Annotated in this window: 50 protein-coding genes and 4 tRNA genes (1 of these 54 only partly in view); 3 read left to right on the forward strand and 51 right to left on the reverse strand. The window is 57.8% G+C overall.

The annotated features are described in order from the left end of the window. Positions 1 to 672, forward strand: partial view of a sodium:alanine symporter family protein gene (locus N7650_RS17680; RefSeq protein ID WP_009397462.1) — the final stretch only. It extends 771 nt beyond the left edge of the window; 672 of the gene's 1,443 nt are visible here — the last part of the coding sequence; the start codon falls outside the window, past its left edge; the stop codon is at positions 670 to 672. Positions 673 to 766: 94 nt separating this feature from the next. Next, positions 767 to 1,756 (forward strand): asparaginase, encoded by a 990-nt coding sequence (locus N7650_RS17685; protein ID WP_009397463.1) that lies wholly within the window; start codon positions 767 to 769, stop codon positions 1,754 to 1,756. 154 nt (positions 1,757 to 1,910) lie between these two features. Here N7650_RS17685 and N7650_RS17690 read toward each other — a convergent pair whose 3' ends face one another. Next, on the reverse strand, positions 1,911 to 2,426 hold the full coding sequence (locus tag N7650_RS17690; protein WP_009397464.1) for a single-stranded DNA-binding protein: 516 nt from the start codon (positions 2,424 to 2,426) through the stop codon (positions 1,911 to 1,913). 9 nt (positions 2,427 to 2,435) lie between these two features. Then, positions 2,436 to 3,830, reverse strand: a complete 1,395-nt coding sequence (locus N7650_RS17695) for an MFS transporter (protein WP_279899332.1) — start codon at positions 3,828 to 3,830, stop codon at positions 2,436 to 2,438. A gap of 129 nt (positions 3,831 to 3,959) precedes the next feature. Between N7650_RS17695 and uvrA the strand changes: the two genes are divergently transcribed. Continuing rightward, a complete protein-coding gene (gene uvrA, locus N7650_RS17700; protein WP_279899334.1) occupies positions 3,960 to 6,794 on the forward strand; it encodes an excinuclease ABC subunit UvrA in 2,835 nt (944 codons plus the stop codon). A 64-nt stretch (positions 6,795 to 6,858) separates the two neighbouring features. Here uvrA and bfr read toward each other — a convergent pair whose 3' ends face one another. From bfr to birA, 49 genes are all read right to left on the reverse strand, one after another. After that, a complete protein-coding gene (bfr, locus tag N7650_RS17705; RefSeq protein ID WP_064302107.1) occupies positions 6,859 to 7,323 on the reverse strand; it encodes a bacterioferritin in 465 nt (154 codons plus the stop codon). Between the two features lie 243 nt (positions 7,324 to 7,566). Beyond that, positions 7,567 to 7,953 carry a 50S ribosomal protein L17 gene (gene rplQ, locus N7650_RS17710; protein WP_009397469.1) on the reverse strand — a complete coding sequence of 129 codons (387 nt, stop codon included), beginning with the start codon at positions 7,951 to 7,953 and terminating at the stop codon, positions 7,567 to 7,569. Between the two features lie 42 nt (positions 7,954 to 7,995). After that, positions 7,996 to 8,997, reverse strand: a complete 1,002-nt coding sequence (gene rpoA, locus N7650_RS17715) for a DNA-directed RNA polymerase subunit alpha (protein WP_003186012.1) — start codon at positions 8,995 to 8,997, stop codon at positions 7,996 to 7,998. A 22-nt stretch (positions 8,998 to 9,019) separates the two neighbouring features. Further along, the gene (gene rpsD / locus N7650_RS17720; protein ID WP_009397470.1) at positions 9,020 to 9,640 is read right to left on the reverse strand and encodes a 30S ribosomal protein S4; all 621 of its coding nucleotides are present in this window, start codon (positions 9,638 to 9,640) and stop codon (positions 9,020 to 9,022) included. 15 nt (positions 9,641 to 9,655) lie between these two features. Beyond that, the gene (gene rpsK, locus N7650_RS17725) at positions 9,656 to 10,045 is read right to left on the reverse strand and encodes a 30S ribosomal protein S11 (RefSeq protein ID WP_002555466.1); all 390 of its coding nucleotides are present in this window, start codon (positions 10,043 to 10,045) and stop codon (positions 9,656 to 9,658) included. A 30-nt stretch (positions 10,046 to 10,075) separates the two neighbouring features. Further along, complete coding sequence (gene rpsM, locus N7650_RS17730) at positions 10,076 to 10,432, reverse strand: 30S ribosomal protein S13 (RefSeq protein ID WP_009397487.1); 357 nt, start codon at positions 10,430 to 10,432, stop codon at positions 10,076 to 10,078. Between the two features lie 131 nt (positions 10,433 to 10,563). After that, positions 10,564 to 10,680, reverse strand: coding sequence for a 50S ribosomal protein L36 (gene rpmJ, locus N7650_RS17735; protein WP_002555468.1), 117 nt, complete (start codon positions 10,678 to 10,680; stop codon positions 10,564 to 10,566). A 26-nt stretch (positions 10,681 to 10,706) separates the two neighbouring features. Beyond that, a complete protein-coding gene (secY, locus tag N7650_RS17740) occupies positions 10,707 to 12,038 on the reverse strand; it encodes a preprotein translocase subunit SecY (RefSeq protein ID WP_009397489.1) in 1,332 nt (443 codons plus the stop codon). Next, positions 12,039 to 12,473, reverse strand: coding sequence for a 50S ribosomal protein L15 (gene rplO, locus N7650_RS17745; protein ID WP_009397491.1), 435 nt, complete (start codon positions 12,471 to 12,473; stop codon positions 12,039 to 12,041). 3 nt (positions 12,474 to 12,476) lie between these two features. Next, positions 12,477 to 12,653, reverse strand: a complete 177-nt coding sequence (gene rpmD / locus N7650_RS17750) for a 50S ribosomal protein L30 (RefSeq protein ID WP_009397493.1) — start codon at positions 12,651 to 12,653, stop codon at positions 12,477 to 12,479. Positions 12,654 to 12,655: 2 nt separating this feature from the next. Next, entirely contained in the window at positions 12,656 to 13,156 is a 501-nt protein-coding gene (gene rpsE, locus N7650_RS17755) for a 30S ribosomal protein S5 (protein WP_009397494.1), read from the reverse strand. A 3-nt stretch (positions 13,157 to 13,159) separates the two neighbouring features. Further along, positions 13,160 to 13,510 (reverse strand): 50S ribosomal protein L18, encoded by a 351-nt coding sequence (gene rplR, locus N7650_RS17760; RefSeq protein WP_009397496.1) that lies wholly within the window; start codon positions 13,508 to 13,510, stop codon positions 13,160 to 13,162. A 10-nt stretch (positions 13,511 to 13,520) separates the two neighbouring features. Beyond that, positions 13,521 to 14,054: a 50S ribosomal protein L6 gene (rplF, locus tag N7650_RS17765; RefSeq protein ID WP_009397497.1), complete on the reverse strand. Its 534-nt coding sequence runs from the start codon at positions 14,052 to 14,054 to the stop codon at positions 13,521 to 13,523. 12 nt (positions 14,055 to 14,066) lie between these two features. Then, positions 14,067 to 14,459, reverse strand: coding sequence for a 30S ribosomal protein S8 (rpsH, locus tag N7650_RS17770; RefSeq protein WP_009397498.1), 393 nt, complete (start codon positions 14,457 to 14,459; stop codon positions 14,067 to 14,069). Positions 14,460 to 14,666: 207 nt separating this feature from the next. After that, on the reverse strand, positions 14,667 to 14,972 hold the full coding sequence (gene rpsN / locus N7650_RS17775) for a 30S ribosomal protein S14 (RefSeq protein WP_009397499.1): 306 nt from the start codon (positions 14,970 to 14,972) through the stop codon (positions 14,667 to 14,669). A gap of 13 nt (positions 14,973 to 14,985) precedes the next feature. Next, on the reverse strand, positions 14,986 to 15,525 hold the full coding sequence (gene rplE / locus N7650_RS17780) for a 50S ribosomal protein L5 (RefSeq protein WP_009397500.1): 540 nt from the start codon (positions 15,523 to 15,525) through the stop codon (positions 14,986 to 14,988). Between the two features lie 20 nt (positions 15,526 to 15,545). Beyond that, entirely contained in the window at positions 15,546 to 15,860 is a 315-nt protein-coding gene (gene rplX / locus N7650_RS17785; protein ID WP_009397501.1) for a 50S ribosomal protein L24, read from the reverse strand. 11 nt (positions 15,861 to 15,871) lie between these two features. Beyond that, positions 15,872 to 16,240 carry a 50S ribosomal protein L14 gene (rplN, locus tag N7650_RS17790; protein WP_009397502.1) on the reverse strand — a complete coding sequence of 123 codons (369 nt, stop codon included), beginning with the start codon at positions 16,238 to 16,240 and terminating at the stop codon, positions 15,872 to 15,874. Between the two features lie 23 nt (positions 16,241 to 16,263). Beyond that, the gene (gene rpsQ / locus N7650_RS17795) at positions 16,264 to 16,530 is read right to left on the reverse strand and encodes a 30S ribosomal protein S17 (RefSeq protein WP_003255478.1); all 267 of its coding nucleotides are present in this window, start codon (positions 16,528 to 16,530) and stop codon (positions 16,264 to 16,266) included. Positions 16,531 to 16,532: 2 nt separating this feature from the next. Next, the gene (rpmC, locus tag N7650_RS17800; protein WP_002555481.1) at positions 16,533 to 16,724 is read right to left on the reverse strand and encodes a 50S ribosomal protein L29; all 192 of its coding nucleotides are present in this window, start codon (positions 16,722 to 16,724) and stop codon (positions 16,533 to 16,535) included. Further along, entirely contained in the window at positions 16,724 to 17,137 is a 414-nt protein-coding gene (gene rplP, locus N7650_RS17805; protein WP_009397508.1) for a 50S ribosomal protein L16, read from the reverse strand. The genes rpmC and rplP overlap by 1 nt, the downstream gene beginning before the upstream one ends. A 12-nt stretch (positions 17,138 to 17,149) precedes the next feature. Then, on the reverse strand, positions 17,150 to 17,836 hold the full coding sequence (gene rpsC, locus N7650_RS17810; RefSeq protein WP_009397510.1) for a 30S ribosomal protein S3: 687 nt from the start codon (positions 17,834 to 17,836) through the stop codon (positions 17,150 to 17,152). Between the two features lie 13 nt (positions 17,837 to 17,849). After that, on the reverse strand, positions 17,850 to 18,182 hold the full coding sequence (rplV, locus tag N7650_RS17815; protein ID WP_003103908.1) for a 50S ribosomal protein L22: 333 nt from the start codon (positions 18,180 to 18,182) through the stop codon (positions 17,850 to 17,852). A gap of 11 nt (positions 18,183 to 18,193) precedes the next feature. Next, positions 18,194 to 18,469 carry a 30S ribosomal protein S19 gene (rpsS, locus tag N7650_RS17820; RefSeq protein ID WP_002555486.1) on the reverse strand — a complete coding sequence of 92 codons (276 nt, stop codon included), beginning with the start codon at positions 18,467 to 18,469 and terminating at the stop codon, positions 18,194 to 18,196. 16 nt (positions 18,470 to 18,485) lie between these two features. Further along, positions 18,486 to 19,310: a 50S ribosomal protein L2 gene (gene rplB, locus N7650_RS17825; protein ID WP_009397513.1), complete on the reverse strand. Its 825-nt coding sequence runs from the start codon at positions 19,308 to 19,310 to the stop codon at positions 18,486 to 18,488. A 14-nt stretch (positions 19,311 to 19,324) separates the two neighbouring features. Further along, positions 19,325 to 19,624, reverse strand: coding sequence for a 50S ribosomal protein L23 (gene rplW, locus N7650_RS17830; protein WP_009397515.1), 300 nt, complete (start codon positions 19,622 to 19,624; stop codon positions 19,325 to 19,327). After that, the gene (gene rplD, locus N7650_RS17835) at positions 19,621 to 20,223 is read right to left on the reverse strand and encodes a 50S ribosomal protein L4 (protein WP_009397517.1); all 603 of its coding nucleotides are present in this window, start codon (positions 20,221 to 20,223) and stop codon (positions 19,621 to 19,623) included. The genes rplW and rplD overlap by 4 nt, the downstream gene beginning before the upstream one ends. Before the next feature lie 12 nt (positions 20,224 to 20,235). Beyond that, positions 20,236 to 20,871 carry a 50S ribosomal protein L3 gene (rplC, locus tag N7650_RS17840; protein WP_009397519.1) on the reverse strand — a complete coding sequence of 212 codons (636 nt, stop codon included), beginning with the start codon at positions 20,869 to 20,871 and terminating at the stop codon, positions 20,236 to 20,238. An 81-nt stretch (positions 20,872 to 20,952) separates the two neighbouring features. Then, positions 20,953 to 21,264 (reverse strand): 30S ribosomal protein S10, encoded by a 312-nt coding sequence (gene rpsJ, locus N7650_RS17845; RefSeq protein WP_003186070.1) that lies wholly within the window; start codon positions 21,262 to 21,264, stop codon positions 20,953 to 20,955. 141 nt (positions 21,265 to 21,405) lie between these two features. Then, positions 21,406 to 22,599 carry an elongation factor Tu gene (gene tuf, locus N7650_RS17850; protein ID WP_064302109.1) on the reverse strand — a complete coding sequence of 398 codons (1,194 nt, stop codon included), beginning with the start codon at positions 22,597 to 22,599 and terminating at the stop codon, positions 21,406 to 21,408. 30 nt (positions 22,600 to 22,629) lie between these two features. After that, positions 22,630 to 24,762, reverse strand: coding sequence for an elongation factor G (gene fusA / locus N7650_RS17855; protein WP_009397349.1), 2,133 nt, complete (start codon positions 24,760 to 24,762; stop codon positions 22,630 to 22,632). Between the two features lie 30 nt (positions 24,763 to 24,792). Next, positions 24,793 to 25,263: a 30S ribosomal protein S7 gene (gene rpsG / locus N7650_RS17860; protein WP_009397350.1), complete on the reverse strand. Its 471-nt coding sequence runs from the start codon at positions 25,261 to 25,263 to the stop codon at positions 24,793 to 24,795. 114 nt (positions 25,264 to 25,377) lie between these two features. Continuing rightward, entirely contained in the window at positions 25,378 to 25,749 is a 372-nt protein-coding gene (rpsL, locus tag N7650_RS17865) for a 30S ribosomal protein S12 (RefSeq protein WP_003186084.1), read from the reverse strand. Between the two features lie 210 nt (positions 25,750 to 25,959). Continuing rightward, entirely contained in the window at positions 25,960 to 30,159 is a 4,200-nt protein-coding gene (rpoC, locus tag N7650_RS17870; protein ID WP_009397357.1) for a DNA-directed RNA polymerase subunit beta', read from the reverse strand. 64 nt (positions 30,160 to 30,223) lie between these two features. Continuing rightward, complete coding sequence (gene rpoB, locus N7650_RS17875) at positions 30,224 to 34,297, reverse strand: DNA-directed RNA polymerase subunit beta (RefSeq protein ID WP_009397359.1); 4,074 nt, start codon at positions 34,295 to 34,297, stop codon at positions 30,224 to 30,226. A gap of 218 nt (positions 34,298 to 34,515) precedes the next feature. Beyond that, entirely contained in the window at positions 34,516 to 34,887 is a 372-nt protein-coding gene (rplL, locus tag N7650_RS17880) for a 50S ribosomal protein L7/L12 (RefSeq protein WP_009397366.1), read from the reverse strand. 79 nt (positions 34,888 to 34,966) lie between these two features. Further along, the gene (rplJ, locus tag N7650_RS17885; RefSeq protein ID WP_009397369.1) at positions 34,967 to 35,467 is read right to left on the reverse strand and encodes a 50S ribosomal protein L10; all 501 of its coding nucleotides are present in this window, start codon (positions 35,465 to 35,467) and stop codon (positions 34,967 to 34,969) included. 198 nt (positions 35,468 to 35,665) lie between these two features. Further along, positions 35,666 to 36,361, reverse strand: a complete 696-nt coding sequence (gene rplA, locus N7650_RS17890) for a 50S ribosomal protein L1 (RefSeq protein ID WP_009397371.1) — start codon at positions 36,359 to 36,361, stop codon at positions 35,666 to 35,668. After that, positions 36,361 to 36,792, reverse strand: a complete 432-nt coding sequence (rplK, locus tag N7650_RS17895) for a 50S ribosomal protein L11 (protein ID WP_009397375.1) — start codon at positions 36,790 to 36,792, stop codon at positions 36,361 to 36,363. Before rplK ends, rplA begins: the two co-directional genes overlap by 1 nt. A 117-nt stretch (positions 36,793 to 36,909) precedes the next feature. After that, entirely contained in the window at positions 36,910 to 37,443 is a 534-nt protein-coding gene (gene nusG, locus N7650_RS17900) for a transcription termination/antitermination protein NusG (protein ID WP_003255501.1), read from the reverse strand. 9 nt (positions 37,444 to 37,452) lie between these two features. Beyond that, entirely contained in the window at positions 37,453 to 37,821 is a 369-nt protein-coding gene (gene secE / locus N7650_RS17905) for a preprotein translocase subunit SecE (RefSeq protein WP_279899342.1), read from the reverse strand. 44 nt (positions 37,822 to 37,865) lie between these two features. Beyond that, positions 37,866 to 37,941: transfer RNA gene (locus tag N7650_RS17910), tRNA-Trp, on the reverse strand. 54 nt (positions 37,942 to 37,995) lie between these two features. Beyond that, on the reverse strand, positions 37,996 to 39,189 hold the full coding sequence (tuf, locus tag N7650_RS17915) for an elongation factor Tu (protein ID WP_279899344.1): 1,194 nt from the start codon (positions 39,187 to 39,189) through the stop codon (positions 37,996 to 37,998). 84 nt (positions 39,190 to 39,273) lie between these two features. After that, a tRNA-Thr gene (locus N7650_RS17920) sits at positions 39,274 to 39,349 on the reverse strand. A 28-nt stretch (positions 39,350 to 39,377) separates the two neighbouring features. Further along, positions 39,378 to 39,451 (reverse strand) — tRNA-Gly (locus N7650_RS17925). A 23-nt stretch (positions 39,452 to 39,474) separates the two neighbouring features. Continuing rightward, positions 39,475 to 39,559: transfer RNA gene (locus tag N7650_RS17930), tRNA-Tyr, on the reverse strand. 146 nt (positions 39,560 to 39,705) lie between these two features. Further along, on the reverse strand, positions 39,706 to 40,122 hold the full coding sequence (locus N7650_RS17935) for a hypothetical protein (protein WP_009403211.1): 417 nt from the start codon (positions 40,120 to 40,122) through the stop codon (positions 39,706 to 39,708). 7 nt (positions 40,123 to 40,129) lie between these two features. Then, positions 40,130 to 40,876 (reverse strand): pantothenate kinase, encoded by a 747-nt coding sequence (locus tag N7650_RS17940; RefSeq protein WP_279899346.1) that lies wholly within the window; start codon positions 40,874 to 40,876, stop codon positions 40,130 to 40,132. Beyond that, positions 40,866 to 41,822, reverse strand: coding sequence for a bifunctional biotin--[acetyl-CoA-carboxylase] ligase/biotin operon repressor BirA (gene birA, locus N7650_RS17945; RefSeq protein ID WP_279899347.1), 957 nt, complete (start codon positions 41,820 to 41,822; stop codon positions 40,866 to 40,868). Before birA ends, N7650_RS17940 begins: the two co-directional genes overlap by 11 nt. Positions 41,823 to 41,970: the final 148 nt, after the last annotated feature.

Here is a 41,970-nt window from a genome sequence, read left to right on the forward strand (position 1 = left end):
AAGCGTGGCGTATTCGCCAACGAAGCCGGCCTGGGCAGCGCGCCTAACGTCGCCGCCGTCGCCGCCGTGAAGCACCCGGGCGCCCAGGGCGTTGTGCAGGCATTCAGCGTATTCCTCGACACCTTCGTCATCTGCACCTGCACCGCACTGCTGATCCTGCTGTCGGGCTTCTACACGCCGGGCTTCGAAGGCGACGGCATTGTCCTGACCCAGAACTCCTTGGCCGCAGTAGTCGGTGACTGGGGTCGCATCTTCGTCAGCGTCGCCCTGTCGCTGTTCGTCTTCACCTGCATCCTCTACAACTACTACCTGGGCGAAAACAGCCTGCAGTTCCTGACCCGTAACCGCATGGTACTGATGGGCTACCGCGCCCTGGTCCTGGCGCTGATCGTCTGGGGTTCGGTGCAGAACCTGGGCACCGTGTTCGCCTTCGCCGACATCACCATGACCTGCCTTGCCTTCGTCAACCTGATGGCCCTGGCCCTGCTGTTCAAGGTCGGCCTGCGGGTGATGCGCGACTACGACGAGCAACGCAAGGCTGGTATCTCGCAGCCGGTGTTCGACTCGGCCAAGTTCGCCGACCTGGACCTGGACCGTGCCGCCTGGCCGGAAGGTGTCAAGGCTGAAGCCGCCGACAGCAGCGTTGCCGGCGCAGCGCAAACCCAGCGCTAAGTTCGACCCGCTTCTCGCTTCAGAAAGAGAGCCGCCCCTTCGCGGGCGGCTTTTTTTTGCCCGATTTTTCTGTTTTTGCTTTGGAAATCCCCTTATGCGCGCAGTCAAGAATCTCCTCGTCCTCTATACCGGCGGCACCATCGGCATGCTGCAAACGCCCGAGGGGCTGGCCCCGGCGGGCGGTTTCGAGGCGCGCATGCGTGCCTGGCTGGACGCTCACCCCGAGGCGCCACGCCCCGACTGGCGCTTGCAGGAAATGTCGCCGCTGCTCGACAGCGCCAACATGCAGCAGGGCAACTGGCTGGCGATGCGCGACGCCATCGTCGAAGCGGTGAAGCAAGACGGTCACGATGGCGTGCTGTTGCTGCATGGCACCGACACCCTGGCCTACAGCGCAGCGGCCTTGTCGTTCCTGCTGCTGGGCCTGGACGTGCCGGTAGTGCTGACCGGCTCGATGCTGCCTGCCGGCGCCCCGGACAGTGATGCCTGGGACAACCTCGCCGGTGCGCTGGCGTTGTTCAGCCAAGGACTGGAGAACGGCGTGCAGTTGTTCTTCGCTGGCAAGCTGATGTCTGGTGTACGCGCCAGCAAGCTGCGCAGCGAGGCCTTCGATGCATTCGCCGCCCTGCCCCGTCATCGCGAAGGCGAACGGGCGGCGGAATTGCCGACCACGCTCAGCTACTGCCAACCGCGCTCGCCGGTGAACCTGGCCGTGCTGCCAATGTACCCGGGGATCCAGGCGGCCCATGTGCGAGCGCTGCTGGAGACTGGAATAAAGGGCCTGCTGCTGGAGTGTTACGGCAGCGGCACCGGACCGTCGGATGATGAGGCGCTGCTGGACGCCTTGCGCGATGCGGGCCAGCGCGGAGTGCTGGTGGCGGCGATCAGCCAGTGCATGGAAGGCAGCGTAGTGTTCGATATCTATGAGGCCGGGAGCCGACTGCGGGATACCGGGCTGGTCTCCGGCGGCGGCATGACTCGGGAAGCGGCGCTGGGCAAGATGTTCGGCCTGCTCGGGGCCGGGCTGGACCTGGCGACGGCGCGGCATTGGTTTGCACTGGATATGTGTGGGGAGCGGGCTTAACGCAGGGCCTCATCGCTGCACCGCTGGACCTGTGGGAGCTGGCTTGCCAGCGATGAGGCCCTCAAAGACAAAGCAATTTCCAGGCTGAAATGAAGAAGGCCCAGTCTCCTCAGGAGACTGGGCCTTCTTCATTTACTGACGCGGCAGTAGCGAATCAGAACGGAATATCATCATCGAAGCTGTCGAAATCCGGGGCCGGCTGCGGCGCTGGCTGCTGAGGAGCAGGACGCTGCGGAGCCTGTTGCGGACGCTGGGCCTGCTGGCGTGGAGCCTGCTGCGGCGCCTGGTTGTAGTTGTCACGCGGGGCACCACCGTCCTGGTTCTGCGGACGACCGCCAAGCAGCTGCATGGTGCCCTGCATGTCGACGATGATTTCGGTGGTATAGCGCTTGATGCCGTCTTTTTCCCACTCGCGAGTCTGCAGCTTGCCTTCGATGTAGACCTGGGAACCCTTGCGCAGGTACTCGCCAGCGATCTCGGCGACCTTGCCGAACATCGAGACGCGATGCCATTCGGTGCGCTCGACCTTCTGACCGGTCTGCTTGTCGGTCCACTGCTCGCTGGTAGCCAGGCTCAGGTTGGTGACTGCGTTACCGTTCGGCAGGTAGCGAACTTCAGGATCCTGGCCACAGGTGCCGACCAAAATAACTTTGTTAACCCCACGGGCCATAACGTTCTCCTAGGCTTCACTCGCCGCGGACGCCGGATTGACCAGGCGTTCCAGGGTCGAGCGATCCAAAATTTGTGTATCAAGTTTGATGTAGATGGCAGCTTCATCAGCAACCACCACTGCGTCGGTCACACCCGGCACGGCCTTCAGGCGCTCGGACAAGCCCGCTTCGCGCAGCGCCTCGGGCGACAACGGCATGCGCAGGCTCGTTACATAAGGTGGTTCGTTCATGGTAACAGCAACCACGAGCCAGATCGCGCACAAAGCTGCACACCCCAGGAATACGGTTACCAACCCACCATGCTGGAACAGCCATCCACCGAGAATCCCGCCCAGCGCCGCCCCGAGGAACTGGCTGGTGGAGTAGACCCCCATCGCCGTGCCCTTGCCGCCAGCGGGCGACACCTTGCTGATCAACGAAGGCAGCGACGCTTCCAGCAGGTTGAAGGCGGTGAAGAAGATGACGGTTCCGATCACCAGCGCCGACAGGCTGTTCCCCACCTCCCAGAAAAACAGCTCCGTCAGGAGCAAGACACTGACCGCGCCCAGAAGGACGCGTTTCATCTTGCGCTTTTTTTCACCATAGATAATGAACGGAATCATTGCGAAGAATGAAATCAGCAGTGCCGTCAGGTACACCCACCAGTGTTGTTCCTTGGGCAGCCCGCCACGCTCGACGAAGGCCAGCGGCAGCGCGACGAAGCTGGCCATGAGGATTGCGTGCAGGACAAAGATACCCACATCCAGGCGCAGCAGATCAGGATGGCGCAGCGTCGGACCAAGCGCCTGCCTGGCTACACCGGACTCGCGATGATGCAGCTGGGTGTTGGACGTCGGAACAACGAAGGCGATCAAGGCAATCCCGACCAGTGCCATCGCCGCCGTCGCCAGGAACAGCCCCGAAAGACCGAACGCGCGGGTCAGCAACGGCCCGACGACCATCGCCACGGCGAACGAAAGACCGATGCTCATGCCGATCATGGCCATGGCCTTGGTCCGATGCTGCTCGCGGGTCAGGTCCGACAGAAGCGCCATCACCGCCGCGGAGATCGCCCCGGCACCTTGCAGGATGCGTCCGGCGATCACGCCCCAGATCGAATCGGCCTGGGCCGCCAGCACACTCCCCAGCGCAAAGACCACCAGTCCGAGATAGATCACCGGGCGTCGGCCTATGCGGTCGGAGATGATCCCGAAAGGAATCTGCAGGACCGCCTGGGTCAGGCCGTAGGCGCCGATCGCCAGGCCAATCAGGGCCGGCGTGGCACCGGCCAGGTCCATGCCATAGGTCGCCAGCACCGGCAGGACCATGAACATGCCCAGCATACGGAAGGCGAACACCAGGGCCAGGCCGCCTGCGGCGCGGGTTTCGCTGCCGCTCATGCGTTCGCTGTGGGGATCGTGCATGGATATACCTCGTGTGAACCGGCGGCGATTCTACCAGTCCCATCGGTTAACGGCATCTACGCGACGCTTTGCCGCGTAATGGCCACGCCCCGTATACTTCTGCGTTTATGCCCGCCAAGCGAGGCCGTAGTGGACAAGATCCTGATTCGTGGGGCTCGCACCCACAACCTGAAAAACATCGACCTGACTCTGCCTCGCGACAAACTGATCGTGATTACTGGGCTGTCCGGTTCCGGCAAGTCGTCCCTGGCTTTCGATACGCTCTATGCCGAAGGCCAGCGGCGCTATGTGGAGTCGCTGTCGGCGTACGCCCGGCAGTTCCTGTCGATGATGGAAAAGCCCGACGTGGATACCATCGAGGGCCTGTCGCCAGCGATTTCCATCGAGCAGAAATCCACCTCCCACAACCCGCGCTCCACCGTCGGCACCATCACCGAGATCTACGATTACTTGCGCCTGCTCTACGCCCGCGTAGGCACGCCACGCTGCCCGGATCACGATATTCCGCTGGAGGCCCAGACCGTCAGCCAGATGGTCGACCTGGTCCTGGCCCAGCCCGAAGGCAGCAAGCTGATGCTGCTGGCGCCGGTGGTGCGCGAGCGCAAGGGCGAACACCTGGCGGTTTTCGAGGAACTGCGCGCCCAGGGCTTCGTGCGTGCGCGGGTCAACGGCAAGCTGTTCGAGCTGGATGAATTGCCCAAGCTCGACAAACAGAAAAAGCACAGCATCGATGTGGTGGTGGATCGGTTCAAGGTCCGTGCCGATCTGCAGCAGCGCCTGGCCGAGTCCTTCGAGACCGCGCTGAACCTGGCAGACGGTATCGCCCTGGTCGCGCCGATGGACGACGAGCCTGGCGAGGAAATGATTTTCTCCGCACGTTTCGCCTGCCCGATCTGCGGCCACGCCATCAGCGAGCTGGAGCCCAAGCTGTTCTCCTTCAACAACCCGGCCGGTGCTTGCCCGACCTGCGACGGTCTGGGGGTCAAGCAGTTCTTCGACGTCAAGCGCCTGGTCAATGCCGAGCTGACCTTGGCGGAAGGTGCCATCCGTGGCTGGGATCGACGCAATGTCTATTATTTCCAGATGCTCGGGTCGCTGGCCGCGCACTTCGGTTTCAGCCTGGAAAAGCCCTTCGCAGAGCTGCCTGCGGACCAGCAGAAGACCATCCTGCACGGTAGCGGCAGCCAGAACGTGGACTTCAAGTACCTCAACGATCGCGGCGATATCGTCAAGCGCTCGCACCCCTTCGAAGGCATCGTGCCGAACCTGGAGCGGCGCTACCGCGAAACCGAGTCCGCCACCGTTCGCGAGGAACTGGCCAAGTTCCTCAGCACCCAGCCCTGCCCGGATTGCCGTGGCACCCGCCTGCGCCGTGAGGCCCGGCATGTGTGGGTTGGTGAAAAAACCTTGCCGGCAGTCACCGGTCTGCCGATCGGCGAGGCCAGCGATTACTTCGGCGGATTGAAACTGACCGGTCGCCGTGGAGAAATCGCTGACAAGATTCTCAAGGAAATCTGTGAACGCCTGCAGTTCCTGGTGAACGTCGGACTCGATTATCTGACCCTCGACCGTAGTGCCGACACCCTGTCCGGTGGCGAAGCCCAGCGCATCCGCCTTGCCAGCCAGATCGGTGCCGGCCTGGTCGGGGTGATGTACATCCTCGACGAGCCCTCCATCGGCCTTCACCAGCGCGATAACGACCGCCTGCTGGCAACCCTCAACCACCTGCGCGATATCGGCAACACGGTGATCGTGGTGGAACATGACGAAGACGCGATCCGTCTGGCCGACTATGTGGTGGACATCGGCCCGGGTGCCGGTGTGCATGGTGGGCAGATCGTGGCCGAAGGCACTCCGGACGAGGTCATGGCTCATCCTGATTCGGTGACCGGCATGTACCTGTCCGGTCGCAAGAAGATCCTCGTTCCGGCCAAGCGCACACCACGCAACAAGAAGCTGTCGATCAAGCTCAAGGGCGCGCGGGGCAACAACCTGCAGAACGTCAACCTGGAGATCCCGATCGGCCTGCTGACCTGTGTCACCGGCGTTTCCGGCTCGGGCAAATCGACCTTGATCAACAACACGCTGTTCCCGCTGGCCGCGACTGCCCTCAACGGGGCGTCCACGCTGGAGGCGGCCGCTCATGACAGCTGCGACGGCCTGCAGCACCTGGACAAGGTGGTGGATATCGACCAGAGCCCGATCGGTCGTACTCCTCGTTCCAACCCGGCGACCTACACAGGATTGTTCACCCCGATCCGCGAATTGTTTTCCGGGGTGCCGGAGTCTCGCTCCCGAGGCTACGGTCCGGGACGTTTTTCCTTCAACGTGAAGGGCGGCCGCTGCGAGGCGTGCCAGGGCGATGGCTTGATCAAGGTGGAGATGCACTTCCTGCCGGACATCTATGTTCCTTGCGATGTCTGCAAGAGCAAGCGCTACAACCGCGAAACCCTTGAGATCAAGTACAAGGGCAAGAACATCCACGAAGTGCTCGAGATGACCATCGAGGAAGCACGGGAGTTCTTCGATGCGGTGCCGGCGCTGGCGCGCAAGCTGCAAACGCTCATGGACGTCGGGCTTTCCTACATCAAGCTCGGGCAGTCGGCCACCACCCTGTCCGGGGGCGAGGCGCAGCGGGTCAAGTTGTCCCGCGAGCTGTCCAAGCGTGATACCGGCAAAACCCTGTATATCCTCGACGAGCCGACCACCGGCCTGCACTTCGCGGATATCCAGCAATTGCTGGACGTGCTGCACCGTCTGCGCGACCACGGCAACACCGTAGTGGTGATCGAACACAACCTGGACGTGATCAAGACCGCCGACTGGCTTGTAGACCTGGGTCCCGAGGGTGGCTCCAAGGGCGGTCAGATCATCGCTTGCGGTACGCCGGAGGAGTTGGCGAAGATGGAACAGTCCCACACCGGGCACTATCTCAAGCCATTGCTGGAACGCGACCGCGCCTGAGTGCAACACCTAAAAAAAGCCCCTGTCGTGTTGAGCGACAGGGGCTTTTCATTTGCGCCGGGAATTACATCTGCGATTGCAGGTAGTTTTCCAGGCCCAGGGACTTGATCAGGCCTTGCTGCTTTTCCAGCCAGTAGGTGTGATCTTCCTCGGTATCGGCCAATTGCTGGCGCAGGATATCGCGGCTGATGTAGTCCTTGTGCAGTTCGCACAGTTCGATGCCTTTGCACAGCGCGGCCCGAACCTTGTATTCCAGGCGCAGGTCAGCAGCGATCATGTCCGGTACGCTGGTACCGACATCCAGATCATCAGGACGCATGCGCGGAGTGCCTTCGAGCATGAGGATGCGTCGGATCAGGGCATCGGCGTGTTGTGCCTCTTCTTCCATCTCGTGGTTGATACGCTCGTAGAGCTTGCTGAAGCCCCAGTCCTCGTACATGCGCGAGTGGATGAAGTACTGATCGCGTGCCGCCAGTTCGCCCGTCAGCAACGTGTTGAGGTAGTCGATTACGTCCGGGTGACCTTGCATCGTCCCGCATCTCCCTGTTTGAAAGTCGATAGTGTGAACCAGGATGACCGGCAGGTCACTGGAAAATGCGCAAAAATACGTAAAAAAGCCGGTGAACAGTAGTGATTTTCATTGAAATACCCGCCAAATGAGGCGAGTTCTTCTTATCATTTCGACTTTGCCGCAAGAGTGCTTTTCATTCTCGAAATGCTGAAAACAAAAAACCGGGCACTAGGCCCGGTTTCTTGTAGAAGACTGTTCGTCTTACTCAGCGGCTTCTACCGAGCCACCGACTGGACGATCAACCAGCTCGACGTACGCCATAGGTGCGTTATCGCCAGCGCGGAAACCGCACTTGAGGATACGCAGGTAGCCGCCCTGACGGGTGGCATAGCGCTTGCCCAGATCGTTGAACAGCTTACCAACGGCTTCTTTCGAACGGGTACGGTCGAAAGCCAGACGACGGTTAGCAACGCTGTCTTCTTTAGCCAGGGTGATCAGCGGCTCGGCAACGCGACGCAGCTCCTTGGCTTTTGGCAGGGTGGTCTTGATCAGCTCGTGCTCGATCAGCGACACCGCCATGTTCTGGAACATGGCCTTGCGGTGAGAGCTGGTACGGCTCAGGTGACGTCCACTTTTACGATGACGCATGATTCATTCCTTACCAAACACTACGTTCGGTGATTACGACGATCAGGCAGTCGCCTTGTCGTCTTTCTTAAGACTTGCAGGCGGCCAGTTGTCGAGGCGCATGCCGAGGGACAGACCACGGGAGGCCAGAACGTCCTTGATTTCAGTCAGGGACTTCTTGCCGAGGTTCGGAGTCTTCAACAACTCTACTTCGGTGCGCTGAATCAGATCGCCGATGTAGTAGATGTTCTCCGCCTTCAGGCAGTTGGCCGAACGTACGGTCAATTCCAGATCGTCAACCGGACGAAGCAGGATCGGATCGATCTCGTCTTCCTGCTCGACTACCACGGGCTCGCTGTCACCTTTGAGGTCGACGAATGCAGCCAGCTGCTGTTGCAGGATGGTTGCAGCACGACGGATCGCCTCTTCAGGATCCAGGGTACCGTTGGTTTCCAGATCAATAACCAGCTTGTCCAGGTTGGTACGCTGCTCGACACGGGCGTTTTCCACCACGTATGCGATACGGCGAACCGGGCTGAACGAGGAATCGAGCTGCAAGCGACCGATGCTGCGGCTTTCATCCTCATCGCTCTGACGCGAATCGGCCGGTTCATAACCACGACCACGAGCTACGGTGAGCTTCATGTTCAGGGCGCCGTTGGACGCCAGGTTAGCGATTACGTGATCGGGATTAACGATCTCGACATCATGATCCAGCTGAATATCGGCAGCGGTAACCACCCCCGAACCCTTCTTCGACAAGGTCAGCGTAACTTCGTCACGACCGTGCAGTTTGATAGCCAGGCCTTTCAGGTTCAACAGGATTTCAATGACGTCTTCCTGTACACCTTCGATCGCGGAGTACTCGTGGAGTACGCCATCGATCTCGGCCTCGACTACTGCACAGCCAGGCATGGAGGACAACAGGATGCGGCGCAGCGCGTTGCCCAGGGTATGGCCGAAACCACGCTCGAGAGGCTCGAGCGTGATTTTAGCGCGGGTTGGACTGACGACCTGCACATCGATATGGCGGGGCGTCAGGAACTCATTTACCGAAATCTGCATGGATGCACCTATTTTCTAGCCCTTACTTGGAGTAGAGCTCGACAATCAGGTTTTCGTTGATGTCGGCAGACAGGTCGCTGCGAGCAGGAACGTTCTTGAAAACGCCCGACTTCTTGGCAGCATCCACGTCAACCCACTCAACGCGGCCACGCTGAGCACACAGTTCAAGGGCTTGAACAATGCGCAGCTGGTTCGCCGATTTCTCGCGAACTGCGACCACGTCACCCGGACGAACTTGGTAGGACGGAACGTTTACAGTCTTGCCGTTGATGCTGATCGCTTTGTGCGAAACCAGCTGGCGGGATTCAGCACGGGTAGCGCCGAAGCCCATACGGTATACGACGTTATCCAGACGGCATTCGAGCAGTTGCAGCAGGTTCTCGCCGGTAGCGCCTTTCTTGGCCGCTGCCTGCTTGTAGTAACCGCTGAATTGACGCTCGAGAACGCCATAGATACGACGGACTTTTTGCTTCTCGCGCAGCTGGGTGCCGTAGTCGGACTGACGGCCACGGCGCTGGCCGTGGATACCTGGGGCTGCTTCGATGTTGCACTTCGATTCCAGAGCGCGAACGCCGCTCTTCAGGAACAGGTCGGTGCCTTCACGACGAGACAGTTTGCATTTTGGACCAATGTAACGTGCCATTTATCTGTCTCCTGATTACACGCGACGCTTCTTCGGCGGACGGCACCCGTTGTGCGGGATTGGCGTCACGTCGGTGATGCTGGCGATCTTGTAGCCGCAGCCGTTCAGTGCACGAACAGCGGATTCACGACCCGGACCTGGGCCCTTGACGTTTACGTCGAGGTTCTTCAGGCCGTATTCCAGCGCAGCTTGACCTGCACGTTCAGCAGCTACCTGAGCAGCGAACGGGGTCGATTTGCGGGAACCACGGAAACCCGAACCGCCGGAAGTAGCCCAGGACAGAGCGTTACCTTGACGATCGGTGATGGTCACGATGGTGTTGTTGAAAGACGCGTGGATGTGGGCGATGCCATCAACCACTGTCTTTTTGACTTTTTTACGAGGACGAGCAGCAGGTTTTGCCATGTCTAAATTCCTGTCGATTCGCTGGTGCGATTACTTGCGGATCGGCTTACGCGGACCCTTGCGGGTACGTGCATTGGTCTTGGTACGCTGACCGCGTACTGGCAGACCCCGACGATGGCGCAGACCGCGGTAGCAGCCCAGGTCCATCAAACGCTTGATTTTCATGTTGATGTCACGACGCAGGTCACCTTCGGTGGTGAACTTCGCGACTTCGCCACGCAGCTGTTCAATCTGCTCGTCGCTCAGATCCTTGATCTTAGCGGCTGGGTTTACACCAGCATCTGCACAGATTTTCTGTGCAGTAGTGCGACCAACACCATAGATGTAGGTCAGCGAGATAACAGTATGCTTGTTATCTGGAATGTTAACGCCTGCAATACGGGCCATTCAGTGGGACTCCAATTGACAGCTACCTACGCCCCGGAAGCCAAGAAATAGGGCGCGAGATAATATCGCTGTAGAAACAAATAATCAACCCAGCAGCACACTAGCTGCTGGGTTTGAAGCACAGATCACACTCAGCCTTGGCGCTGCTTGTGACGCGGTTCCGCGCTGCAAATTACTCGAACCACACCTTCGCGGCGAATAATCTTGCAGTTACGGCACAGTTTTTTGACCGATGCACGAACTTTCATCACCAACTCCTCGAACCTTAGGGGTTTCAGCGCAGCAGACCGCTGCCACCGTAGCCTTTCAGGTTGGCTTTCTTCATCAGGGATTCGTACTGGTGCGAAACGAGGTGCGATTGTACTTGGGACATAAAGTCCATCACAACCACTACCACAATCAGCAACGAGGTCCCGCCAAGGTAGAACGGAACGTTTGCAGCCACGACCAGGAACTGGGGCAGCAGGCACACGGCCGTCATATAAAGAGCACCGAACATGGTCAGACGAGTCAGAACGCCATCAATGTAGCGTGCGGACTGCTCACCAGGACGGATACCCGGAATAAAGGCACCGGACTTCTTAAGGTTTTCCGCTACGTCCTTCGGATTGAACATCAGCGCTGTGTAGAAGAAGCAGAAGAAAACGATCCCTGCACTAAACAGCAAAATGTTCAACGGCTGACCAGGAGCGATCGACTGCGCGACATCCTGCAACCAGCCCAAACCTTCGGACTGGCCGAACCAGGAACCCAGCGAAGCCGGAAACAGCAGAATGCTGCTTGCGAAAATGGCCGGAATGACACCAGCCATGTTCACTTTCAGCGGCAAGTGGCTCGTCTGCGCAGCGAAGACCTTGCGGCCCTGCTGACGCTTGGCGTAGTGAACAGCAATACGACGCTGACCACGCTCGATGAAGACCACGAAACCGATAATCGCTACTGCCAGCAGACCGATAGCGACCAGGGCGAAGATGTTGATATCACCCGTACGTGCAGACTCGAAAGACTGCCCGATTGCTCTCGGAAGACCGGCAACGATACCTGCGAAGATAAGCATCGAGATACCGTTGCCCACACCGCGCTCCGTGATCTGCTCACCCAGCCACATCATGAACATTGCGCCAGCCACGAAAGTGGAAACCGCAACGAAATGGAAGCCGAAGCCTGCAGAAAACGCCACGCCCTGACCGGCCAGACCAATGGACATGCCAGTGGCCTGGACCAACGCCAGGATAACGGTGAGGTAGCGGGTGTACTGGCTGATCTTGCGACGGCCAGATTCACCTTCCTTCTTCAACTGTTCCAGCTGTGGGCTGACAGCAGTCATGAGCTGCATGATGATCGATGCCGAAATGTACGGCATGATTCCCAGTGCAAATACGCTCATGCGCTCCAGCGCACCGCCGGAAAACATGTTGAACAAGCTAAGAATGGTCCCCTCATTCTGTCGAAACAGTTCCGCCAGCCGGTCCGGGTTAACACCTGGAACTGGGATATGCGCACCTATCCGATAGACGATAATCGCCAGGAACAGAAAACGCAGACGAGCCCAAAGTTCAGACATCCCGCCTTTGCCGAGCGAAGAGAGAGCACCTTGCTTAGCCATTTATTCCTCGAACTTGCCGCCAGCTGCTTCGATAGCCGCACGCGCACCCTTGGTGGCTGCGATGCCCTTGATGGTGACCGCGCGAGTAACTTCGCCGGACAGCATGATTTTCACGCGCTGTACGTTCTGGTTAATCACGTTGGCGTCCTTCAGGGACTGAACGGTGATCACGTCGCCTTCCACCTTGGCCAGCTCGGACAGACGCACTTCTGCGCGGTCCATGGCTTTCAGGGAAACGAAGCCGAACTTCGGCAGACGACGGTGCAGCGGCTGTTGACCGCCTTCAAAGCCTGGAGCAATGGTGCCACCGGAACGGGAGGTCTGACCTTTGTGGCCGCGGCCACCAGTCTTGCCCAAACCGCTACCGATACCACGACCCGGACGATGCTTCTCGCGACGGGAACCCGGCGCTGGACTCAGATCATTGAGTTTCATCGATTAACCCTCGACGCGCAGCATGTAGTAAGCCTTGTTGATCATCCCGCGGTTCTCGGGAGTATCCTGGACTTCTACAGTGTGACCGATGCGACGCAGACCCAGACCCTTAACGCACAGTTTGTGGTTAGGCAGGCGGCCGGCGGTGCTTTTGATCAGCGTTACTTTAACGGTAGCCATGATCAGAGGATCTCCTCAACGCTCTTGCCGCGCTTGGCAGCAATGGACTCAGGAGATTGCATAGCCTTCAGACCCTTGAAGGTGGCGTAAACCACGTTTACAGGGTTGGTCGAGCCGTAGCACTTGGCCAGGACGTTCTGAACGCCAGCAACTTCCAGGACGGCACGCATTGCGCCACCGGCGATGATACCGGTACCTTCCGAAGCAGGCTGCATGTAGACCTTCGACGCGCCATGGGCGGACTTGGTGGCGTACTGCAGGGTAGTGCCATCCAGGTCGACCTGAATCATGTTGCGGCGAGCGGCTTCCATGGCTTTCTGGATCGCAGCTGGAACTTCGCGCGACTTGCCACGGCCGAAGCCAACACGGCCCTTGCCATCACCTACCACGGTCAGCGCGGTGAAGGTGAAGATACGGCCACCTTTTACGGTCTTGGCAACGCGGTTAACCTGAACCAGCTTCTCGATGTAGCCTTCGTCGCGCTTTTGATCGTTATTTGCCATAACTTAGAACTCCAGCCCGCCTTCACGAGCAGCATCAGCCAGCGCTTTAACGCGGCCATGGTACTTGAAGCCGGAACGGTCAAAGGCAACTTGAGATACACCGGCGGCTTTCGCACGCTCAGCTACCAGCTTGCCAACCTTAGTGGCCGCGTCGATGTTGCCGGTGGCGCCATCACGCAGTTCTTTGTCCAAAGTCGAGGCACTGGCCAGGACTTTGCTGCCGTCGGCCGAAATGACCTGGGCGTAGATGTGCTGCGAGGAGCGGAACACGCACAGACGCACGACTTCGAGTTCGTGCATTTTCAGGCGTGCTTTGCGAGCGCGACGCAGACGAGTAACTTTTTTGTCGGTCATTTGCTATGCCCTACTTCTTCTTGGCTTCTTTACGACGGACTACTTCGTCCGCGTAACGCACACCCTTGCCTTTGTAAGGCTCTGGCGGACGGAAGTCGCGGATTTCAGCGGCCACCTGACCTACCAGCTGCTTGTCGATACCCTTGATCAGGATGTCGGTCTGGCTAGGAGTTTCAGCGGTGATACCGGCTGGCAGTTCGTAATCCACTGGATGCGAGAAGCCGAGCGCCAGGTTCAGCACGTTGCCTTTGGCTTGTGCCTTGTAACCAACACCGACCAGCTGGAGCTTGCGCTCGAAGCCTTGGCTTACGCCTTGGACCATGTTGTTTACCAGGGCGCGGGTGGTACCGGCCATAGCGCGGGTTTGTTGATCGCCGTTGCGAGCAGCGAAACGCAGCTCACCAGCTTCTTCGATCACTTCTACGGACGAGTGAACATTCAGTTCGAGAGTGCCCTTGGCACCCTTCACCGAAAGCTGCTGGCCAGCGAATTTGACTTCGACACCGGCTGGCAGCTTAACGGGGTTCTTAGCGACGCGAGACATGCTTATCCCCCCTTAGAACACTGTGCAGAGAACTTCGCCGCCAACACCGGCAGCGCGCGCAGCACGATCGGTCATCACACCTTTGTTGGTGGAGACGATAGACACGCCCAGGCCGCCACGTACTTTCGGCAGCTCATCGACGGACTTGTACTGGCGCAGGCCAGGACGGCTTACGCGCTTGACTTCTTCGATGACCGGACGGCCTTCGAAGTATTTCAGCTCGATGGAGAGCGATGGCTTGGCATCGGCGGTTACCTGGTAACCAGCGATGTAACCTTCGTCCTTCAGAACTTTGGCGACCGCAACCTTCAGAGTCGAAGAAGGCATGCTTACGACGGACTTTTCAGCCATCTGGGCATTACGGATGCGAGTTAGCATGTCCGCTAACGGGTCCTGCATACTCATGGGCTAGACGCTCCTGATACACAAAAAAATTAGCCTTTCGGCTACTACTGTCACCTTGAGGCGCGCGAGAAAACCCGGGCTCAGGTGAGCCGGTCATTCTAGACACATCCCCGAAACGAAACAAGCCCCAAAAGGGGCTTGTTTCGATGCAAGATCACCGGTGGTCGGAAGATCGCTCCCCCGCCACCAGGACGCTGCCGGTACGTCTTACCAGCTGGCCTTGACCAGACCTGGAACGTCACCGCGCATTGCTGCTTGACGCAGCATGTTACGGCCGAGGCCGAACTTGCGGTAAACGCCATGTGGACGACCGGTGAGGCGGCAACGGTTACGCAGGCGCGCAGCGCTGGCGTCACGTGGTTGCTTCTGCAGAGCTACGACAGCAGCGAAACGCTCTTCTGGACTTGCGTTCAGATTCACGATGGTTGCTTTCAGCTCAGCACGCTTCTTGGCGTATTTAGCGACCGTCAACTGACGCTTCAGCTCACGGTTTTTCATGCTCTTCTTGGCCATTTTCCTACTCCAATCAGTTGCGGAACGGGAATTTGAAAGCGCGCAGCAGAGCGCGACCTTCATCATCCGTACGAGCAGTGGTGGTCAGGGTAATGTCCAGACCGCGGAGAGCATCGATCTTGTCGTAGTCGATTTCCGGGAAGATGATCTGCTCTTTCACGCCCATGCTGTAGTTGCCACGACCATCGAAGGACTTGGCATTCAGGCCGCGGAAGTCGCGAACCCGAGGCAGGGAGATCGCCAGCAGGCGGTCCAGGAACTCGTACATACGATCGCGGCGCAGGGTGACTTTGACGCCGATCGGCCAGCCTTCGCGGACTTTGAAGCCAGCGATGGATTTCCGGGCGAAGGTCACGACAGCTTTCTGGCCGGTGATCTTTTCCAGGTCGGCAACAGCGTGCTCGATGACTTTCTTGTCGCCGATCGCTTCGCCCAGACCCATGTTCAGGGTGATCTTGGTAACGCGCGGAACTTCCATCACGTTCGCCAGCTTAAGTTCTTCCTTAAGCTTGGGAGCGATTTCCTTCCGATAAATCTCTTTCAGTCGTGCCATGGTCTTCTACCTAGCAGTGTTCAAGCATCAACCGCTTTTTGGGTCGACTTGAAGACACGAATTTTTTTGCCGTCTTCTACTTTGAAACCAACGCGGTCAGCCTTGTTGGTTTCACCATTGAAGATGGCGACGTTGGAAGCGTGCAGTGGCGCTTCTTTCTCGACGATACCGCCCTGTACGCCCGACATCGGGTTAGGCTTGGTATGACGCTTCACCAGGTTGATCCCACCAACGACCAGACGGTCGTCAGCGAGAACCTTCAGCACCTTACCGCGCTTACCTTTGTCTTTGCCGGCGATCACGATGATCTCGTCGTCACGACGAATCTTTTGCATGTCGGATCTCCTTACAGCACTTCTGGGGCGAGCGAGACGATCTTCATGAACTTCTCGGAACGAAGCTCACGGGTCACTGGCCCAAAGATACGGGTGCCGATCGGCTCTTGCTTGTTGTTCAGCAGAACAGCAGCGTTGCCATCAAAGCGGATGATGGAGCCGTCAGCACGACGGACGCCATGGCGGGTACGAACCACAACAGCGGTCATTACCTGGCCTTTCTTCACTTTACCGCGAGGAATTGCTTCCTTGACGGTTACCTTGATGATGTCACCGATAGCGGCGTAACGGCGGTGCGAACCACCGAGAACCTTGATGCACATGACGCGACGAGCGCCGCTGTTATCGGCCACATCGAGCATGGATTGAGTCTGAATCATAAAATATCTCCGACCCTTAGCCCTTAGACTTCAACAGCGCGTTCGAGAACTTCAACCAGTGCCCAGGACTTGGTCTTGGCCAGCGGACGGGTTTCACGAATGGAAACCTTGTCGCCGATCTTGCACTGGTTGGCTTCGTCGTGCGCGTGCAGCTTAGTCGAACGCTTAACGTATTTACCGTAGATCGGGTGCTTTACGCGACGCTCGATCAGAACGGTGATGGTCTTGTCCATCTTGTCGCTGACGACACGGCCAGTCAGCGTACGGACGGTTTTTTCAGCTTCAGCCATGATCACTTACCTGCCTGCTGGTTGAGCACAGTTTTCACGCGAGCGATGTCACGCTTAACTTGCGAGAGCAGGTGCGACTGCCCCAACTGGCCAGTTGCTTTCTGCATACGCAGATTGAACTGGTCGCGCAGCAAGCCGAGCAGTTGCTCGTTCAGTTGCTGTGCTGATTTCTCACGAAGTTCATTCGCTTTCATCACATCACCGTCCGCTTAACAAAGGAGGTGGCGAGAGGCAGCTTTGCAGCCGCCAGGGCGAATGCCTCACGCGCCAGCTCTTCAGAAACACCCTCGATCTCGTACAGGACTTTGCCTGGCTGGATCTGGGCAACCCAGTACTCGACGGAACCTTTACCTTTACCCATCCGCACTTCGAGAGGCTTCTTGGTAACCGGCTTGTCCGGGAATACGCGGATCCAGATTTTGCCGCCACGCTTAACGTGACGGGTCAGCGCACGACGCGCGGACTCAATCTGACGGGCGGTGAGACGACCGCGAGCAACAGCTTTCAGGGCGAACTCGCCGAAGCTGACCTTGCTACCGCGCAGCGCCAGACCACGGTTGTGGCCAGTCATCTGCTTGCGGAATTTTGTACGCTTTGGTTGCAACATTTGGCGTACCCCTTACTTAGCAGCTTTTTTACGAGGCGCTGGTGCTTGTGGTTTCAGTTCTTCTTGGCGACCACCAATAACTTCGCCTTTGAAGATCCAAACCTTGACACCGATCACACCGTAGGTGGTGTGAGCTTCGTAGGTGGCATAGTCGATATCGGCACGCAGGGTGTGCAGCGGCACACGACCTTCGCGATACCATTCAGTACGTGCGATTTCAGCACCGCCGAGACGACCGCTCACCTGGATCTTGATGCCTTTGGCACCAATACGCATGGCGTTCTGTACGGCGCGCTTCATGGCACGACGGAACATCACACGACGCTCCAGCTGCTGAGCTACGCTCTGAGCAACCAGCATACCGTCGAGCTCCGGCTTGCGGATCTCTTCGATATTGATGTGCACAGGCACACCCATTTGCTTGGTCAGGTCCTGACGCAGTTTTTCAACATCTTCACCTTTCTTCCCGATAACGATACCTGGACGAGCGGTGTGGATGGTGATGCGTGCAGTTTGAGCCGGACGATGGATATCGATACGGCTAACGGACGCGCTTTTTAGTTTGTCTTGGAGGTACTCACGCGTTTTCAGATCCTTCAACAGGTAATCTGCGTAAGTAGCGCCGTCTGCATACCAGACGGAGGTGTGCTCCTTGACGATTCCCAGGCGAATGCCAGTGGGATGTACTTTCTGACCCATCTGATCGACTCCGTTACTTGTCCGCAACCTTGACAGTGATATGGCAAGACCGCTTGACGATGCGATCAGCGCGGCCTTTGGCACGCGGCATGATGCGCTTCAGCGAACGCCCTTCGTTGACGAAAACGGTGGAGACCTTCAGGTCATCAACGTCTGCGCCTTCGTTATGCTCGGCGTTGGCTACGGCCGACTCGAGGACTTTCTTCATGATTTCAGCAGCTTTCTTGCTGCTGAAAGCCAACAGGTTGAGCGCTTCGCCCACCTTCTTCCCGCGGATCTGGTCGGCGACCAAGCGGGCTTTCTGGGCGGAGATGCGAGCGCCCGACAACTTAGCGGCTACTTCCATTTCCTTACCCCTTAACGCTTGGCTTTCTTGTCAGCCACGTGCCCGCGGTAGGTGCGGGTACCGGCGAACTCGCCCAGTTTATGGCCGACCATGTCTTCGTTCACCAGAACTGGGACGTGTTGACGACCGTTGTGTACCGCGATGGTCAGACCGACCATTTGTGGCAGGATCATGGAACGACGCGACCAGGTCTTAACTGGTTTGCGATCGTTCTTTTCCGCCGCCACTTCGATCTTCTTCAGTAGGTGAAGATCAATAAAAGGACCTTTTTTCAGAGAACGTGGCACTGTCGTATCCCTCTATTTACTTGCGACGACGGACGATCATGTTGTCGGTACGCTTATTACCACGAGTCTTCGCACCCTTGGTCGGGAAGCCCCATGGCGATACCGGATGACGACCACCGGAGGTACGACCTTCACCACCACCATGCGGGTGGTCAACCGGGTTCATGGCAACACCACGAACGGTTGGGCGAACGCCACGCCAGCGTTTGGCACCAGCTTTACCCAGCGAACGCAGGCTGTGCTCGGTGTTCGAGACTTCGCCCAGGGTCGCACGGCACTCAGCCAGCACTTTACGCATTTCACCAGAGCGCAGACGCAGGGTCACGTAGACGCCTTCGCGAGCGATCAGCTGAGCCGAAGCACCAGCGGAACGAGCGATTTGTGCACCTTTGCCTGGCTTCAGTTCGATGCCGTGAACGGTGCTACCTACCGGAATGTTACGCAGCTGCAAGGAGTTGCCTGGCTTGATTGGAGCCAGAGCACCTGCGATCAGCTGGTCGCCAGCGCTCACGCCTTTCGGCGCGATGATGTAGCGACGCTCGCCGTCTGCGTAGCACAGCAGGGCAATGTGAGCAGTACGGTTCGGGTCGTATTCGATACGCTCGACAGTGGCGGCGATGCCGTCCTTGTCGTTGCGACGGAAGTCGACCAGACGGTAATGCTGCTTGTGACCACCACCAACGTGACGAGTAGTGATACGGCCATTGTTGTTACGACCACCAGACTTCGATTTCTTCTCGATCAGCGGTGCGTGAGGAGCGCCTTTGTGCAGCTCCTGGTTGACCACCTTGACCACAAAACGGCGGCCAGGGGAAGTCGGTTTGCATTTAACGATTGCCATGATGCACCCCTTCCTTACTCAGCACTGCTGCTGAAATCGAGATCTTGGCCTGGCTGAAGGGAGATGATCGCCTTCTTCCAGTCATTGCGCTTGCCCAGGCCACGAGCGGTGCGTTTGGTCTTACCCAGAACATTCAGGGTAGTAACGCTCTCCACTTTGACGCTGAACAGGCTTTCAACGGCCTTCTTGATTTCCAGCTTGGTTGCATCGGTAGCAACCTTGAAAACGAACTGGCCTTTCTTGTCAGCCAGAACCGTAGCCTTCTCGGAAACGTGCGGGCCAAGTAGAACTTTGAATACGCGTTCCTGGTTCATCCCAGCAGCTCCTCGAATTTCTTCACTGCCGAAACAGTGATCAACACTTTTTCGTAGGCGATCAGGCTGACTGGGTCGGAACCTTGTACGTCACGTACATCGACGTGCGGCAGGTTGCGAGCGGCCAGATACAGGTTCTGGTCAACAGCGTCCGAAACGATCAGAACATCGTTCAGGCCCATGCCGTTCAGCTTGTTCAGCAGGTCTTTGGTTTTTGGCGCTTCGACAGCGAAGTCCTGAACCACGACCAGACGGTCGCTACGCACCAGCTCGGAGAGGATCGAACGCAGTGCTGCGCGATACATCTTCTTGTTGAGCTTTTGCGAATGATCCTGAGGACGAGCTGCGAAGGTCACACCACCGCCACGCCAGATAGGACCGCGAGTAGTACCGGCACGAGCACGGCCAGTACCTTTCTGACGCCATGGGCGCTTACCGCCACCAGCCACGTCGGAACGGGTCTTCTGCTGCTTGGTGCCCTGACGGCCGCCGGCCATGTAGGCCACGACTGCTTGGTGTACCAGCGTCTCGTTGAATTCGCCACCGAAGGTCAGTTCGGAAACTTCGATCGCCTGAGCGTCATTTACATTAAGTTGCATGTCAGCTTCCCCTTACCCGCGAGCCTTGACAGCCGGACGCACAACAACGTCACCGCCAGTAGCGCCAGGAACGGCACCCTTGACCAGCAACAGATTGCGTTCAGCGTCGACGCGCACTACTTCCAGGGACTGAACGGTCACGCGCTCGGCGCCCATGTGACCGGACATTTTCTTGCCCTTGAATACACGACCAGGAGTCTGGCACTGGCCGATAGAGCCCGGGACGCGGTGGGAAACGGAGTTACCGTGGGTATTGTCTTGACCGCGGAAGTTCCAGCGCTTGATGGTACCGGCAAAGCCTTTACCTTTGGACTGACCGGTAACGTCTACCAGTTGGCCCGCAGCGAAGAGTTCAGCATTGATCGAGTCGCCAGCCTGGTACTCGCCTTCTTCAAGGCGGAATTCCCAGACACCGCGACCAGCGGCAACGTTCGCTTTGGCGAAGTGACCAGCCTGAGCGGCAGTCACGCGCGAAGCACGACGCTCGCCGACAGTGACTTGCACTGCACGGTAGCCATCGGTTTCTTCAGTTTTGAACTGGGTGACACGATTCGGCTCGATCTCGATGACCGTGACCGGAATGGAGACACCTTCTTCGGTGAAAATGCGGGTCATACCGCATTTACGACCGATTACACCAATAGTCATGTTGTAAACCTCATGAGTGTACGGGGCTTTCACCCGCTATGGCCGCCCATTTCAGAGCGTTACACGACCAAGACCCGAGTCTTAGCCGAGGCTGATCTGCACTTCCACACCTGCCGCAAGATCAAGCTTCATAAGTGCATCAACGGTTTTATCCGTTGGCTGGACGATGTCCAGGACACGCTTATGAGTACGGATCTCGTACTGGTCACGCGCGTCTTTGTTGACGTGCGGGGAGACCAGAACGGTAAACCGCTCTTTACGGGTAGGCAGTGGAATTGGACCACGCACCTGAGCACCAGTACGTTTCGCGGTTTCCACGATTTCCTGGGTAGATTGGTCGATCAGGCGATGGTCGAATGCCTTCAACCTGATACGGATTTGCTGATTTTGCATTGGATTTCAGACTCCAGGCTGCTATTCCCACCGGGCGCACTACGCCCGTTAAAAGGAGGCGTGATTCTATAGACGCCCCTATTGGGTGTCAACCCAATAAAAAAGCCCCCGCTGAGCGGGGGCTTTTTCAACCGATCGATATTACTCGATGATTTTTGCTACGACGCCGGCGCCGACGGTACGACCGCCTTCACGGATAGCGAAGCGCAGACCGTCTTCCATAGCGATGGTCTTGATCAGGGTAACAGTCATCTGAATGTTATCGCCTGGCATTACCATTTCTACGCCTTCCGGCAGTTCGCAGTTACCGGTCACGTCAGTGGTACGGAAGTAGAACTGTGGACGGTAGCCTTTGAAGAACGGAGTGTGACGACCGCCTTCTTCCTTGCTCAGAACATAGACTTCTGCGGTGAACTTGGTGTGCGGCTTGACCGAACCTGGCTTGACCAGAACCTGGCCACGCTCAACGTCGTCACGCTTGGTACCACGCAGCAGAACGCCGCAGTTCTCGCCAGCACGACCTTCGTCCAGCAGCTTGCGGAACATCTCGACACCGGTGCAGGTGGTGCTGGTGGTGTCACGCAGACCAACGATTTCCAGTGGATCCTGAACACGGACGATACCGCGCTCGATACGACCGGTAACAACGGTACCACGACCCGAAATCGAGAATACGTCTTCGATCGGCATCAGGAACGGCTGGTCAACGGCACGAACCGGCTCAGGAATGTAGGCATCCAGAGTCTCTACCAGCTTCTTGACAGCGGTAGTACCCATTTCGTTGTCGTCTTTGCCTTCCAGCGCCATACGAGCCGAACCGATGATGATCGGGGTATCGTCGCCTGGGAAGTCATAGGTGGACAGCAGGTCGCGAACTTCCATCTCGACCAGTTCCAGCAGCTCAGCGTCGTCTACCAGGTCAGCCTTGTTCAGGAAGACCACGATGTACGGAACGCCTACCTGACGGGACAGCAGGATGTGCTCACGGGTTTGTGGCATCGGACCATCGGCGGCCGAGCAAACCAGGATCGCGCCGTCCATCTGGGCAGCACCGGTGATCATGTTCTTCACGTAGTCAGCGTGACCTGGGCAGTCAACGTGAGCGTAGTGACGAATGTTCGAGTTGTACTCGACGTGAGCGGTGTTGATGGTGATACCGCGCGCTTTTTCTTCCGGAGCCGAGTCGATCTTGTCGAACTCAACGACTGCAGAACCGAAAACTTCGGAGCAGACGCGAGTCAGAGCTGCGGTCAGAGTGGTCTTACCGTGGTCAACGTGGCCGATGGTGCCGACGTTAACGTGGGGAAGGGAACGATCAAATTTTTCTTTAGCCACGACAGTGAACCTCTTGCCTAAAGGGCTGGATTAGCCTTGTTTTTTAACGAGTGCTTCGACGATGTTCGACGGAGCTTCGGAGTACTTGGAGAATTCCATGGAGTAGCTAGCGCGACCCTGAGACATGGAACGGACGTCGGTTGCATAACCGAACATCTCTCCCAGCGGAACTTCAGCACGGATAACCTTGCCGGAAACCGAGTCTTCCATACCCTGGATCAGACCACGACGACGGTTCAGGTCACCCATCACGTCACCCATGTAGTCTTCTGGGGTTACCACTTCAACCTTCATGATCGGCTCAAGCACAACACCGCCGCCCTTCTGGGCCAGCTGCTTGGTCGCCATGGAGGCCGCCACCTTGAACGCCATCTCGTTGGAGTCGACGTCGTGGTAGGAACCATCAAACACGGTTGCCTTCAGGCCGATCAGCGGATAGCCGGCGACAACGCCGTTCTTCATCTGCTCTTCGATACCTTTCTGGATGGCCGGGATGTATTCCTTAGGAACCACACCACCTACAACCTCGTTATGGAACTCCAGGCCTTCGGTGATGTTGCCCTTCTCGTCCACAGCAGGCTGCGAGAAGCGGATCCAGCAGTGACCGAACTGACCGCGACCACCGGACTGACGAACGAATTTGCCTTCGATCTCGACATTGTCCTTGGTGATCTTCTCGCGGTAGGAAACCTGAGGCTTGCCGATGTTGGCCTCGACGTTGAACTCGCGCTTCATGCGGTCAACGAGGATGTCCAGGTGCAGCTCACCCATACCGGAGATGATGGTCTGACCGGTTTCTTCATCGGTCTTGACGCGGAACGACGGGTCTTCCTGAGCCAGCTTGCCCAGAGCGATGCCCATCTTCTCCTGGTCCTGCTTGGTTTTCGGCTCAACGGCAACCGAAATTACAGGCTCAGGGAAGTCCATACGCTCGAGGATCACAGGCTTGTCGGCGTCGCACAGGGTGTCACCTGTGGTGACGTCCTTCATGCCGATCAGGGCCGCGATGTCGCCAGCGCGAACTTCCTTGATCTCTTCACGCTGGTTGGCGTGCATCTGCACCATACGACCAACGCGCTCTTTCTTGCCCTTGACCGAGTTGATCACGGAGTCGCCCGAGCTCAGGAAGCCCGAGTAGACGCGCACGAAAGTCAGGGTACCAACGAACGGGTCGGTGGCAATCTTGAAGGCCAGAGCCGAGAACGGCTCGTCATCGCTGGCGTGACGCTCGATCTTCGGTGCGTTTTCGTCTTCGACGTGATCCGGGTGGATACCCTGGATAGCAGGGATCTCGGTCGGAGCAGGCAGGTAGTCGATAACGGCGTCGAGAACCAGAGGAACACCCTTGTTCTTGAAGGACGAACCGCAGACAGCCGGAACGATCTCGCTGGCCAGGGTACGCGCACGCAGACCGGCCTTGATTTCTTCGACGGTCAGCTCACCTTCTTCAAGGTACTTGTTCATCAGCTCTTCGTTGGCTTCGGCGGCAGCTTCAATCATGTTGCTGCGCCACTCTTCAGCCAACTCGAGCATATCGGCAGGAATCTCTTCCTCGCGATAGGTAGTGCCCTTGTCGTCTTCGTTCCAGTAGATCGCCTTCATCTTGATGAGGTCGACCTGGCCCTGGAAGTTGTCTTCCGAACCGATGGCCAGTTGAACCGGAACCGGGGTGTGGCCCAGACGGTTCTTGATCTGACCTACGACACGCAGGAAGTTGGCACCGGCACGGTCCATCTTGTTCACGTAGACAACACGTGGGACGCCGTACTTGTTGGCCTGACGCCATACGGTTTCGGACTGTGGCTCGACACCGGAGGTGCCGCAGAACACAACGACCGCGCCGTCGAGTACACGCAGCGAACGTTCTACTTCAATGGTGAAGTCAACGTGGCCGGGGGTATCGATGACGTTTACGCGGTAGTTGTCGTACTGACCACGGGAACCTTTCCAGAAGGTAGTCACAGCAGCGGAGGTAATGGTAATACCGCGCTCTTGCTCCTGCACCATCCAGTCGGTGGTCGCGGCGCCGTCGTGCACCTCGCCCATCTTGTGGCTCAGACCTGTGTAGAACAGGATCCGCTCGGTAGTGGTAGTCTTGCCCGCGTCAACGTGGGCACAGATACCAATGTTACGGTAGCGGTTAATTGCTGTAGTACGAGCCATAAAGCCCTCGCAAAAAGATTGATGCTTGAATTAGAAGCGGTAGTGCGAGAAAGCCTTGTTGGCTTCGGCCATACGGTGCACGTCTTCACGCTTCTTGACAGCAGCCCCCTTGCCTTCAGCGGCATCCAGCAGCTCGCCAGCCAGGCGCAGCGCCATGGACTTCTCGCCGCGCTTGCGGGCGAAGTCTACCAACCAGCGCATTGCCAGCGCGTTACGACGGGATGGACGAACTTCGACAGGAACCTGGTAAGTTGCACCGCCAACACGGCGCGACTTCACTTCGACCAGCGGAGCGATGGCGTCGAGAGCTTTCTCGAAGATTTCCAGGGGATCGCTGTTCTTGCGTGCCTTGACGGTATCCAGAGCACCGTAAACGATGCGCTCGGCTACTGCCTTCTTGCCGCTTTCCATCACGTGGTTCATGAACTTGGCGAGGATCTGGCTTCCGTATTTCGGATCGTCCAGGATCTCACGCTTGGCTGCTACACGACGTCTTGGCATTGATAAGCCCTCAAACGGTCTTCAGGTTAGCCCGGGACATCCAACTCGAAGAGTTCGCGCCCGACCTTACTCTTATCGACTCAATAAAATGAATGAACTGCTGCAAACGGCCGATTACTTCGGACGCTTGGTACCGTACTTCGAACGACCTTGGTTACGACCTTTGACGCCGGAGGTATCCAGGGAGCCGCGAACGGTGTGGTAACGAACACCTGGCAAGTCTTTTACACGGCCGCCACGAATCAGGACGACGCTGTGCTCTTGCAGGTTGTGGCCTTCACCACCGATGTACGAGGAAACCTCGAAACCGTTGGTCAGACGCACACGGCATACTTTACGCAGTGCCGAGTTAGGTTTTTTCGGCGTAGTGGTGTACACGCGGGTGCACACGCCACGACGTTGCGGGCAGTTCTGCAGCGCAGGAACGTCGGATTTCTCGACGATACGCTTACGCGGCTGACGTACCAGCTGGTTGATAGTTGCCATCTACTAGCTCCACTGTTGTCTTGCGACGCTATTGTCTTGCAAGAAAAGCAAAAATTGGCAGGACGGAGCCCTACCAAATTTAGGGGTACAAGAGTCTAAAGAGGATCTCGTACGCAGTCAAGACGAGGCCCCGGCTCGCCCACTCCGGTCATCGGTGACGAATCATGTCGCCGAGTTTCAGAGAAGACTTGCCGGGGCCCCACCCTTTCTTCAGTTACCGCTGGAGTTCAGCGCTTCGGTCAGTGCGGCTTCCACCTCACTGGCACTCACACGCAGCGGCTTGTCGGCATCACGGCGACGCTTGCGCTCGCTGTGGTATGCCAGACCGGTACCGGCCGGGATCAGACGACCCACAACCACGTTTTCCTTCAGGCCGCGCAGGTAATCGCGCTTGCCGGTCACCGCCGCTTCGGTCAGAACGCGGGTGGTCTCCTGGAAGGAGGCCGCCGAGATGAACGACTCGGTGGACAGCGAGGCCTTGGTGATACCGAGCAGCACGCGCGAGAACTTCGACACGAACTTGTCTTCGGCAGCCAGGCGCTCGTTTTCGACCAGCACCTGGGTCAGTTCCATCTGGTCGCCCTTGATGAAGCTGGAATCGCCAGACTCGGTGATCTCGACCTTGCGCAGCATCTGACGCAGGATGGTCTCGATGTGCTTGTCGTTGATCTTCACGCCTTGCAGACGGTAAACGTCCTGGATCTCGTTGACGATGTACTTGGCCAGCGCGCTCACACCCAGCAGACGCAGGATGTCGTGCGGATCGCTCGGACCGTCGGAGATAACTTCGCCGCGGTTCACTTGTTCGCCTTCGAAGACGTTCAGGTGACGCCACTTCGGAATCAGCTCTTCATACGGATCGCTACCGTCGTTCGGCGTGATGACCAGGCGGCGCTTGCCCTTGGTCTCTTTACCGAAGGCGATGGTGCCGCTGACTTCAGCCAGGATCGACGCTTCTTTCGGACGACGCGCTTCGAACAGGTCGGCAACGCGCGGCAGACCACCGGTGATGTCACGGGTCTTCGAGGTTTCTTGCGGAATACGCGCAATAACGTCACCGACACCGATCTGGGCACCGTCAGCCACACCGACCAGGGCGTTCGCCGGCAGGAAGTACTGGGCAGGTACATCGGTACCTGGCAGCAGCAGATCCTTGCCATTGGCGTCGACCATCTTGATTGCAGGACGGATTTCCTTGCCTGCAGCCGGACGGTCTTTGACGTCCAGGACCTCGATGTTGGTCAGACCGGTCAGTTCGTCGGTCTGGCGCTTGATCGTGATGCCTTCTTCCATGCCCACGAAGGTCACGGTACCTTTCATTTCGGTAACGATCGGGTGGGTGTGCGGGTCCCACTTAGCGACGATGGCGCCAGCTTCGACCTTCTCACCTTCCTTCACGGAAATGACCGCACCGTAAGGCAGCTTGTAGCGCTCACGCTCACGACCGAATTCATCGGCAATGGCCAGCTCGCCGGAACGCGATACCGCGACCAGGTTGCCGTCGGCACGCTCTACCTGCTTCAGGTTATGCAGACGGACCATACCGCCGTTCTTCACCTGGACGCTGTCGGCAGCCGAGGTCCGGCTTGCAGCACCACCGATGTGGAACGTACGCATGGTCAGCTGGGTACCAGGCTCACCGATGGACTGGGCAGCGATAACGCCAACCGCCTCACCGATGTTCACCTGATGACCGCGGGCCAGGTCACGGCCGTAGCACTTGGCGCAAATGCCGTAGCGGGTTTCACAGCTGATCGGCGAACGCACGACCACTTCGTCGATGCTGTTCAGCTCGATGAACTCGACCCACTTCTCGTCGACCAGGGTACCGGCCGGAACGATGACATCGTCGGTGCCAGGCTTGAACACGTCACGAGCAATGACACGACCCAGAACACGCTCACCCAGAGGCTCCACAACGTCGCCGCCTTCGATGTGCGGGGTCATCAGCAGACCCTGCTCGGTGCCACAGTCGATCTCGGTAACGACCAGATCCTGGGCAACGTCTACCAGACGGCGAGTCAGGTAACCGGAGTTCGCGGTTTTCAGCGCGGTATCCGCCAGACCTTTACGAGCACCGTGAGTCGAAATGAAGTACTGGAGTACGCTCAGGCCTTCACGGAAGTTCGCGGTAATCGGCGTTTCGATGATGGAGCCGTCCGGCTTCGCCATCAGACCACGCATACCGGCCAGCTGACGAATCTGGGCAGCCGAACCCCGGGCACCGGAGTCAGCCATCATGTACATGGAGTTGAAGGACTCCTGCTCGACTTCGTTGCCTTCGCGGTCGATGACCTTCTCTTTCGAGAGGTTGGCCATCATCGCCTTGGACACTTCGTCGTTGGCCTTCGACCACAAGTCGATGACCTTGTTGTACTTCTCGCCCTGGGTTACCAGGCCGGAGGCGTACTGGCTCTCGATTTCCTTCACTTCTTCGGTAGCGGTACCGATGATGCGGGCTTTCTCGTCCGGGATAACGAAGTCGTTAACGCCGATCGAAACGCCGGAAATGGTCGAGTAGGCAAAACCGGTGTACATCAGCTGGTCAGCGAAGATCACGGTCTCCTTCAGGCCAACCACGCGATAGCACTGGTTGATCAGCTTGGAGATCGCCTTCTTCTTCATAGGCTGGTTGACCACGTCGAACGACAGGCCGGCCGGCACTACCTGGAACAGCAAGGCACGGCCGACGGTGGTGTCGACGATGCGGGTGTTCTTGACGCTGTTGCCATCACGGTCGTTCACGGTCTCGTTGATACGGACCTTGATCTTCGCGTGCAGGGCAGCCTCGCCGGCGCGGAATACGCGGTCGACTTCCTGCAGGTCGGCGAACACGCGACCTTCGCCCTTGGCGTTGATGGCTTCACGGGTCATGTAGTACAGACCCAGTACCACGTCCTGCGACGGAACGATGATCGGCTCACCGTTGGCTGGCGACAGGATGTTGTTGGTCGACATCATCAGCGCGCGCGCTTCCAGCTGGGCTTCCAGCGTCAGCGGCACGTGCACGGCCATCTGGTCACCGTCGAAGTCGGCGTTGTACGCGGCGCAGACCAGCGGGTGCAGCTGGATTGCCTTGCCTTCGATCAGAACCGGTTCAAAGGCCTGGATACCCAGACGGTGAAGAGTCGGCGCGCGGTTGAGCAGTACGGGGTGTTCGCGGATCACCTCGGCGAGAACGTCCCAGACCTCAGGCAGCTCGCGTTCGACCATCTTCTTGGCAGCCTTGATGGTGGTCGCCAGACCACGCATTTCCAGCTTGCCGAAAATGAACGGCTTGAACAGTTCCAGAGCCATCTTCTTCGGCAGACCGCACTGGTGCAGACGCAGGGTCGGACCTACGGTAATTACCGAACGACCAGAGTAGTCGACACGCTTTCCGAGAAGGTTCTGACGGAAACGACCCTGTTTACCCTTGATCATGTCAGCCAGGGATTTCAGAGGACGCTTGTTCGAACCGGTGATTGCACGACCACGACGACCGTTGTCGAGCAGGGCATCGACCGCTTCCTGCAGCATGCGCTTTTCGTTGCGCACGATGATGTCCGGAGCGGACAGATCGAGCAGGCGCTTCAGACGGTTGTTACGGTTGATCACCCGACGATAAAGGTCGTTCAGGTCGGAAGTCGCGAAGCGACCGCCATCCAGCGGAACCAGAGGACGCAGATCTGGCGGCAGAACCGGCAGAACGGTCAGGACCATCCACTCAGGCAGGTTGCCCGAGCCCTGGAAGGCCTCCATCAGTTTCAGACGCTTGGACAGCTTCTTGATCTTGGTTTCCGAGTTGGTCTGCGGGATTTCCTCGCGCAGGCGGCCAATCTCGTGTTCCAGGTCGATCGCGTGCAGCAGCTCGCGGACAGCCTCGGCACCCATGCGGGCGTCGAAGTCGTCACCGAACTCTTCCAGCGCTTCGAAATACTGCTCGTCGTTCAGCAGCTGGCCTTTTTCCAGGGTGGTCATGCCCGGGTCGATAACGACATAGCTCTCGAAGTAGAGAACGCGCTCGATATCACGCAGGGTCATGTCCATCAGCAGACCGATACGGGACGGCAGGGACTTCAGGAACCAGATGTGGGCGACCGGCGAAGCCAGCTCGATGTGCGCCATGCGCTCACGACGAACCTTGGCCAGGGCAACTTCAACGCCGCACTTCTCGCAGATCACGCCACGGTGCTTCAGGCGCTTGTACTTGCCGCACAGGCACTCGTAGTCCTTGACTGGGCCAAAGATCTTGGCGCAGAACAGGCCGTCACGCTCAGGCTTGAACGTACGGTAGTTGATGGTTTCCGGTTTTTTTACTTCACCGAACGACCACGAACGGATCATCTCAGGCGAGGCCAGTCCGATACGGATGGCGTCGAACTCTTCGACTTGACCCTGGTTTTTCAGCAAATTCAGTAGGTCTTTCAAGGCCTTTCCTCCTGGCGGAGCAGGGAGCGCGCCGTTAGGCCACGCTCCCGATTCGCGTCACGTGTTATTCGGTTTCCAGATCGATATCGATACCGAGCGAACGGATCTCTTTGATCAACACGTTGAAGGACTCGGGCATGCCCGGCTCCATACGGTGATCGCCGTCCACGATGTTCTTGTACATCTTGGTCCGGCCGTTCACGTCGTCCGACTTCACTGTGAGCATTTCCTGCAGGGTGTATGCCGCGCCGTATGCTTCCAGCGCCCACACCTCCATCTCCCCGAAACGCTGACCACCGAACTGCGCCTTACCACCCAGCGGCTGCTGGGTAACCAGGCTGTAGGAACCAGTGGAACGGGCGTGCATCTTGTCGTCCACCAAGTGGTTCAGCTTGAGCATGTACATGTAACCAACGGTCACAGGACGCTCGAACTTGTTGCCGGTACGACCGTCGAACAGCACCATTTGGCCGCTTTCCGGCATGTCAGCCAGTTTCAGCATGGCCTTGATTTCGCGTTCCTTGGCACCGTCGAAGACCGGGGTAGCCATCGGCACACCCTTCTTCAGGTTGTGCGACAGGGTCAGGATCTCTTCGTCGGTGAACGACTCGAGATCTTCCTGGACGCCACCGATCTCGTTGTAGATCTCGGTCAGGAACTTGCGCAGTTCGGCGGCCTTGCGCTGCTCTTCGAGCATGCGGTTGATCTTCTCGCCCAGGCCCTTGGCTGCAAGGCCCAGGTGGGTTTCGAGGATCTGACCGACGTTCATACGCGAAGGTACGCCCAACGGGTTCAGAACGACGTCGACCGGGGTACCGTTGGCGTCGTGCGGCATGTCTTCCACTGGCATGATCACCGAGACCACACCCTTGTTACCGTGACGACCGGCCATCTTGTCGCCTGGCTGGATGCGACGGCGGATTGCCAGGTAGACCTTGACGATCTTCAGCACGCCTGGAGCCAGGTCATCGCCCTGCTGCAGCTTGCGCTTCTTGTCTTCGAACTTGTCGTCCAGCAGACGACGGCGATCGACGATGTACTGCTGAGCCTTTTCCAGCTGTTCGTTCAGCGCATCTTCCGCCATGCGCAGCTTGAACCACTGGCCGTGCTCCAGCCCGTCCAGGACTTCGTCGGTGATCACGGTGCCTTTCTTCAGGCCCGCGCCACCATCGACCACCTGGCCGTTCAGAGCCGAACGCAGACGCTCGAAGGTGGCACCCTCGACGATGCGGAACTCTTCGTTGAGGTCCTTGCGGATCTCGTCCAGCTGCATCTTCTCGATGGACAGCGCACGGCTGTCGCGCTCGACGCCATCACGGGTGAAGACCTGTACGTCGATGACAGTACCTTTGGTGCCGGTTGGCACGCGCAGGGAGGTGTCCTTAACGTCGCTTGCCTTCTCGCCGAAGATCGCGCGCAGCAGTTTTTCTTCCGGAGTCAGTTGGGTTTCGCCTTTTGGCGTGACCTTGCCGACCAGGATGTCGCCGGCGCCGACTTCGGCACCCACGTAGACGATACCGGCTTCGTCCAGCTTGTTCAGCGCAGCTTCACCCACGTTCGGGATGTCCGCGGTGATTTCCTCTGGGCCAAGCTTGGTATCACGAGCCACACAGGTCAGTTCCTGGATGTGGATCGTGGTGAAGCGGTCTTCCTGGACCACACGCTCGGACAGGCAGATGGAGTCTTCGAAGTTGAAGCCGTTCCATGCCATGAACGCGATGCGCATGTTCTGGCCCAGAGCCAGTTCACCCATGTCGGTGGACGGACCGTCGGCCATGATGTCGCCACGCTGGACCACATCACCCTTGTTCACCAGCGGACGCTGGTTGATGCAGGTGTTCTGGTTCGAACGGGTGTACTTGGTCAGGTTGTAGATGTCGACACCGGCTTCACCGGTTTCGACTTCGTCGTCGGCAACGCGAACAACGATACGGCTGGCGTCGACCGAGTCGATCACACCACCGCGGCGAGCAACTACGCAGACACCGGAGTCACGGGCAACGTTGCGCTCCATGCCGGTACCTACCAGCGGCTTGTCGGCGCGCAGGGTCGGTACAGCCTGACGCTGCATGTTGGAACCCATGAGTGCACGGTTGGCGTCGTCGTGCTCGAGGAACGGAATCAGCGACGCTGCGACCGAAACTACCTGCTTCGGCGAAACGTCCATCAGGGTCACGTCTTCAGGTGCCTTGACGGTGAATTCGTTCAGGTGACGAACAGCTACCAGCTCATCGATCAGTTGCTTCTTCTCGTTCATTGCGGCCGAGGCCTGTGCAATGACGTGATCAGCTTCTTCGATCGCCGACAGGAACACGATATCGTCGGTAACCACACCCTCTTTCACCACGCGGTACGGGCTTTCCAGGAAGCCGTACTGGTTGGTGCGGGCATAGGCCGCCAGGGAGTTGATCAGACCAATGTTCGGACCTTCAGGGGTCTCGATCGGGCAGACACGACCGTAGTGGGTCGGGTGTACGTCACGGACTTCGAAGCCGGCGCGCTCGCGGGTCAGACCACCTGGGCCGAGTGCGGAGACACGACGCTTGTGGGTGATTTCGGAGAGCGGGTTGTTCTGGTCCATGAACTGCGAGAGCTGGCTGGAACCGAAGAACTCCTTCACCGCCGCCGCTACCGGCTTGGCGTTGATCAGGTCCTGAGGCATCAGGCCTTCGCTTTCGGCCATCGACAGGCGTTCCTTGACCGCACGCTCTACACGCACCAGGCCAACGCGGAACTGGTTCTCGGCCATCTCGCCGACACAGCGAACGCGACGGTTACCCAGGTGGTCGATGTCGTCGACGATGCCTTTGCCGTTACGGATGTCGACCAGGGTCTTCAGGACCTCGACGATATCTTCCTTGCTCAGCACGCCCGAACCTTCGATCTCGGTACGACCGATACGACGGTTGAACTTCATGCGGCCCACTGCGGACAGATCGTAACGCTCGGCACTGAAGAACAGGTTGTTGAACAGGGTCTCGGCGGCATCCTTGGTTGGCGGCTCGCCAGGACGCATCATGCGGTAGATCTCGACCAGCGCTTCCAGTTGGTTACTGGTGGAGTCGATCTTCAGGGTATCCGAGATGAACGGACCGCAGTCGATGTCGTTGGTGTACAGGGTTTCGATGCGGACAACCTGGGCCTTGGCGATCTTGATCAGCAGCTCGGTGGTCAGCTCGGTGTTGCATTCAGCCAGGATTTCGCCGGTGGCCGGGTGCACGATCGCTTTTGCGGTGGTGCGACCCAGGACGTATTCCATTGGAACGTCCAGTTGCTTGACGCCAGCTTTCTCGATCTGGTTGATGTGACGCGCAGTGATACGACGACCCTGCTCGACGATGACCTTGCCGGTCTCGTCCTGGATGTCCATCACGGCGACTTCACCACGCAGACGCTGCGGCACAAGTTCCAGGCTCAGCTTCTCGCCGGAAACGTGGAAGACGTTGGTGGTGTAGAAGGTGTTGAGTACTTCTTCGGTGCTGTAGCCCAGCGCACGCAGCAGTACCGAGGCCGGCAGCTTGCGGCGACGGTCGATACGGACGAATACGCAGTCCTTCGGATCGAACTCGAAGTCCAGCCAGGAACCGCGGTAAGGAATGATGCGCGCCGAGTACAGCAGCTTGCCAGAGCTGTGGGTCTTGCCACGGTCGTGGTCGAAGAACACACCCGGGGAGCGGTGCAACTGGGAAACGATCACACGCTCGGTACCGTTGATTACGAAGGTACCGTTCTCAGTCATCAGGGGGATTTCACCCATGTAGACTTCTTGCTCTTTGATGTCCTTGATCGCTTTGTTCGACGATTCTTTGTCGAAAATGATCAGGCGCACTTTCACCCGCAGCGGAACGGCATAGGTCACGCCACGCAGCACGCACTCCTTGACATCGAACGCCGGATCGCCCAGACGATAGCCAACGTACTCCAGGGCAGCATTGCCGGAGTAGCTGATGATCGGGAAAACCGACTTGAAGGCCGCATGCAGGCCGACGTCGCGGAACTGATCCTTGGTCGCTCCCGCTTGCAGGAATTCACGATAAGAATCCAGCTGGATGGCCAGGAGGTAAGGCACATCCATGACGTCCGGCAACTTGCTAAAGTCCTTGCGGATACGTTTTTTCTCAGTGTATGAGTAAGCCATCAGCGTTCCCCAGCTTGGTCACCTGCTTGTTTGGCTCCTCCCGGCGGGAGCAACCAGAAAATCTTGCAAACCCCTTGGTTTGCGCCACCGTTCGTGGTGGATACCGCTCGTCATCAGCGTCAACCGGGTTGACTACCAATAACGGAAAAAGGCCGGTGGCAATAGCCACCAGCCTCAGCCGTTTGCTTAACGCTCGGGCTGGAGTCGCAAGGTCGAAATTACTTGACTTCGACTTGTGCGCCTGCTTCTTCCAGCTTCTTCTTCGCGTCTTCAGCGGCTTCTTTCGAAACGCCTTCCAGCAGGGTTTGAGGAGCGCCGTCGACTTTCTCTTTGGCTTCCTTCAGGCCCAGGCCGGTCAGTTCACGAACAGCCTTGATCACGTTGACTTTCTTGTCGCCAGCAGCGGCCAGAACAACGTTGAACTCGGTTTGCTCTTCAACGGCAGCAGCAGCGCCAGCAGCTGGGCCAGCGGCAACAGCGGCAGCGGCGGTAACGCCGAAGGTTTCTTCCATCGCTTTGATCAGTTCAACAATTTCCAGAACGGTTTTCTGGCCGATCGCTTCGATGATTTGCTCGTTAGTCAGAGACATGACTATGAATTCCTGTATTGGGGGATAGCCTACGCGGCCATCAAATTAAACGTTTGATTTCGAAAGAGACGCCGGTGCCTTAGGCAGCAGCAGCTTCTTTCTGGTCGCGCAGAGCTGCCAGGGTACGAGCCAGCTTGCTGGTTGCACCTTGGATTACGCTCATCAGCTGTGCGATAGCCTCGTCGCGAGTTGGCAGGGTTGCCAGCACGTCGATCTGGTTAGCGGCAAGGAACTTGCCGTCGAACGCAGCTGCCTTGATCTCGAACTTGTCCTGACCCTTGGCGAACTCTTTGAACAGACGAGCAGCAGCGCCCGGGTGTTCGTTCGAGAAAGCAATCAGGGTCGGGCCTTTGAACGCGTCGTTCAGCACCGAGAATTCGGTACCTTCAACAGCGCGCTTGAGCAGGGTGTTACGTACGACACGTACGTAAACGCCAGCTTCGCGGGCCTCTTTACGGAGTCCGGTCATCGCGCCTACAGTCACACCACGGGCATCGGCCACGACAGCGGACAGAGCGACTTTGGCAGCCTCGTTGACTTCAGCGACGATGGCCTTCTTGTCTTCGAGTTTAATTGCCACGGGTTTACTCCTGGTTTTTACCGTTTCATCCAGCCGGAGCCGGATGTCGTTTTGGTGTCTGATTCGGTAACGAATCGGGAGCACCATCTGCGTAGGCTTGAGGTTTAAGGCTTGCGCCGCCTACGGTCTTGGATAGCCCCCGCCAGGCAGGGACCCCAATTTTTCAACGTCAGGCCGATTACTCGGCCCAGCGTTTTCTTAAGCGTTCAGCGAGCTCTGGTCGATGACCAGACCTGGGCCCATGGTGGTGCTCAGGGTAACGCGCTTGACATAGATACCTTTCGAGGAAGCTGGCTTGATACGCTTCAGGTCAGCGATCAGGGCTTCAACGTTTTCCTTCAGCTTGCCAGCTTCGAAGCCGACTTTGCCAACGGAGGTGTGGATGATACCGTTTTTGTCGGTGCGATAACGAACCTGACCAGCCTTGGCGTTCTTGACTGCGGTGGCGACGTCTGGAGTTACGGTACCGACTTTCGGGTTAGGCATCAGGCCGCGAGGACCCAGAACCTGACCCAGTTGACCTACAACGCGCATGGCATCCGGGGAAGCGATGACGACGTCATAGTTCAGGTCGCCGCCTTTCATTTCGGCAGCCAGATCGTCCATACCTACGCGGTCAGCGCCGGCAGCCAGAGCGGCTTCAGCAGCTGGACCCTGGGTGAAGACGGCAACACGTACAGTCTTGCCAGTGCCGTGTGGCAGCACGGTAGCGCTACGAACGACCTGGTCGGATTTACGTGGGTCAACGCCGAGGTTGACAGCAACGTCGAAGGACTCGGTGAACTTCACAGCGGACAGTTCAGCCAGCAGGGTTGCTGCTTCTTCGAAGTTGTAGACTTTGCCAGCTTCCACTTTGGAAGCGATGGCCTTTTGGCGCTTGGTCAGCTTAGCCATTACACACCCTCCACGTTGAGGCCCATGCTGCGAGCAGAACCGGCGATGGTACGCACGGCTGCATCCAGGTCAGCAGCGGTCAGATCGGCAGACTTGGTCTTGGCGATCTCTTCCAGCTGAGCACGGGTCACAGTACCGACTTTAACGGTGTTCGGACGTGCCGAACCGCTGGTCAGGCCGGCGGCCTTCTTCAGCAGAACCGAAGCAGGGGTGCTTTTGGTTTCGAAAGTGAAGCTGCGGTCACTGTAGACAGTGATGATCACAGGAGTCGGCAGACCTGGCTCTTGACCCTGGGTACGGGCGTTGAAGGCCTTGCAGAATTCCATGATGTTCACACCGTGTTGACCCAGTGCTGGACCAACGGGTGGGCTTGGGTTGGCCTGGCCGGCCTTAACTTGCAGCTTGATGTAAGCCTGAATCTTCTTAGCCATGAGCTACTCCAATATCGGGTACGAACGCCAGAAGGCTCCCCGGTTTGCTTGCGTTTTATCCCGGTGACGAAAAAACCCCGCAGCGCAAGGCTGCGGGGTGTGGGATGCTTCGCTCAACTAGACCTTTTCGACCTGGCTGAACTCGAGCTCTACCGGAGTAGAGCGACCGAAAATGAGTACCGCAACTTGCAGGCGACTCTTTTCGTAGTTGACCTCTTCGACAGAACCGTTGAAATCAGCAAACGGACCATCGATAACCCGAACAACCTCACCCGGCTCAAACAGGGTTTTTGGCTTCGGCTTGTCGCTACCATCAGCGACCCGACGCAGGATGGCCTCGGCCTCTTTGTCGGTAATAGGTGCAGGCTTATCGGCAGTACCGCCAATGAAACCCATCACACGAGGAGTGTCCTTGACCAAGTGCCAGGTACCCTCGTTCATTTCCATCTGGACCAGCACATAGCCAGGGAAGAACTTACGCTCGCTCTTGCGCTTCTGGCCATTACGCATTTCCACCACTTCTTCAGTGGGGACCAGAATCTCGCCGAAGCCGTCTTCCATGCCTGCCAGCTTCACGCGCTCGATCAGCGAGCGCATTACATGCTTCTCGTAACCCGAGTAAGCATGCACAACATACCAACGCTTAGCCACAGGACACCCTTAGCCAACAATCAAGGAAATCAACCAGCCGAGCAGGGAATCGAGACCCCACAGCAGCAACGCCATGACCAGCACCACGACCACCACGATGAGAGTGGTCTGGGTAGTCTCCTGACGGGTTGGCCATACGACCTTACGAATCTCGGCGCGAGCTTCCTTAGCCAACGCAAAGAACGACTTGCCCTTGACAGTCTGCAGCGCAATGAAAGCAGCAGCAGCAGCGAGAGCGAGCAAGGCGATTACGCGATACAGGATTGGCGAAGCAGAGTAATACTGATTGCCTACAACCCCGACAACGACCAAGGCAACAACAGCAAGCCACTTGAGCAGATCAAAGCGAGAGTCTTGGGCTTCAGACTTGGAAGTCATACAGTGGGATCCTGTGAAAAGAAAGCCAGATACACGAGAGAATCTGGCAGGTCAGGAGGGAATCGAACCCCCAACCTACGGTTTTGGAGACCGTCGCTCTGCCAATTGAGCTACTGACCTAAAAGCTTAATCAGGCCGGCCACTATACCGGCCTGATAGAGATAAATCAACTACTTATTCGATAACCTTCGCTACGACGCCGGCGCCGACGGTACGACCGCCTTCACGGATAGCGAAGCGCAGACCGTCCTCCATAGCGATGGTCTTGATCAGGGTAACAGTCATCTGAATGTTATCGCCTGGCATTACCATTTCTACGCCTTCCGGCAGTTCGCAGTTACCGGTCACGTCAGTGGTACGGAAGTAGAACTGTGGACGGTAGCCTTTGAAGAACGGAGTGTGACGACCGCCTTCTTCCTTGCTCAGAACATAGACTTCTGCGGTGAACTTGGTGTGCGGCTTGACCGAACCTGGCTTGACCAGAACCTGGCCACGCTCAACGTCATCACGCTTGGTACCACGCAGCAGAACGCCACAGTTCTCGCCAGCACGACCTTCGTCCAGCAGCTTGCGGAACATCTCGACACCGGTGCAGGTAGTGCTGGCGGTGTCACGCAGACCAACGATTTCCAGCGGATCCTGAACACGGACGATACCGCGCTCGATACGACCGGTAACAACGGTACCACGACCCGAAATCGAGAATACGTCTTCGATCGGCATCAGGAACGGCTGGTCAACGGCACGAACTGGCTCAGGAATGTAGGCATCCAGAGTCTCTACCAGCTTCTTGACAGCGGTAGTACCCATTTCGTTGTCGTCTTTGCCTTCCAGCGCCATACGAGCCGAGCCGATGATGATCGGGGTGTCGTCGCCTGGGAAGTCATAGGTGGACAGCAGGTCGCGAACTTCCATCTCGACCAGCTCCAGCAGCTCAGCGTCGTCTACCAGGTCAGCCTTGTTCAGGAAGACCACGATGTAAGGAACGCCCACCTGACGGGACAGCAGGATGTGCTCACGGGTTTGCGGCATCGGACCATCGGCGGCCGAGCAAACCAGGATCGCGCCGTCCATCTGGGCAGCACCGGTGATCATGTTCTTCACGTAGTCTGCGTGACCTGGGCAGTCAACGTGAGCGTAGTGACGAACGTTCGAGTCGTACTCTACGTGAGCAGTGTTAATAGTGATGCCACGAGCCTTCTCTTCTGGAGCGGAGTCGATCTTGTCGAACTCAACAACAGCAGAACCGAAAACTTCGGAACAGACGCGGGTCAGCGCTGCGGTCAACGTAGTTTTGCCATGGTCCACATGACCGATGGTGCCGACGTTAACGTGCGGCTTGTTACGTTCAAACTTTTCCTTAGCCATCGATACCATCCTCCAACAGAAGAATTTAGCTGCGATACCAACCATTAAAACAAAGGCAGATATTTTCATATCTGCCTTGTTAGATGGAGCTCTTGAGCGGACTTGAACCGCTGACCTCACCCTTACCAAGGGTGTGCTCTACCAACTGAGCTACAAGAGCGAAACACATTTTGCAACAGCAGCAAACTTGGAGCGGGTAGCGGGAATCGAACCCGCATCATCAGCTTGGAAGGCTGAGGTTCTACCACTAAACTATACCCGCGGAGCTTGCTGCTCTCGCTAAACTGGTGGAGGGGGAAGGATTCGAACCTTCGAAGTCGTAGACGTCAGATTTACAGTCTGATCCCTTTGGCCGCTCGGGAACCCCTCCTGAGCTGTGGTCGGCATTTTGTATCTTTGCCGTCCGACTGTCAAGCTTTTTCTCTTTAAAATCTTGAGGTTAGCTAATTTGACAGTCACTTCCCAGACTCACCACCTAGTGGTTATCCCTGTGAAGCGGGCGCCATTCTATGCAAACTATTCGACCGTTGCAATACCCTCGCACTGCATTATTTTACTCTTTAAGTCATTGAAATCACGAGAAAGACTGCCGACCAAGGTTTCATCCAGCAAATGCCGGCTTTCAGGGCGGATCTGCAACCACCAGCCCGAGCTGTCCATCAGTTTTCCTACCACCTTCCTGGAGGCGACATCCAAAGCAACCAGACGCTGACGCAACGACTCGAGCAACTCCGGGGTAGCAAGCCCGCCGAGATAGAGACACCCTTTCTCCGGACTGGCTTGCTGCGCCTCACTCAACAACTGGATATCCTGCTGGCTTCCCTTGTACAACGACAGCGAAACGACTTCCTTCGCCTTGAGCGGCGCCTCCTGCTGATGCCAGACGTAATAGAAGACATTCAACACCAGCAAAAGAAGAAACAACCAACGCATATGCACCTCAGTCCAACGGACAAGCGATGGCGAGCCCGACGAACACCAGATCGGGAACAGAACGAGCCGACGGCACCACACGACTCACCAGAGCGGCATCGCCCCCGGTGATGAACAAGGTGAAATCGTCACCCCACAGCGCCTTGGCCTGCTCGACTTGAGTGAGAACGAAACCTTGCAGCATTAGCGTGCACCCTCGCTCCACCGCTTCCACTGTCGCGCGACCAGGCGCCAGGCTGGAAAGAGCCTGTTCGGCAGACACGTCATCGTAGCGGATTCTCCGCGTATGGGTTCGTAGCTGGTTGCGCATGAGTGGCATCCCTGGACAGATGAAACCGCCCAGGTGCTCTCCATCAGCACTTACAAAATCAGAAGTCACTGCGGTACCCAGGTCAATGACCACGCAGGCCGAGCTCACTAGATGGTAACCACCCAAAAGAGCAAGCCAACGATCCAGCCCCAGGCGCTCGAAGTTTTCATAACCATTGCGCACGCCAGCCAGCTCCTGCGCCGGCCCGGCTTTTTTCACTTCAAGAGAAAACGCAGCCCTTAATGCTGTAACCAGGGCATTGGTTTCATCCTCGGTACGTACGCTGACCAACCGACACCACTTGGGAGACAACCCCTCCTTTTCAACAGCAAGAAGCAAGGCCTTGTCCGAGTCGACCACCCCACCAGCCATGACCACTTTGTCAATCCGCCGGATAATTCGCCATTTGATAAAACTGTTTCCGCAATCGAGCTCAAGAATCATCACGCAACCTCAAGCTGAGCTCACCACCACTGAAGCTCTTTTCAATACCATCAACATCCAGCCGCAAGGCGCCCTGATGATCAACCCCCAAAACGACGCCATCAACACTATTGCTTCCCGCGATCAGGGAAACGGGCCGTCCCTGCCAGAGGTGTGCGCTCTCCCATTCCGACTGCAGGGCCGAGAAGCCTTCCTGGTGATGGCGCTCCAGGTATATGCGCAGGTTGTCGCCAAGCAACGCCGCGAGACGGTTACGATCAATCATATGACCCGTTTCCAGATGCAACGAGGTCCATGCCTGGTCGATATCGGCGCTCTGCATATTCACATTGATACCGATACCAAGAACGACATGACAGACATCCGCAGGGTCCCCGACAAGCTCCAGGAGAATGCCGGCTACCTTGCGGTTATCCACAAGAACGTCGTTAGGCCACTTGAGACCCGCCGAAGCAACGCCAAGGGCGAGCAGCGTCTGCCTCACAGCGAGCCCCACGACAAGACTCAGCCCTTCGAGCTGGCGCATGCCACCCTCTACTCGCAGCACAAGACTGTAGTAGAGATTCTGAGCAAACGGGCTCGACCATGCACGACCACGGCGACCACGACCGGCGCTTTGCCTTTCGGCCAGCACGAGGAACGGCGCTGCCTGCCCAGCCGCAACCAAGCGCAAGGCCTCGGCATTGGTAGAATCAATGTCATCAAGCACAACAGCAGGCCAAGGCTCTCTCACAGCCAGGGATGCGATCTTTTCAGCATCGAGCAGCAATAAAGGTTCGGCTAACCGATACCCCCGGCCGCGGACCTTGTACACAGTCAGATTCAACTCCGACTCGAGAAGCTGCAATTGCTTCCAGACCGCACTGCGACTTACGCCCAGTACGGCCCCCAGGGCCTCGCCAGAATGAAATCGACCATCCTTGAGGAGTGTTAACAACTTCAGCATGCCAATCTCGATACACAATGAGGCAGGCATGATAGCCACGCCCGGAGAGATTGCATAGAAAGCAGAGGCCCCTTCGAGGGGGATTTGACGAAGGGATCGATCATCCGGATTCGGATTGCCGGAAAGACAAAACCCCTACCTGCATATG

It is taken from the genome of Pseudomonas sp. GD04058 (assembly GCF_029836855.1).
In the GTDB taxonomy this organism is placed as follows: domain Bacteria; phylum Pseudomonadota; class Gammaproteobacteria; order Pseudomonadales; family Pseudomonadaceae; genus Aquipseudomonas; species Aquipseudomonas bharatica.

Excerpts from the sequence above, each read along its gene's own strand:
- rplD (WP_009397517.1), bottom strand. The coding sequence starts at position 20,223 with ATGCAACTTAATGTAAATGACGCTCAGGCGATCGAAGTTTCCGAACTG.
- rpsJ (WP_003186070.1), bottom strand. The coding sequence starts at position 21,264 with ATGCAAAATCAGCAAATCCGTATCAGGTTGAAGGCATTCGACCATCGC.
- N7650_RS17685 (WP_009397463.1), top strand. The coding sequence starts at position 767 with ATGCGCGCAGTCAAGAATCTCCTCGTCCTCTATACCGGCGGCACCATC.
- rpsH (WP_009397498.1), bottom strand. The coding sequence starts at position 14,459 with ATGAGTATGCAGGACCCGTTAGCGGACATGCTAACTCGCATCCGTAAT.
- rpsQ (WP_003255478.1), bottom strand. The coding sequence starts at position 16,530 with ATGGCTGAAGCTGAAAAAACCGTCCGTACGCTGACTGGCCGTGTCGTC.
- N7650_RS17690 (WP_009397464.1), bottom strand. The coding sequence starts at position 2,426 with ATGGCCCGTGGGGTTAACAAAGTTATTTTGGTCGGCACCTGTGGCCAG.
- rplC (WP_009397519.1), bottom strand. The coding sequence starts at position 20,871 with ATGACTATTGGTGTAATCGGTCGTAAATGCGGTATGACCCGCATTTTC.
- rplB (WP_009397513.1), bottom strand. The coding sequence starts at position 19,310 with ATGGCAATCGTTAAATGCAAACCGACTTCCCCTGGCCGCCGTTTTGTG.
- N7650_RS17695 (WP_279899332.1), bottom strand. The coding sequence starts at position 3,830 with ATGCACGATCCCCACAGCGAACGCATGAGCGGCAGCGAAACCCGCGCC.
- rplA (WP_009397371.1), bottom strand. The coding sequence starts at position 36,361 with ATGGCTAAGCTGACCAAGCGCCAAAAGGCCATCGCTTCCAAAGTGGAA.
- rpsM (WP_009397487.1), bottom strand. The coding sequence starts at position 10,432 with ATGGCCCGTATTGCAGGCGTTAACATTCCAGATAACAAGCATACTGTT.
- rpsK (WP_002555466.1), bottom strand. The coding sequence starts at position 10,045 with ATGGCAAAACCTGCTGCTCGTCCTCGTAAAAAAGTCAAAAAGACAGTG.
- secE (WP_279899342.1), bottom strand. The coding sequence starts at position 37,821 with ATGACTTCCAAGTCTGAAGCCCAAGACTCTCGCTTTGATCTGCTCAAG.
- rpsL (WP_003186084.1), bottom strand. The coding sequence starts at position 25,749 with ATGGCAACTATCAACCAGCTGGTACGTCAGCCGCGTAAGCGTATCGTC.
- rpsC (WP_009397510.1), bottom strand. The coding sequence starts at position 17,836 with ATGGGTCAGAAAGTACATCCCACTGGCATTCGCCTGGGAATCGTCAAG.
- rpsG (WP_009397350.1), bottom strand. The coding sequence starts at position 25,263 with ATGCCAAGACGTCGTGTAGCAGCCAAGCGTGAGATCCTGGACGATCCG.
- rplN (WP_009397502.1), bottom strand. The coding sequence starts at position 16,240 with ATGATTCAGACTCAATCCATGCTCGATGTGGCCGATAACAGCGGCGCT.
- rpsN (WP_009397499.1), bottom strand. The coding sequence starts at position 14,972 with ATGGCCAAGAAGAGCATGAAAAACCGTGAGCTGAAGCGTCAGTTGACG.
- rplR (WP_009397496.1), bottom strand. The coding sequence starts at position 13,510 with ATGACCGACAAAAAAGTTACTCGTCTGCGTCGCGCTCGCAAAGCACGC.
- rplQ (WP_009397469.1), bottom strand. The coding sequence starts at position 7,953 with ATGCGTCATCGTAAAAGTGGACGTCACCTGAGCCGTACCAGCTCTCAC.
- rpoA (WP_003186012.1), bottom strand. The coding sequence starts at position 8,997 with ATGCAGATTTCGGTAAATGAGTTCCTGACGCCCCGCCATATCGATGTG.
- N7650_RS17940 (WP_279899346.1), bottom strand. The coding sequence starts at position 40,876 with ATGATTCTTGAGCTCGATTGCGGAAACAGTTTTATCAAATGGCGAATT.
- rplE (WP_009397500.1), bottom strand. The coding sequence starts at position 15,525 with ATGGCACGACTGAAAGAGATTTATCGGAAGGAAATCGCTCCCAAGCTT.
- rpsD (WP_009397470.1), bottom strand. The coding sequence starts at position 9,640 with ATGGCACGTTACATTGGTCCAAAATGCAAACTGTCTCGTCGTGAAGGC.
- rplV (WP_003103908.1), bottom strand. The coding sequence starts at position 18,182 with ATGGAAGTAGCCGCTAAGTTGTCGGGCGCTCGCATCTCCGCCCAGAAA.
- rplL (WP_009397366.1), bottom strand. The coding sequence starts at position 34,887 with ATGTCTCTGACTAACGAGCAAATCATCGAAGCGATCGGCCAGAAAACC.
- birA (WP_279899347.1), bottom strand. The coding sequence starts at position 41,822 with ATGCTGAAGTTGTTAACACTCCTCAAGGATGGTCGATTTCATTCTGGC.
- rplW (WP_009397515.1), bottom strand. The coding sequence starts at position 19,624 with ATGAACCAGGAACGCGTATTCAAAGTTCTACTTGGCCCGCACGTTTCC.
- rplX (WP_009397501.1), bottom strand. The coding sequence starts at position 15,860 with ATGCAAAAGATTCGTCGTGACGACGAGATCATCGTGATCGCCGGCAAA.
- rpoB (WP_009397359.1), bottom strand. The coding sequence starts at position 34,297 with ATGGCTTACTCATACACTGAGAAAAAACGTATCCGCAAGGACTTTAGC.
- fusA (WP_009397349.1), bottom strand. The coding sequence starts at position 24,762 with ATGGCTCGTACTACAGCAATTAACCGCTACCGTAACATTGGTATCTGT.
- bfr (WP_064302107.1), bottom strand. The coding sequence starts at position 7,323 with ATGCAAGGTCACCCGGACGTAATCGACTACCTCAACACGTTGCTGACG.
- rplO (WP_009397491.1), bottom strand. The coding sequence starts at position 12,473 with ATGAAACTCAATGATCTGAGTCCAGCGCCGGGTTCCCGTCGCGAGAAG.
- rpmJ (WP_002555468.1), bottom strand. The coding sequence starts at position 10,680 with ATGAAAGTTCGTGCATCGGTCAAAAAACTGTGCCGTAACTGCAAGATT.
- rplF (WP_009397497.1), bottom strand. The coding sequence starts at position 14,054 with ATGTCTCGCGTCGCTAAGAACCCCGTTAAGCTGCCAGCCGGTGTCGAA.
- tuf (WP_279899344.1), bottom strand. The coding sequence starts at position 39,189 with ATGGCTAAGGAAAAGTTTGAACGTAACAAGCCGCACGTTAACGTCGGC.
- N7650_RS17935 (WP_009403211.1), bottom strand. The coding sequence starts at position 40,122 with ATGCGTTGGTTGTTTCTTCTTTTGCTGGTGTTGAATGTCTTCTATTAC.
- secY (WP_009397489.1), bottom strand. The coding sequence starts at position 12,038 with ATGGCTAAGCAAGGTGCTCTCTCTTCGCTCGGCAAAGGCGGGATGTCT.
- rpsE (WP_009397494.1), bottom strand. The coding sequence starts at position 13,156 with ATGGCAAATAACGATCAAAAGCGCGACGAAGGCTACATCGAGAAGCTG.
- rplK (WP_009397375.1), bottom strand. The coding sequence starts at position 36,792 with ATGGCTAAGAAGATTCAGGCTTACATCAAGCTGCAAGTTAAGGCCGGC.
- rpmC (WP_002555481.1), bottom strand. The coding sequence starts at position 16,724 with ATGAAAGCGAATGAACTTCGTGAGAAATCAGCACAGCAACTGAACGAG.
- rpmD (WP_009397493.1), bottom strand. The coding sequence starts at position 12,653 with ATGGCTACCGTTAAAGTAACGCTGATCAAAAGCACCGCCGGCCGCCTG.
- rplP (WP_009397508.1), bottom strand. The coding sequence starts at position 17,137 with ATGTTGCAACCAAAGCGTACAAAATTCCGCAAGCAGATGACTGGCCAC.